The organism is Cryobacterium sp. N22 (assembly GCF_002929555.1).
Taxonomy (GTDB): Bacteria; Actinomycetota; Actinomycetes; order Actinomycetales; family Microbacteriaceae; genus Cryobacterium.
The window spans coordinates 514575-570697 of record NZ_PJJP01000039.1 but is presented as its reverse complement, the minus strand read 5'-3'; the positions used below and the strand labels follow the sequence as shown (position 1 = coordinate 570697).

61 protein-coding genes and 2 pseudogenes (1 of these 63 only partly in view) are annotated in these 56123 nt (G+C 63.2%); 41 read left to right on the top strand and 22 right to left on the bottom strand.

Features of this window, described 5'->3' with window-relative positions:
* Positions 1-237: 237 nt before the first annotated feature.
* From CXY76_RS18105 to CXY76_RS18080, 6 genes are all read left to right on the top strand, one after another.
* Positions 238-951: a GAF and ANTAR domain-containing protein gene (locus CXY76_RS18105; RefSeq protein ID WP_104166955.1), complete on the top strand. Its 714-nt coding sequence runs from the start codon at positions 238-240 to the stop codon at positions 949-951.
* Between the two features lie 361 nt (positions 952-1312).
* Positions 1313-2227, top strand: coding sequence for a hypothetical protein (locus tag CXY76_RS19320; RefSeq protein WP_146073498.1), 915 nt, complete (start codon positions 1313-1315; stop codon positions 2225-2227).
* A 281-nt stretch (positions 2228-2508) separates the two neighbouring features.
* Positions 2509-3438, top strand: a complete 930-nt coding sequence (locus CXY76_RS18095; protein ID WP_104166951.1) for an ABC transporter ATP-binding protein — start codon at positions 2509-2511, stop codon at positions 3436-3438.
* Positions 3435-4280, top strand: coding sequence for an ABC transporter permease (locus CXY76_RS18090; protein WP_104166949.1), 846 nt, complete (start codon positions 3435-3437; stop codon positions 4278-4280). Before CXY76_RS18095 ends, CXY76_RS18090 begins: the two co-directional genes overlap by 4 nt.
* A 92-nt stretch (positions 4281-4372) precedes the next feature.
* Entirely contained in the window at positions 4373-5560 is a 1188-nt protein-coding gene (locus tag CXY76_RS18085) for a sensor histidine kinase (RefSeq protein ID WP_199190356.1), read from the top strand.
* 59 nt (positions 5561-5619) lie between these two features.
* The gene (locus CXY76_RS18080; RefSeq protein ID WP_233200074.1) at positions 5620-6219 is read left to right on the top strand and encodes a response regulator transcription factor; all 600 of its coding nucleotides are present in this window, start codon (positions 5620-5622) and stop codon (positions 6217-6219) included.
* A 371-nt stretch (positions 6220-6590) separates the two neighbouring features.
* On the opposite strand, the gene CXY76_RS18075 is transcribed toward CXY76_RS18080, so the two are convergent.
* Positions 6591-6953: a DUF488 domain-containing protein gene (locus tag CXY76_RS18075; protein ID WP_104166944.1), complete on the bottom strand. Its 363-nt coding sequence runs from the start codon at positions 6951-6953 to the stop codon at positions 6591-6593.
* A 3-nt stretch (positions 6954-6956) separates the two neighbouring features.
* Positions 6957-7571, bottom strand: coding sequence for a TetR/AcrR family transcriptional regulator (locus CXY76_RS18070; protein ID WP_104166942.1), 615 nt, complete (start codon positions 7569-7571; stop codon positions 6957-6959).
* A 157-nt stretch (positions 7572-7728) separates the two neighbouring features.
* Between CXY76_RS18070 and pdhA the strand changes: the two genes are divergently transcribed.
* The 4 genes from pdhA to CXY76_RS18050 all read left to right on the top strand — a co-directional run bounded on the left by pdhA (position 7729) and on the right by CXY76_RS18050 (position 11975).
* The gene (gene pdhA / locus CXY76_RS18065; protein ID WP_233200004.1) at positions 7729-8841 is read left to right on the top strand and encodes a pyruvate dehydrogenase (acetyl-transferring) E1 component subunit alpha; all 1113 of its coding nucleotides are present in this window, start codon (positions 7729-7731) and stop codon (positions 8839-8841) included.
* On the top strand, positions 8838-9854 hold the full coding sequence (locus tag CXY76_RS18060) for an alpha-ketoacid dehydrogenase subunit beta (protein WP_104166938.1): 1017 nt from the start codon (positions 8838-8840) through the stop codon (positions 9852-9854). The genes pdhA and CXY76_RS18060 overlap by 4 nt, the downstream gene beginning before the upstream one ends.
* The gene (locus CXY76_RS18055; RefSeq protein ID WP_199190355.1) at positions 9851-11125 is read left to right on the top strand and encodes a dihydrolipoamide acetyltransferase family protein; all 1275 of its coding nucleotides are present in this window, start codon (positions 9851-9853) and stop codon (positions 11123-11125) included. Before CXY76_RS18060 ends, CXY76_RS18055 begins: the two co-directional genes overlap by 4 nt.
* Positions 11126-11189: 64 nt before the next feature.
* Positions 11190-11975: a (S)-acetoin forming diacetyl reductase gene (locus CXY76_RS18050; RefSeq protein ID WP_104166936.1), complete on the top strand. Its 786-nt coding sequence runs from the start codon at positions 11190-11192 to the stop codon at positions 11973-11975.
* Positions 11976-12041: 66 nt separating this feature from the next.
* Here CXY76_RS18050 and CXY76_RS18045 read toward each other — a convergent pair whose 3' ends face one another.
* From CXY76_RS18045 to CXY76_RS18025, 5 genes are all read right to left on the bottom strand, one after another.
* Complete coding sequence (locus CXY76_RS18045) at positions 12042-12377, bottom strand: hypothetical protein (RefSeq protein WP_104166934.1); 336 nt, start codon at positions 12375-12377, stop codon at positions 12042-12044.
* Positions 12370-13284, bottom strand: a complete 915-nt coding sequence (locus tag CXY76_RS18040) for an SPFH domain-containing protein (RefSeq protein ID WP_104166932.1) — start codon at positions 13282-13284, stop codon at positions 12370-12372. The genes CXY76_RS18045 and CXY76_RS18040 overlap by 8 nt, the downstream gene beginning before the upstream one ends.
* Complete coding sequence (locus CXY76_RS18035; protein ID WP_199190354.1) at positions 13281-13982, bottom strand: hypothetical protein; 702 nt, start codon at positions 13980-13982, stop codon at positions 13281-13283. Before CXY76_RS18035 ends, CXY76_RS18040 begins: the two co-directional genes overlap by 4 nt.
* Positions 13982-16201, bottom strand: a complete 2220-nt coding sequence (locus CXY76_RS18030) for a nitric-oxide reductase large subunit (protein WP_233200002.1) — start codon at positions 16199-16201, stop codon at positions 13982-13984. The genes CXY76_RS18035 and CXY76_RS18030 overlap by 1 nt, the downstream gene beginning before the upstream one ends.
* A gap of 604 nt (positions 16202-16805) precedes the next feature.
* Positions 16806-17030 (bottom strand): hypothetical protein, encoded by a 225-nt coding sequence (locus CXY76_RS18025; RefSeq protein WP_104166928.1) that lies wholly within the window; start codon positions 17028-17030, stop codon positions 16806-16808.
* Between the two features lie 78 nt (positions 17031-17108).
* Between CXY76_RS18025 and CXY76_RS19850 the strand changes: the two are divergent.
* The 6 genes and pseudogenes from CXY76_RS19850 to CXY76_RS17995 form a co-directional block, all read left to right on the top strand.
* Positions 17109-17408: pseudogene (locus CXY76_RS19850) on the top strand (substrate-binding domain-containing protein); the annotation flags it as partial.
* A gap of 89 nt (positions 17409-17497) precedes the next feature.
* Positions 17498-18097, top strand: a complete 600-nt coding sequence (locus CXY76_RS18010; protein WP_104166922.1) for a DUF1349 domain-containing protein — start codon at positions 17498-17500, stop codon at positions 18095-18097.
* 557 nt (positions 18098-18654) lie between these two features.
* Entirely contained in the window at positions 18655-19182 is a 528-nt protein-coding gene (locus CXY76_RS18005; protein WP_104166920.1) for a tetratricopeptide repeat protein, read from the top strand.
* Positions 19183-19435: 253 nt separating this feature from the next.
* Positions 19436-19855 (top strand): hypothetical protein, encoded by a 420-nt coding sequence (locus tag CXY76_RS18000; RefSeq protein WP_199190353.1) that lies wholly within the window; start codon positions 19436-19438, stop codon positions 19853-19855.
* Between the two features lie 332 nt (positions 19856-20187).
* On the top strand, positions 20188-20529 hold the full coding sequence (locus tag CXY76_RS19315; protein ID WP_146073497.1) for a hypothetical protein: 342 nt from the start codon (positions 20188-20190) through the stop codon (positions 20527-20529).
* A 237-nt stretch (positions 20530-20766) separates the two neighbouring features.
* A complete protein-coding gene (locus CXY76_RS17995; RefSeq protein WP_369826178.1) occupies positions 20767-21294 on the top strand; it encodes a recombinase family protein in 528 nt (175 codons plus the stop codon).
* Here CXY76_RS17995 and CXY76_RS19725 read toward each other — a convergent pair.
* The 5 genes and pseudogenes from CXY76_RS19725 to CXY76_RS17970 form a co-directional block, all read right to left on the bottom strand.
* Positions 21255-21547: pseudogene (locus CXY76_RS19725) on the bottom strand (Rho termination factor). The gene CXY76_RS17995 and the pseudogene CXY76_RS19725 sit on opposite strands and share 40 nt — an antisense overlap.
* A gap of 19 nt (positions 21548-21566) precedes the next feature.
* Positions 21567-21791 carry a hypothetical protein gene (locus tag CXY76_RS19310; RefSeq protein ID WP_146073496.1) on the bottom strand — a complete coding sequence of 75 codons (225 nt, stop codon included), beginning with the start codon at positions 21789-21791 and terminating at the stop codon, positions 21567-21569.
* 109 nt (positions 21792-21900) lie between these two features.
* A complete protein-coding gene (locus CXY76_RS17980) occupies positions 21901-22470 on the bottom strand; it encodes an RNA polymerase sigma factor (protein ID WP_146073495.1) in 570 nt (189 codons plus the stop codon).
* A 439-nt stretch (positions 22471-22909) separates the two neighbouring features.
* On the bottom strand, positions 22910-23668 hold the full coding sequence (locus CXY76_RS17975; RefSeq protein ID WP_104166911.1) for a GAF and ANTAR domain-containing protein: 759 nt from the start codon (positions 23666-23668) through the stop codon (positions 22910-22912).
* 8 nt (positions 23669-23676) lie between these two features.
* Positions 23677-24333: a GAF and ANTAR domain-containing protein gene (locus CXY76_RS17970; RefSeq protein WP_146073494.1), complete on the bottom strand. Its 657-nt coding sequence runs from the start codon at positions 24331-24333 to the stop codon at positions 23677-23679.
* Positions 24334-24556: 223 nt separating this feature from the next.
* Here CXY76_RS17970 and CXY76_RS17965 point away from each other — a divergent pair, with 223 nt between their 5' ends.
* The 5 genes from CXY76_RS17965 to CXY76_RS17945 all read left to right on the top strand — a co-directional run bounded on the left by CXY76_RS17965 (position 24557) and on the right by CXY76_RS17945 (position 32652).
* Positions 24557-28285: a nitrate reductase subunit alpha gene (locus CXY76_RS17965; RefSeq protein WP_199190352.1), complete on the top strand. Its 3729-nt coding sequence runs from the start codon at positions 24557-24559 to the stop codon at positions 28283-28285.
* Positions 28285-30006 (top strand): nitrate reductase subunit beta, encoded by a 1722-nt coding sequence (gene narH, locus CXY76_RS17960; RefSeq protein ID WP_104166905.1) that lies wholly within the window; start codon positions 28285-28287, stop codon positions 30004-30006. The genes CXY76_RS17965 and narH overlap by 1 nt, the downstream gene beginning before the upstream one ends.
* Positions 30003-30650 carry a nitrate reductase molybdenum cofactor assembly chaperone gene (gene narJ / locus CXY76_RS17955; protein WP_104166903.1) on the top strand — a complete coding sequence of 216 codons (648 nt, stop codon included), beginning with the start codon at positions 30003-30005 and terminating at the stop codon, positions 30648-30650. Before narH ends, narJ begins: the two co-directional genes overlap by 4 nt.
* A complete protein-coding gene (gene narI, locus CXY76_RS17950) occupies positions 30650-31405 on the top strand; it encodes a respiratory nitrate reductase subunit gamma (protein ID WP_104167406.1) in 756 nt (251 codons plus the stop codon). The genes narJ and narI overlap by 1 nt, the downstream gene beginning before the upstream one ends.
* Before the next feature lie 74 nt (positions 31406-31479).
* Positions 31480-32652: an MFS transporter gene (locus CXY76_RS17945; RefSeq protein WP_233200000.1), complete on the top strand. Its 1173-nt coding sequence runs from the start codon at positions 31480-31482 to the stop codon at positions 32650-32652.
* A 562-nt stretch (positions 32653-33214) separates the two neighbouring features.
* Here CXY76_RS17945 and CXY76_RS19845 read toward each other — a convergent pair.
* A complete protein-coding gene (locus CXY76_RS19845; RefSeq protein WP_369826177.1) occupies positions 33215-33421 on the bottom strand; it encodes a sigma factor-like helix-turn-helix DNA-binding protein in 207 nt (68 codons plus the stop codon).
* 164 nt (positions 33422-33585) lie between these two features.
* Here CXY76_RS19845 and CXY76_RS19470 point away from each other — a divergent pair, with 164 nt between their 5' ends.
* The 4 genes from CXY76_RS19470 (at position 33586) to CXY76_RS17925 (ending at position 36458) form a co-directional block, all read left to right on the top strand.
* A complete protein-coding gene (locus CXY76_RS19470) occupies positions 33586-33744 on the top strand; it encodes a hypothetical protein (RefSeq protein WP_158253939.1) in 159 nt (52 codons plus the stop codon).
* A gap of 374 nt (positions 33745-34118) precedes the next feature.
* A complete protein-coding gene (locus CXY76_RS17935) occupies positions 34119-34772 on the top strand; it encodes a hypothetical protein (protein WP_104166897.1) in 654 nt (217 codons plus the stop codon).
* Positions 34773-35298: 526 nt separating this feature from the next.
* Positions 35299-35874, top strand: a complete 576-nt coding sequence (locus CXY76_RS17930) for a helix-turn-helix domain-containing protein (protein ID WP_146073493.1) — start codon at positions 35299-35301, stop codon at positions 35872-35874.
* Entirely contained in the window at positions 35874-36458 is a 585-nt protein-coding gene (locus CXY76_RS17925; protein ID WP_104166893.1) for a hypothetical protein, read from the top strand. The genes CXY76_RS17930 and CXY76_RS17925 overlap by 1 nt, the downstream gene beginning before the upstream one ends.
* A gap of 1002 nt (positions 36459-37460) precedes the next feature.
* Here CXY76_RS17925 and CXY76_RS17920 read toward each other — a convergent pair.
* From CXY76_RS17920 to CXY76_RS17900, 5 genes are all read right to left on the bottom strand, one after another.
* Positions 37461-38330, bottom strand: a complete 870-nt coding sequence (locus CXY76_RS17920) for a metal-dependent hydrolase (protein WP_104166891.1) — start codon at positions 38328-38330, stop codon at positions 37461-37463.
* 145 nt (positions 38331-38475) lie between these two features.
* Complete coding sequence (locus CXY76_RS17915; RefSeq protein ID WP_104166889.1) at positions 38476-39369, bottom strand: dihydrodipicolinate synthase family protein; 894 nt, start codon at positions 39367-39369, stop codon at positions 38476-38478.
* Between the two features lie 11 nt (positions 39370-39380).
* On the bottom strand, positions 39381-40133 hold the full coding sequence (locus CXY76_RS17910) for a B3/4 domain-containing protein (RefSeq protein WP_104166887.1): 753 nt from the start codon (positions 40131-40133) through the stop codon (positions 39381-39383).
* Positions 40126-40692, bottom strand: coding sequence for a helix-turn-helix domain-containing protein (locus tag CXY76_RS17905; RefSeq protein ID WP_233199998.1), 567 nt, complete (start codon positions 40690-40692; stop codon positions 40126-40128). Before CXY76_RS17905 ends, CXY76_RS17910 begins: the two co-directional genes overlap by 8 nt.
* Before the next feature lie 59 nt (positions 40693-40751).
* Positions 40752-41594, bottom strand: coding sequence for a PhzF family phenazine biosynthesis protein (locus CXY76_RS17900; protein WP_104166883.1), 843 nt, complete (start codon positions 41592-41594; stop codon positions 40752-40754).
* A 163-nt stretch (positions 41595-41757) separates the two neighbouring features.
* Between CXY76_RS17900 and CXY76_RS17895 the strand changes: the two genes are divergently transcribed.
* From CXY76_RS17895 to CXY76_RS17890, 3 genes are all read left to right on the top strand, one after another.
* Entirely contained in the window at positions 41758-42423 is a 666-nt protein-coding gene (locus CXY76_RS17895; RefSeq protein WP_158253938.1) for a GrpB family protein, read from the top strand.
* Between the two features lie 100 nt (positions 42424-42523).
* Entirely contained in the window at positions 42524-42847 is a 324-nt protein-coding gene (locus CXY76_RS19305; protein WP_146073492.1) for a hypothetical protein, read from the top strand.
* Positions 42848-42959: 112 nt separating this feature from the next.
* On the top strand, positions 42960-43499 hold the full coding sequence (locus tag CXY76_RS17890) for a GNAT family N-acetyltransferase (protein WP_104166879.1): 540 nt from the start codon (positions 42960-42962) through the stop codon (positions 43497-43499).
* Positions 43500-43722: 223 nt separating this feature from the next.
* Here CXY76_RS17890 and CXY76_RS17885 read toward each other — a convergent pair whose 3' ends face one another.
* Entirely contained in the window at positions 43723-44064 is a 342-nt protein-coding gene (locus tag CXY76_RS17885; protein WP_146073491.1) for a hypothetical protein, read from the bottom strand.
* A 339-nt stretch (positions 44065-44403) separates the two neighbouring features.
* Here CXY76_RS17885 and CXY76_RS19300 point away from each other — a divergent pair, with 339 nt between their 5' ends.
* The 3 genes from CXY76_RS19300 to CXY76_RS17875 all read left to right on the top strand — a co-directional run bounded on the left by CXY76_RS19300 (position 44404) and on the right by CXY76_RS17875 (position 45359).
* Positions 44404-44589, top strand: coding sequence for a hypothetical protein (locus tag CXY76_RS19300; protein ID WP_146073490.1), 186 nt, complete (start codon positions 44404-44406; stop codon positions 44587-44589).
* Between the two features lie 187 nt (positions 44590-44776).
* Complete coding sequence (locus tag CXY76_RS17880; RefSeq protein WP_104167404.1) at positions 44777-44974, top strand: helix-turn-helix transcriptional regulator; 198 nt, start codon at positions 44777-44779, stop codon at positions 44972-44974.
* Positions 44961-45359, top strand: a complete 399-nt coding sequence (locus tag CXY76_RS17875; protein WP_146073489.1) for a hypothetical protein — start codon at positions 44961-44963, stop codon at positions 45357-45359. The genes CXY76_RS17880 and CXY76_RS17875 overlap by 14 nt, the downstream gene beginning before the upstream one ends.
* A gap of 56 nt (positions 45360-45415) precedes the next feature.
* Here CXY76_RS17875 and CXY76_RS17870 read toward each other — a convergent pair whose 3' ends face one another.
* The gene (locus tag CXY76_RS17870; protein ID WP_104166873.1) at positions 45416-46036 is read right to left on the bottom strand and encodes a YdeI family protein; all 621 of its coding nucleotides are present in this window, start codon (positions 46034-46036) and stop codon (positions 45416-45418) included.
* Positions 46037-46307: 271 nt separating this feature from the next.
* Here CXY76_RS17870 and CXY76_RS17865 point away from each other — a divergent pair, with 271 nt between their 5' ends.
* From CXY76_RS17865 to CXY76_RS17855, 3 genes are all read left to right on the top strand, one after another.
* A complete protein-coding gene (locus CXY76_RS17865) occupies positions 46308-47462 on the top strand; it encodes a TIGR04053 family radical SAM/SPASM domain-containing protein (RefSeq protein ID WP_104166871.1) in 1155 nt (384 codons plus the stop codon).
* 48 nt (positions 47463-47510) lie between these two features.
* Complete coding sequence (gene hemG / locus CXY76_RS17860; protein WP_104166869.1) at positions 47511-49004, top strand: protoporphyrinogen oxidase; 1494 nt, start codon at positions 47511-47513, stop codon at positions 49002-49004.
* A gap of 141 nt (positions 49005-49145) precedes the next feature.
* Positions 49146-49529: an SHOCT domain-containing protein gene (locus CXY76_RS17855; RefSeq protein WP_104166867.1), complete on the top strand. Its 384-nt coding sequence runs from the start codon at positions 49146-49148 to the stop codon at positions 49527-49529.
* 36 nt (positions 49530-49565) lie between these two features.
* Here CXY76_RS17855 and CXY76_RS17850 read toward each other — a convergent pair whose 3' ends face one another.
* Together CXY76_RS17850 and CXY76_RS17845 are read right to left on the bottom strand one after the other, a co-directional pair.
* The gene (locus CXY76_RS17850) at positions 49566-50321 is read right to left on the bottom strand and encodes a GAF and ANTAR domain-containing protein (RefSeq protein WP_104166865.1); all 756 of its coding nucleotides are present in this window, start codon (positions 50319-50321) and stop codon (positions 49566-49568) included.
* Between the two features lie 6 nt (positions 50322-50327).
* Entirely contained in the window at positions 50328-50984 is a 657-nt protein-coding gene (locus CXY76_RS17845; RefSeq protein WP_104166863.1) for a GAF and ANTAR domain-containing protein, read from the bottom strand.
* Positions 50985-51281: 297 nt separating this feature from the next.
* Between CXY76_RS17845 and ppk2 the strand changes: the two genes are divergently transcribed.
* The 7 genes from ppk2 to CXY76_RS17810 all read left to right on the top strand — a co-directional run.
* Entirely contained in the window at positions 51282-52106 is an 825-nt protein-coding gene (gene ppk2 / locus CXY76_RS17840) for a polyphosphate kinase 2 (protein ID WP_104166861.1), read from the top strand.
* A gap of 138 nt (positions 52107-52244) precedes the next feature.
* A complete protein-coding gene (locus tag CXY76_RS17835) occupies positions 52245-52460 on the top strand; it encodes a transcriptional regulator (protein ID WP_104166859.1) in 216 nt (71 codons plus the stop codon).
* 201 nt (positions 52461-52661) lie between these two features.
* Positions 52662-53600 (top strand): serine hydrolase, encoded by a 939-nt coding sequence (locus tag CXY76_RS17830; protein WP_233199996.1) that lies wholly within the window; start codon positions 52662-52664, stop codon positions 53598-53600.
* Positions 53597-54007, top strand: a complete 411-nt coding sequence (gene arr, locus CXY76_RS17825) for an NAD(+)--rifampin ADP-ribosyltransferase (RefSeq protein ID WP_104166857.1) — start codon at positions 53597-53599, stop codon at positions 54005-54007. The genes CXY76_RS17830 and arr overlap by 4 nt, the downstream gene beginning before the upstream one ends.
* A 72-nt stretch (positions 54008-54079) precedes the next feature.
* Positions 54080-54517, top strand: coding sequence for a VOC family protein (locus tag CXY76_RS17820; protein WP_104166855.1), 438 nt, complete (start codon positions 54080-54082; stop codon positions 54515-54517).
* 58 nt (positions 54518-54575) lie between these two features.
* On the top strand, positions 54576-55400 hold the full coding sequence (locus tag CXY76_RS17815; protein WP_104166853.1) for a hypothetical protein: 825 nt from the start codon (positions 54576-54578) through the stop codon (positions 55398-55400).
* A gap of 55 nt (positions 55401-55455) precedes the next feature.
* Positions 55456-56123, top strand: the 5' portion of a protein-coding gene (locus CXY76_RS17810; protein ID WP_104166852.1) for a response regulator transcription factor. It continues 19 nt past the right edge of the window; only the first 668 of its 687 coding nucleotides appear in the window; it begins with the start codon at positions 55456-55458; the stop codon falls past the right edge of the window.

The window sequence follows — 56123 nt, the reverse complement described above, 5'->3', positions numbered from 1 at the left end:
GAGCGCCGGAGCTCGAGCAGCTCGGCCTCAGCTTGATGTGCACGCGACGTGCCTCGGATTGTAGGGCCCGCCGCATCCGGAAGACCCTTTGGTGCATGGAGTGCCCCTTGCTCAAGGTCTGGTTTCATGTCGTGTGTGACTCGTTCTTGGCGAGGTCGTTAGGTTTCAGAAGTCGCTACTTGTGGGAAATACCTTCACCTTCAGCTCAGCGTGACGGCATGCGAGTACCGTGGAGAGATGCACGCCCCAGTTGACGAGAAAGGCTTCGTGCAGTTCTTCGTGGCACTTGCGGACACGTTGAATTCTGGTCACGACGTTCTCGACTCGTTGGATCTCCTTGTTCAGGGGAGTACTACGTTCACGTCCGCGAGTGAGGCCGGAATCCTGCTGGCTGATCGGACGGGTAAGTTTCACGTGGCCGCTTCCACTAGCGAGCGGTCCAGTGCGATTGAAGAGGCGCAGCTGGGCTTCGAGGAGGGTCCGAGTGTTGAGGCGGTTCGAACGGGTCGCACAGTTGAGGCGCCAGATATTGAAAGAACGAGCGGAAAGTGGCCGGCATTCTCAACCATCGCTGCGGCACGCGGATTCCGCGCCGCTCACGCCGTCCCACTGCGAGCCGGAGGGGACATCATCGGCGGGCTCAATCTGTTTTCGACGCTGCCTGGTGCGTTGAGTCACCGAGACGAGGCCTTGGCGGAGGCCTTGGCCAGCTTCGCGACCAACAGCATCGAGCAGTACCGAAGGCTCCAAGATCATGGAACATTGCGAGAACAATTGCAGGGAATCCTGGAGGGGCGGGTTCTGATCGAGCAGGCCAAGGGTGTCCTTGCTCAACGTCATGGTGTGGCAATGGAAGAAGCTTTCAGCCTTCTGCGGGCCCGGGCGCGAATGACCGACAAACAGCTACGCGATGTTGCCGAAGGGATCGTGAACCAGGCGAGACAACCCTGATTGCGCCTATGCGCTCGCAAGCGGCCGTTGATTCTGCACAACAGCGAAGGCACCCATCCAGGATGGCGGCCGCGCGGTGTTCTCTCGTTGCCCAGGACAGCAGCCGGGCCGCCGTCTGGTGGACCCCAGATCACCGAGGAGGCCAAGCAGAGTCGGTTCGCGCGTATCGATACTCCCACTCTCTTCGACGATTTCTCGCCAGCAGCCAGGCCGCAGACCAACCGCCCCGCGGAAAGCTGTAGATTTTTGTACCCACCGGCCAGTCCGATTATGCGTAGGGCTGCGGCGCGCCGCTTGACCTTGCCCCAAGGGCGACGCCCAAGGTGGTTATTGGCCGCAAGGGATGACTGACAGGACCACTATGGACAATTCGCTAACCGCAAGTGAGTTTCAAGCGATGACGGGCTTATCCGCGAAAGCGCTCCGACTCTACTCAGAACGCAAAATCGTGACTCCAGCCTTCATCGATAAACGGTCCGGGTACCGGTACTACGCCCCGATGCAGCTTCAACACGGATCACTCGTCGACCTGCTGAGGCGCGCGCGCGTTCCAGTCTCGGAACTTCCTACTACGTCTGCGTTCTCGTTCGATCGGTGGCGTGAGAACGTGGCGTTCAATCGGCAGCTAGAAGACTTCTATCTTCAAGTCGCCGAAAAGGTCGCGAAATTCGATGCCACGGAATATACCGCTCATAGAACTCGAGCCGAAGAACTGCACTGGATAGGCGTCGTCATCGACGTCAAGGTTCCAGAAAACTCAGAAGGTAAGGTTCAAGCCTTCACTGAGCTGGCGAGCGATACTCCAGCTATCGCGCATGCGTTCAGCCATGCATTGGGCGGTATGAACATTGATACGCTTCCGATGTCATGGAGCGCGGTCCCCGAGACCGGTGGCAGGAGTAGAAGTGAACAAATTGTTCTTGCTCGTGCCGTTCTCTCACTCCCCAGAAAGTTCAGCCTCGTCCGCATTGCCGCCCAAGTACTTGCAACCACCGGTCGCAAGGTCGTAGTCGTCTCGGGTACGCTGCCGCGCCGCCTGGAGGTAACGTTTTCTGCGGTCAGTCGCGGTGCCAGCACGCCGGTCGATGAGGCGGCCGCCGGCTATCTGCACGTTCTGGCCTTCCAAGACCACATCGCGCGGCTGAGACTTACACCGATCAGACACAGTGGCCGCCAGGTTAGTCACGGCGTTTCCTTGTTCGGCGACGGCTCAGTGTCTAGCGATCTAGTGAGTGTTTTTGATGTCCACTTTCCCGGCCGTTCTGTTTCGGCGTAGTCCCACCGACGTTTCCTCTGAATAAGTGCCTACTTCGGGAGTTCTATGCAGACCTCCGTGCCCGTGCGAATGAGACTGCTTCAACGTTGCGGCGATGTTTCCAGCTCCGAGCATTACTCGGTTGAGGTGGGCCGCCGAGTATCACCGCAATGCCAAGGCGAACCCATCCCGCGGCATTCATCCAGTACCTAGGTACCGGGTACTGCGCGATGGCTGGCCCAAAGTCCTCAGTGCAGGTAGCCGACCGCGCCTAGCGTCGTCCCTATGCGAAAGAAACGAACATGATCAGAGCAGAGGCGCTCGTCAAGCGCTACGGGAACAAGGTCGCAGTCGACGCAATCGACTTCACCGTACAACCGGGCCAGGTGACGGGATTCCTAGGGCCGAACGGGGCAGGCAAGTCCACGACCATGAGGATGATCGTCGGCCTCGATCGGCCGACCGCCGGCAGGGTCGAAGTAAACGGGCGCCTCTACCGAGAGCACCAGGCCCCGCTGCGAGAGGTCGGCGTGCTGCTGGATGCGAAGGCCGCCAACGGCGGGCGATCTGCCTACAAGCATCTCCTGTCAATCGCAGCGACACACGGAATCGGCGTATCCCGAGTGCGCGAGGTCATCGGGCTCGCGGGACTGGACTCTGTGGCCGGCAGACGAGTCGGGGGGTTCTCGCTCGGGATGGGCCAACGGCTAGGAATCGCCACCGCCCTCCTCGGCGATCCAGCTACGATCATCCTCGACGAACCGGTGAACGGCCTGGACCCGGAGGGCGTCCGATGGGTGAGGACCCTGATGCGCAAACTCGCCGCTGAGGGCCGCACAGTGCTGCTCTCGTCGCACCTGATGAGCGAAATGGCCCAGACCGCCGACCGGCTCATCGTGATTGGGCGAGGCAGGATCCTGGCAGACGACACCATCGGCAACGTCATCTCCAGTGCCACCCGTTCCGTAACCCGCGTGCGCACTCCGGAGTCGGAACGACTGGTGGCGGCCATTACTGGACCCGACATTATCGCGACGATGCTGGCCGACGGGGCAATTGAGATCATCGGACTGACCGCCGAACAGGTCGCCATCGCCGCAGCTGCCTCCGGGCTCGTCCTCTACGAGGTGGCATCGGTGTCGGGTTCGCTGGAGGATGCGTACATAGCTCTCACCGCTGGGGAAGTCGAATACCGATCATCCGACACCGCCAACACAGGAGCACACGAATGAACGTACTTGAAAACCGGCGTACGACCGGGATCCCGGCCCACGACCGACTTCGTTTCGCCGGAGTCCTCCGATCAGAATTCATCAAGCTCACCAGTCTGCGCTCGACCGTCGGCCTCCTGCTAGCGATCATCGCGTGCGGGCTCGCAATCAGCGTCGTGCTGGGAGTCACCGCAGAAGGCGCCGGATTGCCGGACGAACCCTCAGTGGCATTCATGCTGGACCAGGTCACCGTCGGGACCGTGCTGTTCGGGCAACTAATCGCCGGGGTGCTCGGGGTGCTAGTCATCAGCGGGGAGTACTCGAGCGGGACAATCCAATCGACGCTCATCGCTGTTCCCGCCAGAGTCACTATCCTTGCCGCAAAAGCGATCGTGCTGTTTGTCACGGCGACCGCCGCGGCCCTCGTGGCAATGTTCGGCTCGTGGGCAGTGACGTATCCGATGTTCGCAGCTTTCGGGATCGAGATCGGCGTGACCGCTCCCGGTGTGTTGTCGGCACTTGTGGGCGGATCCGTCTACGTCGGACTCGCCGGTGTCCTCGGATTGGGGATCGGCACCGTACTGCGCTCAGTCGCTGCCTCAGTCGCAACCGTGATCTCGATAATCCTGTTGCTGCCGATCGTCTTGTCGGTCCTGCCTGCATCACCGCTGGTCAGGAACCTCCATCTCCTTTCTATGTCGAAGGCAGGCGATGCCATGTCTGGACCGCCCGATGCCGGAGGAGTATTCCTGGACCTCGCGGACGGATATGTCAGCTCGGGCGCGGGGTGGATGGTTGCGGCCACATGGGCCGGTATCTTCGTTGTCATGGGAGCCATCCAGTTGCGTCGTAAGGACGCCTGATCCGCGCTCAGTCCGGATCGCGCGGCTCGCTAACCCAGGCGCCGCGCGATCGCAGCACGCAGAAGCCGGTTCGCCCCCGTTGGCCCCGGATCGTGGACGCCCTGATCATGGCGATGTTTGCGGGTGTTGCTGTCGGTCTCGCGGCTCTCTCCCTCGAGCCCCCGCACTCCACACCTCTGTGGCCGATGGTCGCGCTGGCGATCGGCGGCCTCGGGGCACTAGAGGCGCGCCATCGGTATCCGCCACTGTTCTTCGCCGCTGCAACAGTGCTGTCCTTGCTTTCTTTGGCAGTCGGGTCGGGGGCCGAATCGATGCTTGCTGTGATCGCGGTGTACACCGCGGGTGTTGACAGCAGAGGAAGGGTCGCCTGGACTCGTTTCGGCATCTCGATGGCTAGTGGCGCCCTCGGCGCCCTGGCCCTTTCGGTCCGCGGAACCATCGGGCCCCCGATCCTCGGACTGGCACCGCGCACCCTCGCCAGCGACGCGCTACTGAACTGGGCGAACGCCTACGTCGTCCTCGCCGCAGTCCTGCTGATCGCGGCGCTGCTGGGAACAAACGTGGGATACCGGCGACGCCATATTGGCGAGCTCATCGACCGAGCGGACAGGCTGGCGCGTGAACGGGACCAGCGGGTGAAGATCGCAGGAGCCCTCGAACGCGAACGGATCGCGCGAGAAATGCACGACGTGATCGCGCACAGCCTCTCCGTCATGATCGCCGTATCCGCCGGCGCCCATGCAGCAGCTGACGAGCGTCCCGCCGAGGCAAAGGTCGCCATGGCGCGTGTCGCCGAGACCGGCCGCCGCACCCTCGGGGAAGTACGCCGACTACTGGGCGGCGTCCGAGGCGACAGCCGCGGCACCGCACGGGAACATGCGCCACAACCGGACGCATCCAACCTCCCCTCACTGGCGGCCGAGTTTCTGGCAACCGGCCTCCCCGTGCGTCTTACAGTCACAGGAGCCCATTCCCACGACCCCGGCCTCGGCCTCGCCGTGTACCGGATCGTGCAGGAGTCGCTGACCAACGTGCTCCGCCACGCCCAGCAGACTAGATCCGCAACAGTGACGGTCGCCTGGACGGTGACGGAGGTGACCATCCTCGTCCGCGACACAGGACCACTCCTCCATCCGCCCGCACACGCGCACGACGGACGTGGCATCCTCGGAATGCGGGAGAGGGCCACCCTTTACGCTGGAACCATCGAGGCCGGACCTCACGAAGACGGCGGCTGGCGAGTTTTCGCGCGACTACGACGAGGGGACCCTCAACCGTGAATTCCATACGCGTCTTACTTGTCGACGACCAGGAACTCGTGCGATACGGCTTCAGACTGATGCTCGAAGCCCGCCAAGGGATAACCGTCGTCGGCGAAGCATCCGACGGCCTGCAGGCAGTCGGCGCAGCCGACCGGCTGCGTCCCGACGTCGTGCTGATGGACATCCGAATGCCAGGAGTCGGCGGCATCGAGGCGACCAGACGCATCACAGGGCTCCATCCCCATACTCGTGTACTTGCCATCACCACCTACGATCTCGACGAGTACGCTTTCGGCGCCCTCGACGCTGGCGCAGCCGGCTTCCTTTTGAAAGACACCCGCCCAGACGAGCTCGTCACCGCGGTCCGCGCCGTCCACACCGGCGATGCCGTCGTATCACCCCGCATCACCGCGAAGCTCATCCAGGTCGCCGCCCCCCACTTCCTCACCCGGCACGCCATCAACGCCGACGAGGTACTATCCGAACTGACCGCTCGCGAACGCGAGATCTTCATGCTCATCGCAGGCGGCGAGACCAACAGCGAGATCGCTGCGAAGCTGTACTTGAGTGAGTCGACGGTCAAGGCGAACGTCGGCCGAGTACTCGCCAAACTCGACCTCCGAAACCGAGTCGACGCGGTCATCCGCGCCTACGAGCTCGGTGTCGTCGGCAACTGACCTAGCTTTCCCAAAGGACTGGACTAGGAGGCAGGCCCTATCGAGACTGCTCAAAACCCACATAGCCAAGTTGCGGCTGAATGCAACATGTCGGAGGGTTTCGACTGAACTGAGCCGGGTGCTCGGCCGGATCCATTGGCAACCCCTCGCGCGGCTGGGCGAATGACGAGCTCGGCGCCGAGATATCGGCCAGCCTGCCGGCGCCAGCCGAGACACTCTGCACCCGGGGGTTCTGCAGGGCGAGAGACCGACGTCCCGGTGGTGCGGTGAGGAGCTTACGGCGTTGCGGAAGGCTGTGCGTTATGGCGCCACCCTATGACCGGCATCCGCTCCCACGCCTGGGGTTCACACATTAGGTGGAAAGAGAATGGCTATTTATCCCCGAGGTAGTCGGCCAAAACTCGAGCGTGATTAACCACGGGGTCCTTGGCGCCATAGAGCAGGGTCGTGGGTCCGGTGGCATGCGCGGCTAGCTCGCGCAGCGCGGTCACGGCCCGCATCGTCTCCGGGTCATCGTCGAGTTCGGCACGATAGCGAACGGCGAATTCGCCGATTCGCTCCGGATCGTGGTTCCACCAGGTGCGCAGTTCTGGGGAGGGGGCGACCTCCTTGAGCCAGGCATCCAGCCGGGCACGCTCCTTCGTTACGCCGCGCGGCCAGAGCCTATCGACTAGTACGCGGAAACCGTCGTCGTCGGCCGCGTCGTCGTAGATGCGCTTGATTCGAATACTCATGGTCTACCTAACTTGTACGTCGGTGAGGCCGAGGTGCTTCAGGGCAGAGTAGGCGTGGCCCGCGGCGGCATCCGCCGTGATCGGCTCGATCAGCCCAAGAAGCCGCCGGCGGTAATCCTCGCCCAGCAGCAGCGCGTAGAGCGTCTCGGCGCGGTCGGTGGCGCCCCATCCGCGTTCGGCGTCGATGTGCTCGGCGAGCCGGGCGACGTGCCGCATATCGCCGTTGTCGTGCAGCGTGCGGGCCAGATCGGGAAATCGCAGCGACTCGGCGATCACGAGCCTGTGCAGCCCGATCATCTGGGCGGAGTGCAGGCCGAAAACGATTCGGGCGGCCAGGGATTCCAAAGTGTCCGGGTTTTGAGTGTCGCCACTGACGGTGTCGGCGAGGCGGCGCTGCATCTCGGTGAAGACACCGTCCTTGTTGCCGAAGTAACTGTAGATGGTTCGCTTGGTCACCCGGGCATCGGCAGCGATCCGGTCCACAGTGGCATTGCCGAAGCCGTACTCGAGAAAATTCGACAGCGCGGCGTCGAGGATCTGCTCTTGCCGTTCGATGCGCCCGGCCTCGGTGGGGCGACCACGCTTTCGTTCGAGCGGTTCTGAGTGCGCGGATTCCACTGTTCGCCTTTCGGTTGTCGATGACGCTATACATCCAAGGTACTCGTCGTTATAGAATGATACGGCGTCGTATCATTAATTTAATCCGACTCCTCAACCGCGACCTCACGAAGGCCGAGAAGGGAGTTCCGCTATGTCTACTCGACAGCGAACTACCGTGGCACCCCCGAAGCCCGGTGCCAACCAAGGCGCCACCCCCACCGCGGTGGCGGACCACCCCGGTCCGACCAACTGCGCCGCCGGGGAGCGTGCCGTCGACTTCTACCGGCAGATGGTGTTCATCCGTCGCTTCGAAGAGCGAGCGGCCCGGGCATACACCCAGGCATTGATCGGCGGCTACTGCCACCTCAACCTCGGCGAAGAGGCCGCCGTCGTCGGCCTGATGGCGGCCCTGCGCCCCACCGATTACCTCTTTACCAACTACCGCGAACACGGCTACGCGTTGACACGAGGCATCGACCCCAACCGCGTGATGGCCGAGCTCTTCGGCCGCTCCGACGGCGTCTCCAAGGGCTGGGGCGGCTCGATGCACATGTTCGACCTCGAAAAGCGAATGCTCGGTGGGTACGGAATCGTCGGCGGCCAGATTCCACTGGCCACCGGAGCAGCCCTCGCCATCGACTACCGAGGCCTGGACGAAATCGTCATGTGCACCATGGGCGATGGCACCACGAACATCGGCGCCTTCCACGAATGGCTCAACATCGCAGCGCTCTGGAACCTCCCCATCGTCTACGTCGTGATCAACAATCGGCTGGGGATGGCGACGACGGTTGACAAGTCCTCGGCAGAGCCCGAACTCTACAAGCGAGCATCGTCGTACCGGATGGCGTCCGAGCGTGTAGACGGGCTCGACCCGGTGCTCGTATTTGAGGCGGCGCAGAGAGCCGCGGCGACGGCGCGGGGCGGTGAGCCGTTCCTGCTCGAGGTCATGACCGAACGGCTGCGCGGGCACTCTGTGGTCGACCCCGGCAAGTACCGGGGCGCCGAGGAGATCGCGCTCACCAAGGAGCGCGACCCGCTCGTCACCTTTGCCGCCCAAATGGTCGATGACGGCCTGCTGACCGAGCAGGAGATCACCGCCATCAACGACGACGCCATCGAGCAAGCCACCGCGGCCGCGGTCTTCGCCGAGGCGAGCCCGTTCCCCGACGTGTCGACCCTGTTCGACTACACGTACGCCACACCCGTCGCCAACGACTCCCACAGGTTGCCCGGGCAGCCCCTCTTCGAGCCGGCACCATTCCCGGAACAGGAGGTCACCCGATGAGCATCATGACCTATCGGCAGGCACTGCACGACACGTTGCGATCCGAGATGCACCGCGACGCCGACGTGTTCCTGATGGGCGAGGAGATCGGCCTCTTCGACGGCGCCTACAAAATCACCGCCGGGCTGCTTGATGAGTTCGGCGAGAAGCGGGTGCGCGACACCGCGATCGCCGAGGAGGGCTTCACCGGTGCCGCGATCGGTGCTGCGATGCTGGGCCTCCGCCCGGTCGTGGAGATCATGACGATCAACTTCAGCCTGCTCGCGCTCGACCAGATCGTGAACCATGCCGCCAAGATCTATGGGATGTTCGGCGGGCAGGCGCGCGTGCCCCTCGTCATCCGCACCCCCGGCGGCGGTGGCCAACAACTCGGTGCCACGCACTCGCAGAACATCGAACTCTTTTACGCCTTCGTGCCCGGAATGAAGGTCGTCGCCCCCAGCACCCCCGCCGACGCCAAGGCGATGATGCTCGCGGCCATCCGCGACGACGACCCGGTGCTCTTCCTGGAGAACCTGTCGCTCTACAACACCAAGGGCGAGGTGCCCGACGAAGACATCCCGGCCGAGATGGGCAAGGCCGCCGTCACCCGGCGCGGCAGCGACATCACCCTGATCGGCTACTCGCGGATGGCGTACGTGGCCGCCCAGGTCGCCGAACAACTCGCCGAGTCCGACGGGCTCGACATCGAGGTCATCGACCTGCGGAGCCTGCGCCCGCTGGACCGCGACACCGTGGTGGAGTCCGTGAAGAAGACCCACGCCGCCGTCATCCTTGAGGACGACTGGCTCACCTACGGGATCGGCGCCGAAATCGCCGCGACCATCTCCGACGGCGCCTTCGACTATCTGGACGCCCCGGTTCGCCGGGTCGCCATGGCCGAGGTGCCGATGCCGTACTCAAAACCACTGGAGACTGCCGCGTTGCCGTCTGCGGACGACGTCATCGGCGCCATCCGGCAGACCCTCGACGCCGTCGGCCGCCGCCGCTACCCGATAGGGAACAAGTCATGATCGAAATCACAATGCCGCGTCTCTCCGACACCATGACCGAAGGCGCGATCGCGGTGTGGCACAAGAAGCCCGGCGACCGGGTCGAGGTGGGCGACGTACTCGTGGAGATCGAGACCGACAAGGCCACCATGGAGTACGAGGCCTACGACGCCGGCACGTTGTCCAAGCAGCTTGTGCCCGAGGGGGAGCAGGTCGCGATCGGCGCCCCTATCGCGCTTCTCGACGATGGTAAGCCGACCGTCGCGCCTGAGCCCGCGGTTGCTCCCGCAGCCGCGCTGCCTGCTGACGCGCTGCCTGCTGACTCGGCTTCGACTGTCGCGGCCGTGCCGGCGACGGATGCCGCGGCTCCGGCCACCGAGGACGGCGCTCGACTTTTCGCCTCCCCGCTCGTGCGCAAGCTCGCCCGCGAGCACCACCTCGACCTGAGCCAAGTGCGCGGCACCGGCCCGGGCGGTCGGATCATCCGTGCAGACACTGACGGCCTGCTCGCCCTCGAGCCCGACACCGTCCCCACCGTCGCCGCAGCGGTGCGAGAGGCCGCCGCCCCCGCCGCCACCGGCGACGACAAACGTGGCTCGGAGACGGTGCCGCTGAGCAGCATGCGTCGGATCATCGCCCGCCGGCTCGGGGAGAGTGCCCGCACCATCCCGCACTTCTATGTCACCGCGACCGCGGACGCCGAGAACCTTGTACTGCTGCGCACCGATCTCAACGCCCAACTGGTCGCGGCCGGGCGGCCGAAGGTCAGCATCAACGACCTGCTGATCCGGGCGAGCGCGCTGGCGCTGCGGGAGCATCCACTGGTGAACGCCTCATACATCGACGACGCGAGCGGCGAGATGCTCGTGCACCACCGCGTCAACGTGGGTGTGGCCGTCGCCGGGTCCGCAGGCCTGGTGGTTCCGGTGATCGAGGATGCGGACCAGAAGACGGTCAGCCAGCTCGGCACCGAGGCCAAGGCGCTGGTCGCGCTGGCCAACGCCAAGAAGCTCACGCCGGCGCAGATGTCGGGTGGCACCTTCACGATCAGCAACCTCGGCATGTTCGGCGTCGACCAGTTCACCGCCATCATCAACCCGCCCGAAGGGGCGATCCTGGCCGTGGGCGGCATGGCCCGCGAGGCTGTTGTCGTGGGGGACGAGATCCTGCCCCGGCACCGGATGCGGTACACCCTCTCCGCGGACCACCGGATCATCGACGGGGCGCTGGCCGCACAGTTCCTGCAGACGCTTACCCGCCTGATCGAGAATCCGTGGACCATCCTGGCCTGATTTCAGGGACTCACCCTGCTCGGCGCCAACCACACCAACGAACAAGAAGATCGGAAACACAGCCATGGCACGCACAGAAAATAGGAAAGTCGCCCTCATCACCGGTGGCGGACAGGGAATCGGGCGGACGGTCGCGGAGCGGCTGCACGCTGACGGCTTCAAGGTGGCCATTGCCGACCTGAACCTCGAGACCGCCGCCATGGTCGCTGAATCGCTGGGCGGCAAGGCCGGCGGAGCGATCGCGGTGCACGTCAACGTCGCCGACCGGGATAGCGTGTTCGCCGCGGTCGACCAGGCCGTAACCGAACTCGGCGGCTTCGACGTGATCGTCAACAACGCCGGCATCGCCCCGACCTCTCCCATCGAGGAGATCACCGAAGAGAGCATCGCCACGATCTTCTCCATCAACTTCAACGGCACGGTGTGGGGCATCCAGGCGGCCACCAAGGCGTTCAAGGAGCTCGGCCACGGCGGAAAGATCATCAGTGCCGCATCCCAGGCCGGCCACATCGGCAACCCCGGCCTCGCGTTGTACTCGTCGACCAAGTTCGCCATTCGCGGTCTGTCCCAGACGGCCGCTCGGGACCTCGCCCCGTTCGGCATCACCGTGAACACCTTCGCCCCCGGCATCGTGAAGACGCCGCTCATGGAGAACCTGGCCAAGAAGCTGGCGACCGACAACGACAAGCCCGAAGCGTGGGGCTGGGAACAGTTCACCAAGGGCATCGCCCTCGACCGCCTGTCTGAAACGGCCGAGGTCGCCGGAGTCGTGTCGTTCCTGGCCGGCCCCGACTCCAACTACATCACCGGCCAGTCGATAGTGGTCGACGGCGGGATGGTGTTCAACTAAGCCCGCGCAGCGCACACTTCTGATCCGGCGCTGCCTCTGGCAGCGCCGGATTCTTTGGGCACGTCCCTAGTGCTTCGAGATCGGACCGACCCGTTGTGGTGCGTGGTTCGCCCTGACCCACCTCAGGGCGCCCGTGATGGCTAGAATCGCGCCGGCGCCACCGACAATGAGCCCTAGAAACAACCAGACGAACAACGGGTCGAGTTCGGTTGTCGATCCGGTCGAGCCGACAATCGTGCCACCGAGGAAACCAGCCAACGGCGCGAAGGCAGCAACGAGGGTTCCGGCGACGACAGAACGGATGCCGCGCGTGCTGAGTGGCTGAGTGGTCTGGACGGTCTCTCCATCTGCGTCGGACTGGGAAGTCGCGGAGGGTTCAACATTGAGATGCGGGTCACTCACGGTCGTACCTCTCGATTTTGTCGGACGGTGGGCGGGAGTGTTCAGCGAAGCGCGCGCTCTCATCCAGAGGGCTGCCCTCCGGCGATGCACCGGTATGACTCTCGGCGGCGGGGGATTGGTCCCGGGTAGCACTGCTGAACCGGTCGATGAGGTCGGGGACCTTCTGCAGGAAGGGCCCGATGATGTCGATGGGCAAGGGGAACACGACTGTGGAGTTCTGGTCCGCACCAAGCTCGAGGAGGGTCTGCAAGTACCTCAGTTGCAGCGAGGCCGGATTGCGGCTGAGGGTTTCTCCGGCCAAGCGCAGTTCTTCGGATGCCTGGAGTTCGCCGTGGGCGTTGATCACTTTCGCCCGACGCTCGCGTTCGGCTTCCGCTTCGCGGGCCATGGCGCGCTGCATGGCCTCGGGGATCTCGACGTCCTTGATCTCGACCACCGTTACATGCACTCCCCAAGGCTCGGTTTGGGCGTCGATGCTGTGGGCGAGATCCTCATTCAGGTCAGCCCGGTGCGCCAGGAGAGTGTCGAGGTCCGCGCGGCCGACCACGGACCGGAGGGTTGTCTGGGCCATCTGCGACGTGGCGACCGCATGATTTGCCACGGCCATGACCGAGCGCACCGGATCGGTGACCTGAAACAACACCACAGCATTCACCCGGGCCGGCACGTTGTCTTTAGTAATTACATCCTGAGGCGGGATCGTGAGTGTGACGATGCGCAGTTCGACTCTCACGAGTGTGTCGATTCCGAAAAGAACGAGTCGGGGCCCGGGCTGGCGCAGATCACCGATGCGACCGAGCCGGAACACTATGCCACGTTCGTATTCGCGGAGGACCTTGACCGACGCGAACGCATAGATCAGTGCCAGCACCACGATGACGGCGACGGCTATCAGCGCGGCTGTCATGGTGCTCCGTGCTCGACAGGGCCAGTCTTGCGAACCTCCGGCGGGGGCTTGCCAATGGTGACGCGTACAGGGTCGGCGCGCCGGGTACTGCCGTAAACGGCCTTCCGGCGGCTTTCCCGCAGTCCGCCGGCTTGCGCGCCGGCGAGGGATTCGTCGAGGCCCTCAACGGGGACGTGCAGTGGGAAGCCGGTGGGGGTCCGCCGGAAGTGTGACCACAGGGGCCAGCTGGCCAGGGCGACCAGAAGCACAGTCGCACCGAGGATGACCAACTCCAGCGGTGTGCGGGGGCCGATCATAGTGACGAGGGGCCAGAGCACGGCCAGGACGACCACGGAGCAGGCGATACCGCGATGAAATCTTTCGGCTTCCGAGCTCGGCCAGGGGTCGATGTTGCGGCTGATCTGGCGGCCGCTGTCGGATGTCGTGCAGACCGACTTGAGCGGACAGGCGTTGCAGATACTCGGCGTGCCGCGGTACCGCATCACCCGGTTGTCGGGGTCAAACGAAGTCGGCCACAACCACTGGTCCTCCGGGCACACCCACGCGTCGTGGCTCGGGTGGTAGGTGAATCCTCCGGTGTGCCACCGGCTCGACTGCACGGCGATGCGCCGGGCGGTCAGGTCGAGTAGGTGCGCCGCCACCAGCAGGAACACCGCGTATCCGGCCCCGAGCCAGACGGCCGGGTCCACCGAGCCCATCAGCCGCTCCCGCCTGTGCCTGCGCCACCACTGGTGCCGCGACGGTCCGAGCCGTACCGCGATGACGGCAGCGTGGCGGCACCGGCGGGTGAGCCGTCGTCGGCCGGGGTCTCCTCGACGAAGAGGGTCTCGATGGGAACCTCGTGGGTGGTGGCCTTGATCCGGTACCGGACGCCGAGCCACGTGATCCACAGGAAGGGGACAACGCCGCCGACTATGAAGATGATGTCTCCCGGCATCCGGATCCACTCGAGGATCGCGTTTCCGGGTTGCGTAATGTAGCCCAGCTCGCGGGCTTCGAAATAGCCGTCATTGATGGAGTGCCATAGCTGGATGACACCGAGGGGGAGCAGCGTCGCAAACGTCATCCAGGCCAGCCCGATGTTCAGTGACCAGAACGATAGTTTGGCGAGCCGGTCGGGCCATCGCTCCGCGGGGATGAGGTAGCGGAGCACGAACAGGCCAAGCCCCACCCCCAACATCCCGTACACGCCCATCATCGATGCGTGAGCGTGGTTAGCGGTTAGGGCCGTGCCGATCTCGTAGTACGAGACGATCGGCAGATTGATGAGGAACCCGAACACGCCGGCACCGAGGAAGTTCCAGAACCCGACCGCGACGAGGAACATCACCGCCCAGCGGTGAGGGAAGGGGGCAGAACTCCGCGACTCCTGACGGGATCCCAATTGGAGGAAGCTCCAAGCCTCGATGGTCAGGAACGTCAGCGGGATGATCTCCAGTGCGGAGAAGAAAGCGCCCAGGGCCATGTGCTCCACCGGGGTGCCGGAGAAGTACAGGTGGTGCATCGTGCCGATGACGCCGCCGACCGAGTAGAGGATCACGTCGAGGAAGATCAGCTGCATCGCGATCTTCCGTCGCACAACACCCAGCATCACGAAGATGTAGGCGACCATCACGGTGGTGAACAACTCGAGGAAGTCCTCGACCCACAGGTGAACGACCCAGAATCGCCAATAGTCAGCGACAGTGAGGACGGTTTCCGTGCCCGCGAGCAGACCCACGGCGTAGAAGCCGGGGATCGCAAGTCCGGCGTAGAAGAACAGCCACGGCATATTGAACCGTGATTCAGTCTTCAGGCGGGCCCGGATGCCGCGAAAGATGATCGCGATCCAGAGGAACAGGCCGACGACCAAGAGCCCTTGCCAGACCTTCGGAAGGTCGAGGTACTCCCATTGCTGGTCCCAGAGCAGCGAACCCTTGGCCCATTTCACCCCGAACACACTCAATGCCTCGCCTGTGAATGAGCCCGCGATCACCAGCGCGACGGCCCCCAGCAACCCGTAGGCAAGCCAATGCTGGCGCTTGGGCTCCCGGCCGGAAATATACGGGGCAAGGAAGATGCCGGCGGCGAGGAACGATGCGGCGGTCCACAGCAGTGCCAATTGCACGTGCCAGGTGCGTGCGAGGTTGAAGGGGAGCAATTGCGCCAGGTCGATCCCGAAGAAGCTGGAGAGATCGGCACGATAGTGCTCCAGCGCAGCCCCCAGTAGGGCCTGGCCGAGGAACAGGAGGGCGACAACGAAGAAGAACCACGCCGTGGCTCGCTGCCCGGGGGTGACGGCGACCTCACCGGGCTGACGGAACGCGAGGGCGGGGGCCTCAGAGGCATGCCAGCCCATCCTCTGACTCCAGCGACTGTACAGCCCGAACAGGACCCCGATTCCTACCAGGAGAGCCACCAGCGAGAGACCGCTCCAGACGATGATGTCGGCGGTCGGCCCGTTGGCGACGAGGGGTTCGGCCGGCCAATTGTTTGTGTACGAGTAGTTGTGTCCAGGCCGTTCGGCGGCGGCGGCCCAGGCTGTCCAGGCGAAAAATGCCGTGAGCTGGTGGATCTCCTGCGGATCGGTGATCATGTTGGGAATGAGCCCATACTTCGTCGTGGGTTCCCCGAAGTACTCGGCGTAGTGCGCCTTCAGATCGGTGAATGCGCCCGCCTGCAGGTCGGTGTAGGTGAGGGTCTTACTGCTCGGGTCGTACCTGTTGGTGCGCATCATTTCGACCAGCTCGCCGCGTGGATCCTGTACATCGGTGGCCTGAAGGTCGTCGAGGACGATGGTTGAGGAGCGTCGAAGATAGTCCGCGGTGTAGTCCGGACCGAGGTAGCCGCCGTGGCCCACAATGGATCCGTACTGCTGCAATCCGCGGCGCAGGAATATTTGCTGACCGGCCGTGATATCAGCCGCTGTGAAAATCACTTCGCCGTTTTCGGTAACCGTCTGTGACGGTTGCGGCATTGAGTCCGTGTATGTGCGGAGCGCCAGGATGCCCATCACGCAGAATCCGAAGATCAGCACCAGCGCAACGCCCTGAACCCAGACTTTAGAGACGAGAAGTTCGGAACGGGGGCTCTTGCCCGTGCTGTTCTTAGGTGATATCTGGACCACGAGGCCCCCTCCGGTGACGCTGGAGTCCATGACACTGGAGTGATCGGCACGTTCTTCGATCCAGCATTACTGGGCTGATTCACAGCTAAAACGAAACTTCCTCAGATTTTAGTAACGTTCGACTGCTGAGCGCAACACATTCCCGCGGTTCAAAACCGACCGGACTCAGTTTCACTGGCGTCGCCGGTGGACGAACCGTGGAGTGTGCCCAAGGCAGATGATGGCCAGGCGGCAATACGGTTGCTGCTCTAGCCGAGTTGCAGCTGCCGGCTATCGTTTCGACCTCGCCACCGTGCAAGGCGGCGACGTGGCGGCATGCGTGTCCCAGGCGCTTCGTGACTTCGAAGGATCGACCACCGGAATTCTGGCGCTTGCGCAGTCGGCAGAGATGCGGGAGTCGCTTCTCGGCTACCGTTCACCGGTGCCCATGTATATCGATCGGTTTCTCGACCGGGGTACGCCGAGTCAGCCGGGCGCGGAGGAACTGATAGGGAGAGTCGCGGCCGAGCACCTGTGCGAGCTTGGCCATCAACGAGTGCTGCATCTGCCAGGACCACCCGGAGCTCTCTCCGCGATACATCGACAAGACGCGTTTGTCGCGCGAGCCAGTGAACTGGGCATGGCTGTCGAGATCGGCCAAGCGGGAGACTGGACGTCAGGGTCCGGGTACAGCCTTGCCCGCACCATTCGCCCGGACGCGTAAAGCGCGGTCTTCGTCGCTAATGACGCGATGGCTATCGGTTTGATGCACGGCCTACGCGGCCGATCGATCAGTGTGCCTAACCAGCTTGCTGTGCTGGGAGTGGATGATGCGCCCGAAGCCTGACATTTAGATCCGCAGCTGAGCTCCATCCGTCACGGTATGGCCGCGGTAGGGCAACTCGCTGCGCGAATCCTGATCTCGGCGATCGAGGGCACTCCTGAGCCCGATCCATCCCACTACCTGCACGTCCAGGTCGTTAGCCGCGCCTCGACCGCTTCCCCCGGTGCCGCACCTCGAGAAACCCGTTACCGATAACACGTCGTCAGACCCACGATGAGCACCGGCCTTCCTTTACGCTATCGACGGCGCTGTGTACGGCGCCCATGATGGGGAGAAGGAATTCGATGAACGTTGCTGTGCCGGGGGTTCCTCCTCTCGAATGGGTCAACGGCCAGGCACTTGCCGAAACGCCTGCAACCGGCGTCCTCGTCGTCACCGCTGCCGCAGGTGCTGACTGGACCAACGATGCCTTCGGCGGTCGCCAACAACATGCAGCGTCCTTGCTCGGATTCGTCCCATCAGGAGACTTTTCCTTCTCAGTTCGCGCTCGGGTCCTGAGCGAACGAACAACTTTCGACGCTGCCGTCCTGGCGATTTGGGGCGACACCGACCATTGGGCCAAGCTGTGCTTCGAATACTCACCCCAGGGCCAAGCCATGGTCGTGTCTGTGGTGACAAACGAATACTCGGATGACTGCAATTCAACGGTTGTCTCCGAGGATTCGGTCTACCTCCGGGTTGTTCGCTTCGGGTCGGGTTGGGCCTTTCACTCGTCCGCCGACGGCCACAATTGGGATTTCGTGCGCGTCTTCCGCCTCGCCTACGACGGCCCTGTGCGTGTGGGCTTTCTCGCGCAGGCCCCCATGGGAGACCAGTGCGTCGCCGAGTTCAAGAACATCACTTACAGCATCACTGTGCCGGCAGATTTTCGAGACGGTAGCTAATTCCGCAGGTCACAAGACCGCTCGAATGACACCGCAGTGCAGGCCTTTCCAAGCGTTGCCAAGCGCCCCACAACGATATGTCGCCACGTGCGCTAGTCGAGCGCCGACGTCGTCCCTGAGGTCTCGAAAAACTTATGGGCGGTGAGACACTTGGGTTATGGGACACTTATCCGCCGATCGGGGCCTGATGGTGACTAACCAAACCGCGACTGGCGATTCCAGGCAGCACTTCCTTGGCTTGCGGTGGTATTCACGTGTGCATTTGCACTAATGGTTATCAGGGCGAAGAGACACCGCGCGACGCCCAATTGATGTAGCCGGCGAGCACGTGCTGATCGCAACAAGGGAATTGTCGCGCGCATGTCTTGTATCCCATGGGTTCTGAGACAGTCGAAGTTGCGAGACATTCGCCATGACCACCGCACCGGAAGCGCGCGACGCTCGACGATAGGTGTGGGCTGTGGCTCTGCTCCAGACGGACCGCCGAACGAGTGCCGGACGCTAACCTGATCTGCGCGCGTCTGCGCAGCCCCGATCGTTTCTAGGAGTCACACACTATGGGTATCGAACTGCACGCCGAGCTCGATCGCATTTTCGCAACTCGCGACCGGAACAACATGGCCCCGACCATTGCAGCCCTTCTCCCTCTCTACGAGCAGCACCCTCGCGACCCTCGGGTCCTCTACGAGGTAGGGGGAGCCTATGACACCGCCGGCGAGGAAGCCACTGCGCTGGGGTTCTATGAGCGGGCTATGGCCGAAGGGCTGGAAGGGGACATGCGTCGCCGGTGCTACCTGCAATTCGGCAGCACCCTCCGCAACCTCGGCCGTCTCGATGAGTCAACGACAATCTTCGCCCAGGCGCGGAGGGAGTTCCCGGACTCTGTCGCTCTCGGCGCATTCGAATCCCTGACCTTGCACGCAGCCGGGAACGTCAATGCAGCTCTCGGCAGCCTCCTCGCGCTGCTTGCCGACCATGTGCACACCGAAGAGATCGAGCGGTACAAGCCCGCTATGCACGGCAACGCCGAGTACTTGGCCTCGCTCGACTCCTCGCGACTTCCCGCGGCTCTCGATAGCAAATGACACGCGGGAGCGGTTACTGAGTGATTTCGATGTTTCAAATCCCATGGGTTTCGACACACGTGGGTTACGAGACCCGCTGGACGGTCATGGCGGTTCGCTTGGGCATCGGTCTATCCCAGTTATATATGGCGGGTTGGGAACACCGCGAATGCCGTGAAGGGAACGCGGAGCGGGCACATATAAGGGATCACGCGGGCTCTGGGAAACTCCGCTCCAAGTGAGGCGACTACGTGCCATCTTGTAGCCTCAAGGCATGAAGCCTCGCCGCGCCCTCGCTCTTGCCGGATTCGCAGCTATGTGCGCAGTGGTCTTGAGCGGGTGCTCCGTAGACACGCTAATTTGGGGGAACGACGGTGCTCAGGTTATCCAAGCTACCGAGAACCTCATCAAAGACCTCGCTTCTGGCGGAACATCCGATCTCGTCTGCGAAGACGCCGAAGCCGACCTCGGCACGGCAAAATATTGGGAAGGCCGCTCCGCAGGCGAGCCGGAACGGTTCTTTGCCGACTACTGGGATGAACAAGTACCACTCGATCCGCAGTGGAACATCAACCTGGAGGGTCTTCCCGAGGGGGCGACTCCGGGTGACAAGCATCCCGGCGACGTCTTTTACCGCGAAACCGACGATGGTCTCTGCGTGATCGATGTCGCATGGTCGACACTCATCGGCTGACGCAGCCGAATTTTCCCGCCCGGCGTCCTCATCCCTAGCGCTGTCTCGTAACCCTACGGATGCGAGACAGGTCCGGATACGAGACAGGTCGCCTGCTGCTTGGAGTGCACAGGAGCGATCTGGAGTGTCTCGTATCCCATGTGTTTCGATACACGGAGGTTAGGCGACGTCGGGCTCTCAAGAGCCCTCCGATGACGCAGGAAGACTCTGACCAGACCTGGGCGCATTCGACCCTGCAGCCTAGGCAAAATCCGAGCGATCCTGGCGCAATGGAGCAGGTAAGTTGAGGACATGAGCGCGCGTGGAGGCATCGTCGTGAGGAGCAGGCGCGGGTGAACGACACTGAATCTTCCCGATGTACTAGTTCGGCCCGCATCTTTCAGGCGCTCTGGATTGTTGGCTACCTGATTGGCACCAGCACGCACACCGTCGATCTCTTGCTGGGTGGCACAAACGCCTATTCGTCCTTCCCCGATCCTCTTCGCCTGTTCTGGGTCTTGCTGACGGTTTTAGATCCGCTTGTCGTCGTTCTCATATTGCTCCAGAAACAGGTTGGCGTCGTCCTCGGTGTTGTCGTCATCGTCGTCGACGTTGGCGTGAATGCCACGGTTTACGCCACGATCGGAGGCCTTCACTCTTTGGCGTACTCTGTCAGACGCTGTTCGGCATCCTGATACTCATCACGGCTCGACCACTATCCGCCTGGTTTGCCGCCGTCAATCGATCAAAATGACTCACGGGCATAGCGGGTGTCTCGTAACCCTACGGATACAAGACGCCCTACGGGCGTGATCTGCAGTTTCCCTTGTCTTCCCACAATCGCAGGCCTGATGGATCTTGTAACTACGTCGCGTAACCTTTTGGCGAAAATTGAGTACGCATCGCTAGTTATGAGACAGCGAAGGAGTGCGGTGATAAAGCTCATTGGATACGCGCGGGTATCGACTCGGCAGCAGTCTACGGATGCTCAGCAGGTCGAGATCCTGGCGGCAGGCGTTCGGCGGGATGTCTTGTATGTCGATCAGGGGAGTGCCGGAGTTCGAGAAGCTCGGCCTCAGCTTGATGTCGCACTCAAAGCGCTCGAGCCTGGCGACACATTCGTGATCACAACCTTGGACCGGCTGGGCCAATCGACGCAGAACGTGCTCGTGTTCGCCGAAAACCTCAGGGGCCGGGGTGTGGCTCTCCGGGTCCTCGATCTGGGCGGGGACGACGTCCACACGCTGACGCCGACGGGCTCCATGCTGTTCATTGTCACGGCGGCGCTCGGGCAGATGGAACACGACATCAAGCGAGAGTGGGTTCTTGACTCGATCGACAAACGGCGAAAGACCGGCAAGAACTTTGGCGGCCGACCACGGAGGATTCACCAACAGTTAGATCCGCAGCGCGAACCGACTCATCGAAGGTGGAGAACCGACAGCGCAGGTGGCGCGTGACTTCGGAATGGGGAGATGAGTTGGGGTTTGGTTCTTGCCGAATAGCCCGTGAGTCCTAACTCCTTGGCGCGCTTCTTGAGCTCGGAAACGGTCCAGTCATCGTACGAGCCGGACTCGCCGCCCTTCTTTGCGACTTCTGTGGCTCCCTGTTGGGCGGCAGCATTGGAGATCGTGCTGCCTTCTGCTTCGAGTTGCCGTCTTTGCGGAGTTCTTCGTATAGATTCTTCAGACTGTTATTTCTGGTGCCAGGCATGTCGCGCCCTTCAGAGTCGTCACGGATAAGGCAGTTCGTCAGGCGCCTGACCGACGAGGTCAGGATTGGCCGAGGCCGCCGTAGGATCGAAGTCATCGTCCAGTCCGTCGGCGGGGCCTGCCGGTGGATCCTCAAGGTCTGGCCGTTCGATTGGTGGGTTGTCGGGTTTGTCATCGTCTGACTGAGCCGAATTGCCGTTCCGCGGTTGGTCGAGGGTCCGGTCGTGCGCCGTGGAGCTTGTCATGCTCTCTCCCTCCCTGTTGGGCTCTCAGCGGCACTATATTTCGGTCCGAATCGTGTTCACAATGCTCGTTGTGGAAGTGGCTGTCCATCGGCCGGGCGTGGGCCATTGGCTAGCGCCAGGCGGCCAGATCGTGGGCGAGGGTGTGACGCGATCGGGCGAGTAATCCGCGCACGGTCGACTCTGGAACGACGAGTTGGGTCGCGATAACTGCGTAGCTGCAGCCGGAGAACTCACGCATGAGCCAGGCCCGCTTTTGATCCAGGGGGAGGTTAGCCAACGCCAGAGACAGTGCGTCGTTTTGAAGTAGAAGCTGCACTACGTCTAAGGGACTACTTTCGACTGTTGCCGGGGTGTCGAAGGGCAGCGTTCCCGGATCCCGTTGGGTCGTCCGCAGGCGGTCGATGCTTCTGTTCCGTACGGCCCGCATCAGCCAGGCCTTCACGTGCTCTCCGTCGTATACCGTTGAGAGCTTCGCCCAGGCGTTGATGAAGACGTCTTGCACCACATCGTCGGCTTCAGCGCCAGAGCCCAGCGTGCTTTGCGCGTACGCGCCCATGACTGCTCGGTAGCGGTTGACCAACACAGCAAATGCGGCCTGGTCTCCGGCAGCAGCCAAGCCAACGAGCACACTGTCCGTCTCGTTTTCTAGCAGCAAATGGCCGACTTCTCGCTGAACCACGCAGCCTCCCGCGTCGGGCAGACGCAACGGATGGCTTCACTAAGCCACAAACCGCAGCGCCCTTTGACGTGAACTTTGGTGAATCGTCAACATTATGTAGCGACTGTGGCCGGTTCGAAAGGCGCAAACTCCTAGCCTCCTCGCCTCCGATTGGAACGGGTCGCGGCTGGTCCTGGTCGGCGCGAAGCCGCTCATCGGTATCCTCGAGGGAGCCTTTTCGATCTCCAGTTCGGTGATTCCGGTCTGGCAACGGCTGAACCTCAAGCATGCGGGCGGCGACCTTGAGGTACGTGGCGGTTTAGCTGGACGAGTGCGAGGATGCGGCAGCTGTCGCAGCCGACGCGAGTGGGGTTTACCGTTGCGTCGTCGGCCAATTGAACGTGACACTGTCGTCGTTTGCTCGACGTCATCCAATTCCTGACCTGAGCGTCCTTCGGGTTTACCGGGCAGTCTGCGGCGATACTGATTCGATGTTGGACGTGCGATTGATCACGTCCTGGGCCGCGGCTCGCAAGGTAATTCCTTCGTCGCGCGCGTACCCGCGAAGTGCGGTGAACGCTTCGGTCATCGTGAAGTTGCGCACCTGGGCGAGCACGCCCTTTGCCTGTTCCACCAGGATTCGCGTATCCAGTGCGAGGTGAAGTTGCGCCGCCACAATCTCAGGCTGGCGGAAGGCGTGCTCGTGAATAATCCCGACGGTGGCTACGTCCGTCAGAGCTTGAGCTAGTCGGGCGTCCCGTTCGCTCAGCGCTCCCGGCGTTGTGCGGAGGAGGTTCATGGCGCCGATGGTGCTTCCGTGAAGTCGGAGCGGCGTAGCATGGGCGGCCCGGAAGCCCTGCTCCAGTGCAGTTTCGCGAAATCGCGGCCACGCTCGGGCGTTCACCTCGATGTCGGGAACGCTTGTGACCGTCCCGGTTTCATAGGACTCGATGCAGGGACCGGCCCCCGCGGCGATGGTCATAATTTCAACGACTTCTACTTCTTCGCTAGTCGAGGCGACCAATTCGAGCGAACCTGTGATGTCGGCCAAGACGATGCCGCCCGACTGCACGTCTAACAGCTGGGTGCAGGTATTCACGAGCGTGGAGAGCAGTTCGACGACGTCATAGCTCTCAACAAGCGTGCCGGCCACCCGCACAAAGGCGTCGTTGATTGCTGCTTCGCGGGTGATGTCATCCGCCTGTGCGTTATTCTCCATGTCGGAACCTACTCACGGATTTCTGCGAAATTGAGGCGCCGGTTGACGACGGCGTTTGCGACCTCTTGGACGGTATTTTCGCTAGAAAAAGCGTATCCCCGTATCCTGGAGAACGCATCGGTTGCGCTGACATCCAGCTGGGCGAGCACCATCCCCGTAGCCTGGTGGACCTGTCTGCGCCCCTCGATCGGAGCCCGCCGATCGAGGGGCTCCTCGAGGGCAATCTGAATGGCTTCGCGGAAGGCCGGTCCTGCAATGGCGCGGCTGAGCGATGTGCCAGTTTCAGCGGCCCCGTCCGAAAGGGGCCCTGGTGTCTTTCGGTAGCAGATCACAGCCCCTATGGACACTGCACCCAGCATCAGCGGGAACACGAAGATGGCGCGCGCGGCGAGGTCGGAGGCGCTGCGAAGAAATGCGGGCCACCGTTCGGTCCTGGCCAGGTCCGGCACCGATACCAAAGACCCGCTGGTGAACGCATCGAATAGGGGCCCTTCGCCCAAATCGAAGTGCAGCTCCTCCAGTCGCGCCGCGGTGATATCCGTGGAATAGAGCATCGCCGAGCGACGATTTTGATCGAAAACCGAAATCGCCACACCCTCTATCGGTAGCAGCTCCAGAAACGGCGACGTAAGCCTTCTTCCGACGGTTCGCGAGACATCGTTCATTTCAGCGCCACCAGATATTTTCTGTATCGCCTAGGCAGCACCCAATTCGACCAATTGAACACCACGAGTGACATAAGACTAAACCTTGCTACGGACGGATTCAACAGTTCCCGCGGTGCCAAGAAGAGACTCACCAGCTCGACGATAAAACGTCCAAAATTGACAGGATGAAAAGAACTCAGTTTCACTGGCGTCGCGGGGGAGCCAACTGTAGTGTGTGCCCATGGCAGCTGCTTCAGTGCCTGCCGGTTTGGACGGAAAAGCGTCGGACACCATGTTGGCGCTAGGCCGTTTTTTTACGCGGTGGGACCAAACAGATGATGGACGCGCAGTGTTCCGTGAGGGCGGGCGCAAGGGCGATGTGTTCTACCGCGACCGGTGGAGCCATGACAAGGTGGTCCGTTCCACCCATGGGGTGAACTGCACGGGGTCGTGTTCGTGGAAGGTCTACGTTCGGGATGGCATCATCACCTGGGAGTCGCAACAGACCGATTACCCGTCGGTCGGCCCCGACAGTCCGGAATACGAGCCGCGCGGGTGCCCCCGCGGAGCCGCGTTCAGTTGGTACACCTACTCGCCGACACGAGTGCGCTACCCGTACGCCCGCGGCGTCCTCGTCGAGATGTACCGGGAGGCCAAAGCCCGGCTGAAGGATCCCGTGCTCGCCTGGGCCGACGTTGTCGACGACCCTGAACGCCGGCGCCGTTACCAGCAGGCGCGAGGCAAAGGCGGGCTCATCCGGATCCCGTGGCAGGAGGCCGTTGAGATCGCCGCCGCCGCCCACGTGCACACGATCAAGAAGTACGGCCCGGACCGGTGTGCCGGTTTCTCCCCGATTCCGGCCATGTCGATGGTGTCGCATGCCGCGGGGAACCGGTTCATCCAGCTCATCGGTGGGGTGATGACCTCTTTCTACGACTGGTACGCCGACCTCCCCGTGGCCTCACCGCAGGTATTTGGCGACCAGACCGACGTGCCCGAATCCGGGGACTGGTGGGATTCCACCTACCTGATGATGTGGGGCTCGAACGTTCCGGTGACGCGCACCCCCGACGCACACTTCATGACCGAGGTGCGATACCGCGGCACGAAGGTGGTCGCGATCAGCCCTGACTATGCCGACAATACGAAGTTCGCCGATGAGTGGTTGCCCGCACAGGCTGGCACCGACGCTGCCCTCGCGATGGCGATGGGGCACGTGATGCTCAAAGAATTCTTCGTCGACCGACAGGTGCCGTATTTCAGCGGCTATGTACGCCGCTACACCGATCTGCCCTTCCTTGTTCGCATTGAGGAGCACGCGGACGGCGGCCTCGTGCCGACGAAATTCCTGATGGCGGCCGACTTGCCCGACCAGGCGAACACTCCGGATGCAGCCTTCAAGACGGTTCTGCTCGACTCGGCCACCGGCGCTCCCGTGGTGCCCAACGGGTCCATCGGTTACCGGTACGGGGAGGCGGGCAAGGGCAAGTGGAACCTTGACCTGGAGGGTGTCGACCCGGTCCTGAGCCTTCTCGACGAGGCCGGCGCCGGCGCATCCGCCGAAACCGCCGAGATTCGGATGCCCTGCTTCGAGGCGCCCTCCGGCGAGGGGTCGGTGGTGACCCGGGGTGTGCCGGTCAGGCGCGTGGCCGGGCACCTGGTCACCACAGTCTTCGACCTGATGCTCGCCCAGTACGGGGTGGGCCGTCCGGGTCTGCCCGGCGATTGGGCCACCGACTACGACGATGCGTCGACCCCGTATACGCCCGCCTGGCAGGAGGAGATCACGAGCGTGCCGGCGGCCGCCTGCATCCGGGTCGCTCGCGAGTTCGCCCGCAATGCCGAGGAATCTAAGGGGCGGTCCATGATCATCATGGGTGCCGGAATCTGCCAGTGGTTTCACGGTGACGCCACCTACCGTGCGGTGCTCTCGCTGGTGATGCTCACCGGCTGCATGGGGCGAAACGGTGGCGGTTGGGCCCACTACGTGGGCCAGGAGAAAACCCGCCCGATCACCGGATGGATCTCCCTCGCAAACGCTCTGGACTGGAGCCGGCCCCCGCGCACCATGATCGGTACCGGGTATTGGTACATGCACACCGATCAATGGCGCTCGGACGGGTACTCGGCCGACTCCCTGAAGTCCCCCCTCGCCGAGGGACATTTTGATGGAATGCACACCGTGGACACCCTCGCTCAGTCGAACCGGCTCGGCTGGATGCCGTTCTACCCGCAGTTCGACCGCAACCCGCTTGATCTCGCCGATGAGGCGCAAGCCGCAGTGGATGCGGGGGAGGCGCCTGATGCCCCGTCCTGGATCGCAGACGCTCTCAAGAACCGGCGGCTGAACCCGGCCATCGACGATGTCGACGCTCCCGAGAATTGGCCGCGCACACTGGTGCTCTGGCGTTCGAACCTGTTCGGCTCGTCGGCCAAGGGCAACGAGTACTTTCTGCGCAACCTCCTCGGCACCCACAACAACGTGATGGGCGCCGACCACGTGAACGCCGCCCGACCCCGGGATGTGAAGTGGCGTGACGAGGCGCCGGAGGGAAAACTCGACCTCCTCGTCTCCGCTGATTTCCGGATGACGTCGACCACGCTGTTGTCAGACATCGTGTTCCCTGCCGCCACATGGTATGAAAAACACGACCTCTCCTCCACCGACATGCACCCCTTTGTGCACGCCTTCAGTCCCGCCATCGACCCGCCGTGGGAGGCCAAGACCGACTTCGACACCTTCCGTCTACTCGCAGAGGAATTCTCCCGCCAGGCCAAAACGCATCTCGGCACCCGGCGGGACCTGGTCAGTGTGCCGCTGCAACACGATACGCCGGGGGAAATCGCCCAGCCTGGTGGAGTTGTGCGGGACTGGCGGGACACCGATATCCCGGCGGTGCCCGGACAGAACATGCCGGTTTTCTCGATCGTTGAACGCGACTACACCGCGATCGCGGAGAAGCTTGCCACAGTCGGACCGCTCGCGGAGGAACGCGGCTTCACCGTCAAGAACATCACCTACCGGATGGGGCACGAAATCGAGCGGCTCGCCCGCAGCAATGGGTTGATGCTCGGCGGGGCGGGTAACGGCCGCCCGGCTATCGATACCGACGCGAAATTTGCCCAGGCCATCCTGAGCTTCTCAGGCACCACCAACGGAGAACTGGCCGTGCAGGGGTTTCGAGAACTGGAAGAGCAGACCGGCATGAAGCTCGCCGACCTCGCTGAAGGTTCCGAAGAAAAACGGGTGACCTTTGCGCAGACGCAGGCGGCGCCGGTCCCGGTGATCACCTCGCCCGAGTGGTCAGGGTCGGAGACCGGCGGGCGTCGGTACTCGCCATTCACCATCAACGTGGAGCGGCTAAAACCCTGGCACACCCTCACCGGACGGATGCACTTCTTCCTCGACCACGACTGGATGCGCGACCTCGGCGAGGCCCTACCGATCTACCGACCACCGCTGGATATGCAGCGCCTGTTCGGTGAACCGCGATTCGGGCCGAACGGAACAACCGAGATCACCGTGCGCTACCTCACCCCGCACTCGAAGTGGTCCATCCACTCGGAGTATCAGGACAACCTCTTCATGCTGTCGCTGTCCAGGGGAGGGCCGACAGCGTGGATCAGCCCCACGGATGCGGCGGCGATCTCGGTTTCCGACAACGACTGGATCGAGTGCGTCAACACCAACGGGGTGTACGTGTGCCGAGCCATTGTCAGCCATCGGATGCCAGCGGGTGTGGTTTACGTCTACCACGCGCAGGAGCGCACGATCGATGTGCCGAAGTCCGAGGCGACGGGCCGCCGGGGTGGTATCCACAACTCGGCCACCCGGCTGCTCGTCAAACCCACCCACCTCATCGGCGGGTATGCGCAGCTGTCGTACGCGTTCAACTACCTAGGACCCACCGGCAACCAGCGTGACATGGTCACCACAATCCGAAAGCGTTCCCAGGAGGTGCGGTACTGATGCGCGTGATGGCTCAAATGGGCATGGTGATGAATCTCGATAAGTGCATTGGCTGCCACACCTGCTCGGTGACCTGCAAACAGGCGTGGACCAACCGCGCCGGCACCGAATACGTCTGGTTCAACAACGTCGAAACCCGGCCGGGACAAGGGTATCCGCGCCGCTACGAAGACCAGGAACAGTGGAAGGGCGGCTGGCAGCTCAACAAGAAGGGCCGACTCGTACTCAAGGGCGGTGGACGGCTGAAGAAGCTTTTCGGACTGTTCGCGAGCCCCGTGCAGCCCGAGCTAAAGGACTACTACGAGCCCTGGACCTACGACTACAAGACCCTGATCGACGCGCCGCTCGGAGACGACTTCCCGGTGGCCCGCCCGAAGTCGTTGATCACGGGCAAGGACACCAAAATCAGTTGGTCGGCCAACTGGGACGACGACCTCGGCGGGGCCCCGGAGATGGGACACCTCGACCCCATCGTCGAAAAAGTGCGGCGGGAGTCGGAAGACAAAATCAAGTTCGCCTTCGAACAGACCTTCATGTTCTACCTTCCGCGAATCTGTGAGCACTGCCTCAACCCCTCCTGCATGGCGTCGTGCCCGTCCGGTGCCATCTACAAGCGCGTCGAAGACGGCATCGTGCTCGTGGACCAGGACAAGTGCCGAGGCTGGCGCCAGTGCATCACCGGCTGCCCGTACAAGAAGATCTACTTCAACCACAAGACCGGTAAGGCCGAGAAGTGCACCTTCTGCTATCCGCGGGTGGAAGTCGGTCTTCCCACCGTGTGCTCCGAAACCTGTGTCGGCCGCCTCCGCTACCTCGGTCTGTTCCTCTACGACGCCGACCGGGTGACCGACGCCGCCGCGGTGACGGACGTGACTGACCTGTACGAATCGCAGATGGACGTGCTCCTGGATCCCAACGACCCCGAGGTGGCCGCAGCCGCCCTCGACCAGGGAATCCCGGCCGACTGGCTGGACGCGGCACGGAAGTCGCCGGTGTATGCGCTCGCGAAGGTGTACAAAGTCGCGCTGCCGTTGCACCCGGAGTATCGCACCATGCCGATGGTCTGGTACGTGCCGCCGCTGTCTCCCATCGTCGACCTGCTGAGCGAGCAGGGCCACGATGCCGAAGACAGCGGCAATCTCTTCGGAGCCATCGACGCGCTCCGCATCCCCGTCGAGTACCTCGCCGAGCTGTTCACCGCCGGCGACACCGACAAAATCACCGAGGTGTTGCGCAAGCTTGCGGCGATGCGTGCCTACATGCGGGCGATCACAATGGAACAGGAACCCGACCCGTCGATTCCGGCAGCCGTGGGGATGTCGCCGGGCTCTATGTACGAGATGTACAGGCTGATGGCGATCGCGAAGTACGACGAGCGCTACGTTATTCCCAAGGCACACGTCGAGCAGGCGCACGACCTGGAGGAGATGGGCTGCTCGGTCGATTTCGAGGGCGGTCCGGGCATGTATGAAGACTCGCCGTTCGGGGAGGCGAGCGGCCGGCCCACACCCGTCGCCGTGGAGAACTTCTATGCGCTGAAAGACCGGCAGACGTCCGACACTCCTGCCGGCGAGCAGGCCCTTCGAGGCCGCGTCAACCTGCTCAACTGGGACGGCAACGGCAGCCCCACCGGCCTCTTTCCCGAGAAACGTGACCGACCAAGCGCTGCGGCCCCGTCGCCGGCCGACCTGCGCCCGCCCACGGAGGGCGGCTCGTCATGAGGCGCAATCGAGCGGCCGCTCACAGCCTGGCCCAGCGCGTGTTCTATCAGGCCGCGTCCTGGTGTTTGTCCTACCCGGATGCCCAACTCCTGGAACGGTGCACGTTGATGCGGTCCGCACTGGCCGAACACGGCCCGGCTGCGCCGGATCTCACCGCGTTCCTCGGGTACCTCGAGAACACCGCGTTGGGAACCCTGGAGCGCTCCTATGTGGAGACGTTCGACCTCAGCAAGCATCATCCGCTCTATCTCTCGTATTGGACCGACGGCGACACCCGTCGCCGGGGTGACGTGCTGGCTGAGTTCAAGAAGGTGTATCGGGGGAGTGACTACCTGACCAACACCCACGGTGAGTTGCCCGACTTCTTGCCGCTGGTTCTCGAGTTCGCAGCCGTGGCCGGCCCGGTCGCGGGACGCGACCTGCTCATCCAGTACCGGCCCAGCATCGAAATGCTCCGGCTCGCGCTCACCGAGCACGGGTCACCGTATTCCACGGTGATTGAAGGCATCTGCGCCACACTTCCCGGCCCATCACCCGCAGACAGACAGGCCGTGCAATCCATGGCCGGCGTCGGCCCGCCCGCCGAGAGCGTCGGCCTTGAACCCTTCGACCCGCGCCTGCTTCCCCTGAACGCCGGCTCATGATGTGGGACGTACTACTCTGGGGCATTCTTCCCTACGTGATGCTTGCGGTCCTGATCGGTGGGACCATCTGGCGCTACCGGTACGACCAATTCGGATGGACCACCCGTTCATCCCAACTCTACGAATCCCGCCTCCTGCGCATCGGATCACCAATATTTCACTTCGGGCTTCTCGCGGTCATCGCCGGCCACTTCTTCGGCCTGGTGATACCCATGTCCTGGACACTCTTTTTCGGGATGAGCCAGGATTTCTATCATCTCAATGCCCTACTGGTCGGCGGCGTCGCAGGGGTCTGCACCCTCGGGGGCATCGTGATCCTCATCTATCGACGACGCAAAACCGGGCCGGTTTTCATGGCCACGACCAGCAACGACAAAATCATGTACGTCGTGTTGACCGCCGCGATTGTCCTGGGTCTCTGGACCACTCTCGCCAGCGTTTTCAGCGGCGAACACGGCCACAACTACCGTGAAACAGTGTCGCCCTGGTTCCGATCACTGTTCATCCTGCAACCCGATGTCGCGGCAATGGCCGCCGCTCCGTTCTCCTTCCATATCCACACCCTCGTTGGCATGTTGTTGTTCACCATCTGGCCCTTCACCCGACTGGTGCACGCGTTCACCGCGCCTCTGCACTACTTGTTCCGGCCCTATATCGTCTACCGGTCCAGGGATCAAGAACCCGGGCAGGTGCGGCCGGCGCGGCGCGGGTGGGCGCCCATCGGTACCAAGGATCGCACCCCTGACAAGCGCTGATCGGAGCAGCGGCGATGGACACAGCGATGGGCTCGAGTAACACTGCACGGCAGCGAGCGCACCACAGCAAAGGGATGAACCTCACCCTCGCGACACTCGCATCCGTCGTGTGCTTCTGGGCATGGACCAGTGTTTCGCCGCTGGGCATTCGCTACACCGAGTCGATGGGACTCTCGCCAGCCCAGACATCAGTGCTCGTGGCGATGCCAGTACTCGTCGGATCGATCGGTCGAATCCCCGTGGGCGTGCTCACCGACCGCTTCGGCGGCCGCATCCTGTTCACCCTGGTGCTACTTGCATCCGTCCCTGCTCTCGCGCTCGTGGCGATTGCAGGAACCCTTAACGCATACGTCTTCCTGGTGGCCGCAGCGCTGCTGCTCGGCGTAGCCGGAACGGTTTTTGCCGTGGGGATCCCGTTCGTGAGTCACTGGTATCCGCCGAGCCGTCGGGGCTTCGCTACCGGGGTGTTCGGGGCTGGGATGGGTGGTACCGCGTTGTCGGCATTCTTCACGCCTCGCCTGGTGGAATGGTTCGGTTACGTTCCAACGCACCTCATCCTCGCGGGGCTCCTCATCGTCGTTGCGGTCGTGGTGTGGCTCTTCATGGCCGAGGCCCCTGGGTTCACGGCCAGCACCGATCCCTTCCTTCCCAAGCTCGCCGCTGCGGCGCGGCTCAGCGTGACCTGGCAGATGAGCTTTCTCTACGCGCTGGTCTTCGGCGGATTCGTCGCCTTTTCCACCTACCTGCCCACCTACCTTCGGCAAATCTACGACTTCGACCTCACCGCCGCCGGAACCCGAACGGCAGGGTTTGCGGTTGCCGCCGTGATTCTCCGCCCCGTTGGAGGGATACTCGCCGACCGCATCGGCCCGAAACCGGTGGTGATCGGCTCGCTCGCGGCTGTCACAGTTCTCGCCTGGGTGGTGAACCTCCGTCCCGACGGTGAGATCCCAGCCGGCCTCACCTTCGTCGCGATGGCATCGGCACTGGGACTCGGTGCCGGGGGAGTGTTCGCCTGGATCGGACGAAACGCCCCACCCGCCAACGTGGGCGCCGTGAGTGGCATCGTCAGCGCGGCCGGCGGGCTGGGCGGCTACTTCCCACCATTGGTGATGGGGGCCACCTACAACGCCGCGGAAAACAGCTACGCGATCGGACTGCTCCTCCTAGCCGGCACCGCTCTGATCGCCCTGGTTTTCACGATCCTTTTTGTGAAAGACAAGACACCTGTCACCACGAATCAGTGACGCCTGCGTCGTCATGAACGAGACGACGCCCGACTCAGCCATAATCGGACGGTCGCGGCGCATAGATAGAGATGGGGGAGGCGCGCGTACAGTGGGATCTAGCGACCAACCACGATCGTTCGGATGACGGGAAGTGATCTGTGCCGAATTCAAGTTTTTCAAACTTGGGCGAACTCGGAGACGATCTTCTAAAGGCCTCAACTGAGCAGGCCGAAGAGGCTTTGGCGCAGCAGTTGGCGCACGCGTTCTCCGGCAAACTCGAATCGGCAGACCAGATCGAATTGACGGTCGTAGGTCATCCAGCTGGTGGGCTCGGCTTTGATAGCGCCCGGGTGCATGCGCGAGCAAACGAACTCCTTTGGCGCGGTCCCGTTATAGGCGTCGATGATTCTAACGACGAGTGCTTTAGCAGGACTAGCACCTATTCGGCTCGGGCCACGGACACAGACGGCTAACGCGCTTCCTGCCGGAGGGCGTCGAGGACGGAGCTGCGCGCACTGACCGCCGCATTTTCTCCGCGGTCAATAAAGCGGGAGTCCATCGGCCGGGCGTGGGCGATTGGCTAGTGCCAGGCGGCCAGATCGTGGGCGAGGGTGTGACGCGATCGGGCGAGTAATCCGCGCACGGTCGACTCTGGAACGACGAGTTGGGTCGCGATAACTGCGTAGCTGCAGCCGGAGAACTCACGCATGAGCCAGGCCCGCTTTTGATCCAGGGGGAGGTTAGCCAACGCCAGAGACAGTGCGTCGTTTTGAAGTAGAAGCTGCACTTCGTCTAAGGGACTACTTTCGACTGTTGCCGGGGTGTCGAAGGGCAGCGTTCCCGGATCCCGTTGGGTCGTCCGCAGGCGGACAGGGGACACGGCACATCAGGTACGCCTGTCCTTGGCCAGTCCAGCGACATAGACTGATCGTCCGTTCGAGAGGGAGAACCATGAAAATCAACGATGACACTGATGGTGAATACACCGATTCCGAGGGAGCGGCCGGCGCGCCGGAAATTGACGCCAACGAGACGCAGGCAGAGGGCGAGTACACCGACAGCGATACTCCCAACGAGAATCCGCCGGCAACGGACACCACCTCACTCTGACCCCAGGTCGCGCTTTGCCGAGGGCAGCGCGTGCGCTTAGCGATCACCGGCTCGAACTTTAGTGGACCGGCAGTCCCAGAACCAATCGGCGGTGTGACCAGAAACGAACCAGATACCTCGCTGCGTGACCAGAATGAGCCCGTATTCGTCCGTGCCAGCGCGTACACTGGACCCCATGAAAACCGCGGAAATCCGAGGATCTCCGCAATGTCACCGGAATCGGCGACAAGACCTTCGCCGCGCTCCAGGACCGATCACGGTCTGAACGCCCTGTCGGCCTGTGTCGGGCGGCCTGCGTCGCCGTTCCACGGCTGCGATAAGAGAATGAGGGAAACCAGACGCAGCCACGCACCCACAAGGATTGGCGCACCGACATGTCTCGCACCCGCACGATCCTCTCGGCCCTCGGACTCGCGGCCGTTGGGGCCGTGGCCGTCGCGGGGGACGCCCTGTTTGGGCCCTGGGGCGGGTGGTCGATCCTGCTGGTCGGCGGCTACATCGTCGGCGGTCGCACGGCGCGCACCAGCCGATTCGAGATCATGTCGTCGCGGCGCACCGTGCGCGCGATCGAGGGCGATCCGCGCACCGAGAAGTATCGCGTCGCCGTGCACAAAGAGCTGGCGAAGGACCGACGTCAGGTCGCCTCCCTACGGCGGCACCTCGGTCGCCGCGTTTCGACCGAGATGGCCGAGGTCGTCGCCAAGATCGATGACATCCTCTCCAAATGGGCACAGCTGATGACGACGATCGACGACAGGTTCACCGTCGAGGCGATGATCACCGACTACATTCCCGGCCTTCTGGAGGCCTATCGAAACCTCCCGGGCCACAAATTCCGTAAGACCTGGTTGCCAGAGCAGGTACGGGCCTGGGACGCACTCGGCGAACAGGTGCGCATCCTCGACGCGGAGGCCCTGCGCATCCAGAAGACCCTGTATTCGACCGACCTGCGGTCGGTCGAAGCCCACGGCACCTTCCTGCGGGACAAGTACACCCGCCGGCCAGGGCTGGAGATCAACCGCGACTGAAACGCGTCGACGGCCCGACCCGGCGCTGGCGTCAGCGGTGCAGCGACCGGTATTCCGCGGGCGATGCCCCGCACATGCGCGAGAAATGCGCGTAGAAGCTGCTCCGAGACGTATCCCTAGGAATAGGAGATGGCTCATCGGCGCGATCTGGGTTTTTAGAAGCACCCTCTCCAATCGCAGATCCTCGGGCGTCGTGCAACTACGTCGCGCCGAGACCGGTAGCCTCACATCCGCGAACTACGAACCATATGAGACGACCGCACGCCTGGTGAAAATGGCCGCAGTGTGGGGGAGTGCGGCTTGCCCGGCTCACCGTCGGACGCTGTGCTCGCATCCTTCAAGAGCTCTGGGTGATTGAGCCGATCTCGAAAGCATGCCGTGCCTGCGCAGCCCTGGGTCTAGCCGATGACGCTGGTGCTTCACAGCGCACGAAGCGGGTTTCCGAGGCCGACCAACCTTCTTAAATACGCGAAGGGCATCTACAATATGGTTTAGGAGTCATATTTATGAAGGTGAGGTGATTCTCATGGCAGCGTCATCGACCCTGGTTCGGGCCGCCCGCCGGAGCCAAAATATCACCCAGGCGAAACTTTCAGAGTTGACCGGTATCGATCAGGCCAGCGTCTCTCATCATGAACGGGGCAGAGACGCCGCCTACAGCACAGTTGATCGGCTGCTCGCTGGCACCGGACATCGACTGTACGCCGCTCCCACACGACGGGACGACGCTGCCAGCTCCGCAGAGGCGATTCGTGAACATCTACGCGCTCATGACACAGACCGAGCCCTCAGGGCGCTCCTCCAGTTGAATGACAACCTCACAGCCGAACACGGACTCGTCCGAGGAATCCTGGGGCTGACGGAGCCGGAACGCACCGGGGATCGTTTGTGGGATGCGGCGATTGCGGCTCTTGTGGCATGGAGACTCAATCAGGAAGACATCCCGCTCCCTGGATGGGTCAACAACCTCGATCGCGCACTGACGGTACCTGTCGTCTTCCGGGTCGACCCGGCCGACCCGGCGCCCGAGCGTGAAGACGTGCCGGACGAGTTCGCCGAACGCGGCGTCCTCGCTTGGGCAGATACCTTCGCGAGCGTTTGATGTCAGCGACTGCGCTCGATCGTGGCGCGATCACCATCGGCCTGCGAGATCTAGTCGCCGAGCTTCGCGATGCGGGCGAGGTTGCTGGCATCCGGCTCGTGGGCGGCGCGGCACTCGCCCTGCGCTACTTCGACCGGGGGACGACGCAAGACCTAGATGTCCTTCACGTCAATCCCGGCTCAGACGAGTCCGTCGCTGCCGCTGCCGAGAGGGTCGCCTATAGGCGTGGGTGGGACGCGAAGTGGCTGAACTTCGAGGTCACGAAGGCCGACGCCATCCCCACTCTCGGCCGCGCCGTTGAGTGGGAGACCATCCACGACGAGGCTGGCATTGTCATCGAAGTGGCGTCCAAAGAGGCGATGCTGGTGATGAAACTCCGAGCAAACCGACCGGGGCGTGACACCCGCGATATCAGACTCCTCCTTGCTCTGTGTGACGTCCACACGCTAGAGGACGCGGGCCAACTCTACGAGCAGTTCTACCCCGGCGATATCCTCACGCCACGTGCGGAGAAAATCGTGAACGCCATTCTCGACGGTGAACCCACGGCACCGCCGGATTCGCCCGGTCCGATCAATATCTGATCCGTGTCAATGTTCGGTGCCCGTCACTGCGTCACTGCGTCACTGCGTCACTCGTCGACGCTAGCGAGGAGGCGGACAACCCAGGCGTAGAACCGTGCCAGCCTGCGGCGGGTGCAGCCCGCCTCATGATGAAATGCGAAGGCGACAGCCACGATGGAGGGGCGGAGTTGGTGCACCGGATGAGCTCAATGCCGTGACCAGAAACGAACCAGGTACCTCGCTGTGTGACCAGAATGAGCCCGTACTCGTCCGTGTCAGCGCGTACACTAGACCCATGAAAACCGCAGAAGTCCGCGGGATTCCGCCCCAGCTGCAGGGGAGTGGCGTAGCCCAGATGGCTATCATTTGTTCTTGGTTCGAGTCCAGGTACCCCAGCAGTAACAGGCGCAGGATTCGCGAGGCGAAATCACCCATCGCCCCTCCTCCCTTCCAGGCCTATTACAGCCTCTGTGACCAGAAACGGCCCAAAAACCCCCTGTGGGGTTGCTTTGGTGTTGTGCTGCCCGGCTGATACGGATCCGTCCCGAGCCAGACGGGCTGCTACTGGCTTCGTGCGCGCACCTACTGGCTATGGACGCCATGGTTCAGATTCGACGTTTCTCACTCAGCAAGAACTGGCCGACCTATTGCGCCTGCCTGAGCGCACCATGGAGCACTGGAATGCCTCGCCCTGCGCCGCTGTGACGTGGACATGACGACCCTGCCACCGGCCCTCGTCGTCAACGGCACGATTGTGAGCACCAAGGCATAAGGGATCCACCGGAAGGACTCGCCCACGCACTCCCGACAGCGCCGCAGCATCGCGTTGCCATCGATGGCAGCGGCGGCGGTGCGCCGACGGCTGGCGCTTGCCGAGCCCAACCCGAGTGCGCCGAGGCTACCCCGATGCGTCTGGTCGGTGCTCTTGGCCCCACCTCTGCTCGCCGCCGCTGACCTTCCAGAAGCTGAGGCGTCTCCACTCTTCCATCGCCAACGGCGACATAAGTAGCGCCCCCTCGCCTCCTAGGTCGCGGTCGAACTCGTTTCCATGGTCAATTCGAGTCCGCCCTCAATTTCGCGAATAGTGAGCGACGCGGTGACAGCTGAGAGCTCGGTGAGGTTGTGGATGTGGGTGCCGCCACAGGGAATGTCGGTGCGTCCGGCTGGGAGTTCGCAGACCCAGGTGCGACGGGCAGAGAGCGTGTCATCGTTGCGTTCGATTCGCGCTGCGCCTCCCGCTGCGATCCATTGCGCGAGTTGAGTGTTGATGCGGCCTGCGACCGCTGAGGGATCAGCGAGGGCAGTGGGCGCGAAACCTTTGCGGCGCAGGGACTTGCCAATGCGGTAGATGTCCGTTGAACGATGTGGGTGAATGCGTGAGTGCTGGATGGCTAGCGCGTCAAAAGCTGGGTTACCCAGCGCATCCGTTGGCACGGGCTTGCTCCACGCCGCTGACAGTGTCGCATCGAGTGCGAGAGCGGCGAGGTGGCAGGCAGTGTGTGCTGCGGAGAGAGCGGCACGGTATTCCTTGTCGACGTCGATCTGTACGGACTCACCGATCGCTGGTGGGGCGCCCTCAACGATGTGAGCGACAACAAAGATCCACCCGTCAGTTCCGGTGCGGACGGGCAGGTCCTCACCGAGGCGAAGCTCTCCGTCGTGAATGCCGCCGGTGACGGCGCCCAGGATCGGCTGTGAGCCGTGATTGGTGGTGATGACGCCGCGGTCGGCGGGTTGGTCGGGCCATGCGGCGTCGACTGGGTGGAATGCCGTTGTGTCAAGGATGATCGCTGATCGTCCGTCTTGGAGCGGTTCTATGTGGAGAACTGATCCGGTGGAGGTCGTTGCGCCGTCCGGGTAGGTGACAATCGTGTCGGATGTGGGAAGGGTCATTTGTTAGTCCGTTCGTTCGAGCTGCGGTCGATGAGTAGTTTCGAGCTTGTCGTCATCGGTGAGCTTGTGCGGGTTGGGTTCGCTCACCCGGGCACCAGCGACGACGCGCCCAATGCAAACAGCCGTGATCGCGGTACTGACAGTTCTAGTTGGCGAGGTGCAGTTCTTCGACGACCTGTGCAACGCGCTCTCGGGCGGCCGTCCCGAGGCCCTGGATCGGCCGCGGCAGGCAGTCGACTGCGACGAGTCCCAGATGCTCTGCTATTGCCGCCGTGACCCGGTAGCTGCCGTGTGCTTCGAAGAGCGCCCACAGCGGTTGCAGCCTGGCGGATTCAGCCGAGGCCGTGGCGTGGTCGCCGGCCAGCGCGGCACGGGTGATCGTCAGCGCGGGGAGGGGGAGCGTGCCGCCGATCACGGAGTACCAGGCATCACAACCGGCGTTGAGGCCGGTCGCTGCGGAGGTGTCGCCAGACACGCCCACGGTTACGCCGCGGGGAATGTGGTCACGGATCGTCTGCACGCGCGCGGCCGCCTCGGCGGGATTGGCGGGGACGCCGGGAATCTTGATTGATGCCACGTTCGGAAGAGTCGCGATCCGCGCGTAGAGGTCATCGGTGAAGTTGAAGTGAGTGGTGCCCGGGTTGTCGTAAACCACGAGCGGCACGGAAAGGCCGCGGGCGACATCTTCGAACAGGTTGAACACTTCGTCGTGGCCGAGCGCCTGATAGGTGACCGGGGCGAGTAGGACCGCACTCGCGCCGGCCCCTTGCGCGTCGTCCGCAAACATCTGCACCTGAGAGGTGCGTAGCGCGCTGATGCCTACGATGACCGGCACTGGGCCGGCGTGCTGCACTGCGGCGTCGGCGACGCGGCGCCGCTCGTCACGGTCCAGGTACATGCAGGAGCCTGTTGACCCGAGAGCGGTGATGGAGTCGACTCCGGCTGTGACCAGCCGTTCGAGCAGGCGCGCATAGGCTGCCTCGTCGAAGGCGTCGTCCCTGAGCGGCGTGTGTGGGAAAGCACTGAGGCCGGTGAACATCGACTCTCCAATCATCGGTTCGAGAGTGGTTTAGAAGTAGGAGCCGCGGCTGCTGCGATGTGTCGGCGCGCGATCGTGACATTCGGCCCGAGCCGACGGAGGTGCTCTTCCAGCTCCTCGGTGGCAGTTCCAAGTGCGGCGTCATCGAGCGGGGAGAGGGCATCGAGGATGAAGAACGCCGCGGTGGTCGAGTTCGTGAGCTGCGTACGCCGTGCTTGACGCCAGTTCCAGCGGCGACAGGTCACGCCCTCGTCATCGCGCCACACCACCTCGCCGGGCTCGGGGTGTTCTATCACGGCGGCCCCGCCGGTTGCGGTGTCGAACCGTTCTTCTCCGGTCGCACGGACAAGCCTGGGAACGCCCACGTAGCGTGTCAAGTCCTCGCCGCCGAGCGGCACCTGGTGCAGCACTGAGATTGCGTTGTAGGTGTCAGTCAGTCGGTTCACTCGGGGCAGACCGCCCTCAGCGCGGCGCATCAAGGCTTCCAAGCTGTTGCGGGTGCGCTGCGGCTTCGCGCCGAATGCACGATAGGCGTCCCGCCAGGCGGCGACGTGGGGCAGTTCCTCTACGGGGTGGTCGTGGAGAGCGGCGCGAGCCGACGTTTCAGCTGTCACCAAGAGTGCCTCGCTGGCCTCGTCCGAGGGGCCGCCGGCCAACCCGTCGACGACGAGTAGTACCGCGCGATAATCGGGCCGCAGCGCGAACACGGCCTCCTCAGCGACGGCGCTGTCGACGAAGGCTTGCAAGCCCTGCTGATCAGGCATTGGTGCCCTTCCGTTCGCCGGTCGAGCCTTTCTGCGGCTCGTAGACGGTCAATGTGAAATGCGCCGGCTCGGCGCCGTGGTTGCTGTAGGCGTGGCTCACGTCACCGTAGAACATGATCGCGTCGCCGGCAGCGAGCTCGTGACGGTCGTCTCCGACATCGAGTGTCACAACGCCTGCGTGAACACGCAGCAGCTCTCTGGTGCCCTGAAGGTGCGGGTTGCTTTCGTGACGGTCGCTGGGGTTCATCTGCCAGTCCCACAGCTCCACGACGTCGGGCGGCTGCGTGCTGACGAGAAGCACGCCGCGCCCCCCGAATTCGCCCGACCATAATTCTGCGCCCTCGCCTGCACGAGTGACTTTTACCAGGCGGGATGATGATGGCTCCACGAGTGCCGACAGGGTGATCCCGAGAGCGTCGCTCAGGCTCAACAACGTCCCGATGCTCGGGTTGGCGGCGCCTTGCTCGAGATTGACCAATTGGCGACGACTGACGCTGGCTGCCTCGGAGAGGCGATCTAGTGTCCACTCTCGCGCCAGCCTTTCTCGACGGATGCGCACGCCTATCGTTGCCGCGAGCGTCCCGGTACCCCCGTCCCCGGGTGCGTCCGACCGCCCGCTCATAGTGCAGCAGTCCCGGACAGGACCACTTCGGCCCGTCCGCCCACCCACAGCTTGCCTTCATCGCTGGTGATGTGGATACGGCCATGCCGCCCCATCGCCGTGCCTTGGGAAGCCCGAAACGGGGCCTGGGCGCGACCGGTGGCAATGAGCCATTCGGCGGCGGCGGCATTCAGGCTTCCCGTGACGGGATCTTCACGCAACGGCTCGTGCCCGTCGGTGAAGAATGCACGCAGTTCGAACGCCGTCTCAGAACCAGGGTCGTGGGCACCGATCACACCGATGTCCCATCGGCCTGCATATGCTGAGGCATCAGGACGAAGTGACAGTACGGTGCGGGCGCTGTCGAGGAACAATCCCATCCACCCGGGGCCATTGTCCAGCCACGCAGCATCGAGGACGTGTTCGGGGTCGATGCCGAGAATGTCGACTACTTCAGCGACCATCTCAGGGTCGACGTGACCCGAGCGCCGGAGCGGCGGCGCCGCGAAAGCGAGTTGATTCTCTTCAATGCGGATGGGCACCAGCCCAGCACCGCATTCCTGCACCACTATGCCCGGAGTCGACGGTACGCCACCGGCTTCCAGCCACGCACGTGCCGTACCCAGCGTCGGATGCCCAGCGAACGGTATCTCGGTACTGAGACTGAAAATACGAACTCGATAGTCCGCTCCGGGCACGGTGGCAGGTAGAACGAACGTGCATTCGGAGAGGTTTGACCACCTCGAAAATGCTCGCAAGACCTCATCGTCGAGGCCCTCTGCATCAAGGATCACCGCAACCGGGTTTCCCGTACAGACACCGTCGCCGAACACATCAACCTGGCTAAAGACTCGACTCATGCCGAAAGGCTATCAGATGCACTTTTCGTGCATTGCGTTGCACTCTGACCGGCGTGACCGTGAGGCTCACGGATCTGTTCTGGGATTGGGTCCGCGAGGGAATGTCAGCGGGACAGGCGTCCCATCCGCCTACGACGCGCACTTCCTCTGCAATGGTTGGCGTATGACCACTCACCCCCTCTGGCGGCCCTTCAACCCTCTCGCGAACGCTGCCCGCCAGGGAGAGCGGGTCGCATTTCGACAGACGGAACCCGGGGCAGTGCAGGAGCACGACTCCAGCTGGGAAAGCCAGTTCGCGGAGGTGGAGCGTGTCGTCACTGAAGGGATCGGCGAGCTTGCCCTATCGGTTCGCCATGTCGGCTCAACATCCATACCAGGCGTCGCGGCCAAGCCAATCATCGACGTAGATCTGACCGTGCCGGATGTTGAGGATGAACTCAGCTACCTGCCTCGATTGGAGGCCGTCGGGTTCCGCCTCATCTTCCGCGACGTTATGGGCGGCGATCCACATCGCCAGCTGACGCTGGCGGGCCCCAACACCAACCTTCACGTCTGGAGTCCGGGCGCTGTAGAACCGCAGCGGCACGCAGTGTTCACAGACTGGCTCATCACGAGTCGACGTGACCGGCGACGATACAACGCCGCCAAGGCCGCGGCTTCCGAAGCTGTCGGTGCCGCGCGGTACAACGACTTGAAAGCGGCCGCGGTATACGACATCTACGAAGAAGCTTTCATCGCAGATCCGCATCACCATCACGACCCACAGCCGCGCCCCAAATCGACCGAGCGGGCCATGTCCGATTGTCCCTCGCCCCACTCTGGGGGCTGACGGTACGTACAGCAGGACCGTAGCGTGTGGCCAGCTGCCGTAGTCACACTAGGGCTGGTGGCATCGCTATGAATGCGCTGATGAAAGGGAACGGATCCAGGTGTCCGAAACTGTAACTAAAGAGCGCACCTGGCTCCACCTGCTCTGGGCTCTTCCGATTCCAGTGGTCGTGAGTTGGGTCCTGCTGATCAGCGCGCTTTGGGATTTCTGCGGTATCAACGGATGTACAGGTGGCGGATTCGGAATCAGTCGGGATATCGGCGGCACGATCGGCAACCTTGCACCAATTCCGTTTCTCATCGGACTCCCCATTTTCCTCGTGCCCTGGTCGCCCAAGCGTGGAGTACGGGCGGTTGTCGCACTCGTGACCGGAGTGGCTTTCGCGGGTCTCGGATTCGTAATTCTCGTGTCGATGGCCTCGTAACCGAGGGGAAAGATAACCTCGTTCGTCGGAGCACTCGGCGATTGTCATAACAGCCATGCACGCGAGACGTCGCGTATCCGTGGGATTGCTAGACACTCGGTATGGTCGTGGCATGTCTATCGAGCTGCGCGCCGTATCCGCCGACGACTGGCGGGCCTGGCGGTCGGTGTGGCTCGCGGCGCTGACCGACTCGCCTGGTGCCTTCGGCTCACGTTTGCGCGACTGGGCGGACGCACCGGATGGCCGCTGGCGTGACCGCCTGTCGATCGCCGGAGCGATCGATCTGCTGGCCGTCGACGCCGACGGGAACGCCCCTGTCGGCATGGCCACTGGCACCCCACCCCAGGAACGGGAAGGCCGCGCCGAGCTCATCTCTATGTGGGTCGACCCCGCCGTTCGCGGTCGTGGTGTCGCAACCGCGCTCATCACTGCAATCGCGAGCTGGGCGGAGAGTACCGGAGCGGCTTCCCTCGCCCTGTCCGTGATGCCGGACAATGTCGCAGCCCGACGCACCTACGAAACAAACGGTTTCACTGTGTCCGAGGAACTCCGCGATGCGGCGCCAGGCGGCCAGCGCGAGCTCGTCATGGTTCGCAAGCTCAGCCCCGATAGTTCCGCAAGCGCACTGCTCCGTGCCAGCGCGTACACTTGACCCATGAAAACCGCGGAAATCCGCGGAATTATGCCTCGCTTGCGGGTGGACGAAAAGGCCGAATCAACTATCAGGCTCAGTCACTGAATTTCACTATCGTGACGCCAGATACCAATTCGGACTTGTGGTGAGCAGCACGTTCGACCGGTGATGCGACAAGCCGTTTCATCGCCTTATTCGCTGCTGACCGGATCCTGACGCGCGGCCAGAATATGGCAGCAAATTAGCCGATGCTGGCGACCGTCACGTGGATGCCATCGATTGGCGTGATCGAACGGGCATCGAGGACCGTGGCTATCGAGTCAAATACGAGCCGGCACACTTCGGCGGCGGGCTCTGGGTTGAGGACGCGAAAAGCCACGGACACGTTTATCCCGGCTTCCCCCATGGTGACGGTCACTAGGTTGGACGTCCTGTCTCTCTGCGAAAGCGCATCGACAATGGCACCGACAATCGTCGCGACGACGGGCTTGGTCGGATACAGGGTGTCCACCCCAGGAACGGCTAGCACCACCGATTCCAATTCTGAGGAGAGCTTGGAAGCGAAGTTAGCGGCATCAGTCACAGAACTAGTCGCGTCTTCGGTTGTACCTACAGAAGTCGTGTTCCTGGATGCGCCACCGGCGCCTGGCCAAAGCCGACTGTCAAGCATTTAGGCTCCCCCGATCGTTGCGGATAAATCCGCTGCCGGGGTCTGGGGCAACACTCAGACCCTACGGCGGAGCTGGCTGTGGGTCAATTCTGCCGTCATCAGTGACGTATCCATTTCGGCCTTACGGCTTCGCCTTGTGCCCCGCCGCGGCTTTTACAAATCGATGTTGCGGTTGATAACTGCGGTGGCCATGGTGGTGAGCGTGAGGTTCTGGTCGCGTGCATATTCCGCCAAGCCGCGCATGCTTCGCCCATGGTCCTCTCAGCGCTTTCCGATATGACGCCCCTTGGCTGGCTCAGCCGCTTTTGGCCGACCCCGACATCCCCAACAAGATCCGCGCCGGCAAGTACAACACCGTCCCTCGGCGAGGAGATCCAGTTCTCGGTGCCCGAACTGCACCTCATCGGCGACGCCGAACAGGTGTCGAGCATCATGTAAGCCGTTTGGAACGCGTACGAGGTCACAAAGAACATGTAGAGAGCAAGATAAAAGGCCCCGCAGCGCGGCGCCAGTACCGCGTGACAGTGCCTTTCAGCGCCCCAAAAGGATCCACCCTCCCGAGCCGGCACCAAGCCGAGTGACAAGCCAGCTTGACACGACCGTCATAGACAAGCATGCTTGTCATATGGAATCCCAGGTAAGAGTGAGGCGTCAAGCCGCGGGCCTCTCCCAGGCCGCTCTTGGCGAGGCCTTAGGCGTTTCTCGCCAGACCATCAACGCCATCGAGACAGGGCGTTACGATCCGTCGCTAATTCTTGCCGTTCGCCTAGCTCGATTCTTCGAGTCCACCGTTGAGGAAGTGTTTCACTTTGAAGACAACTAAGCGCTCGCCCATCTCGACCGTCAATATCGCCTTGGCCGGCACGCTCTTCGCGGGAGCGATCGTGACCGCGCTCACACAAAACTGGTTCGGCGCGTTCCTCTTCGTCGCCGGCGGTGCTGCCGGCCTCGGTGCTGCGCTGTATGCGCGTCGCCCAGACTCTCGCGACATCACCCGCCTCAACGCCATCGAGTACCGAGACGAACGAGACCGCGTCCTGGCCAAGGAAGGCTTCGCAGCTGTCGGCGCCGCAGCCCTGATCCTCTCCATCATCGAGGTTGTGCTGGCCATAGTCTTCAACCAGCTGGTTGCGCTGGCCTGTGCACAAGTGTTTGTGCTGTGCATCGTGTGGGGCATTGCGAACTCGATCGCCGTGCGGCGCAGCTAGAACTTCTCCGAGTGCGGTTGCAGCAGGGCGACGTCCCGTGGCGCTCGGAATGACACTCAGCCTTGGGCGCGTCGTCCGTTGACCGCTTCTGAGACTATCTGGGCGATTCGACCTGCCCGGGTTGAGTCCCGAGCTGCGCTCACGATCCACCACAGCATCTGTTTCCGGGCACTGGGCGGAAATCCGTTCCAGTTGCTTCGAGCCTGCGGGTCGCGGTCCAGCGCCGCTTTCAAATCCGGCGGTTCCGCGAGGTCTTCCACTTGGTCGGCAATGGTCCACCAGCCGTTGGCTTGCGCGGCAGCAATGGCGCGGCGCCCAGCGTCGGTCATGAGGCCTCGCGCCTCCATATCCGCTGCACGTTCGCGGTTGAGCCGGGTCCAGGAGCTTTTGGGTCTGCGCGGCGTGAAGAGCTGCAAGCTGCGCTCGTCGTCGAGGATTGTGTTGGTGGAGTCGATCCAACCAAAGCAGATGGCTTCCTCGACCGCCTCGGGATACGGGCAGCGTGGTCGCCCGGTGGTGTTGCGCCAGGAGCACAACCACACACCTCGGGCCGACGTGAGGTTGTGCGTCAGCCAGGCCCGCCACTGTTCCCGGGTCTCGGCGTGAATGATCGGGTAGTCGAACTTCCACGTTGGGGGGTGGGCGGAGACCGGCTGCGCTGCTTCTGAAGCGGTCATTGATCCTCCAAGCTCATGATGGCGCGACATGAGGTGAATGGCGAGCTTCCTCTGATGCTCTCGTGAACCTTCACCATGACGTGCGGATTCGGGAGGGCGCATTAAAACCGGAACTTCGCCCGGGATAAAAATGATGATCGTGCTAACAATTAGGCAGGCCGGAAAAGGCCTCGAGCAGAGGTTCCGCGGAAACCCCGGAGCAGCTCGAAACTGAGGGCGCTGCCGTGCCGGTCGACTACCCGGGCGCATCCGCCTGGGTGAGGACCACCGCATGACCGAAACTCCGCCCAAACGCCCGGTGCGCCTGCTGCACCATGACGCCGCCGAGCGGCCCTTCATCGTTATCTGGGAGGTGACCCGGGCCTGCCAACTGGTCTGCACCCATTGTCGGGCCGACGCCATCCGCACCCGCAACCCGTTGGAACTCAACACCGCGCAGGGCAAAACCCTGCTCGATGACCTGGCCGCATTCGGCACGCCCCGACCGCTCGTCGTGCTCACCGGCGGCGACCCCTTCGAACGGCCGGACCTGCCCGAACTGGTCGCCCACGGCACCGCGCTCGGCCTGAGCATGGCCCTCTCGCCCTCGGTGACCCCGAAACTCACCCGCGAGGTACTCGTGGAATTGCACGACGCGGGAGCGAAAGCCATCTCGTTATCTCTGGACGGGGCATCCGCCGCCACCCACGACGCCTTCCGCGGCGTGGACGACGTCTTTGACAACACCATGACCGCGGCCCGCCTGGTGCGCGAGGTCGGCTACCGCCTGCAGATCAACACGACGGTCACCGCCGACAACGTGCACGAGCTGCCGGCCATCCTGAAAACCGTGCTCGAGCTGGGCACCACGCTCTGGAGTGTGTTCTTCCTCATCCCAACCGGGCGCGGCAAACTGCTCCAGGCCCTCTCCGCCGAGCAGGAGGAAGAGGTGCTGCACTGGATGCACGACGTTTCGGAGCTGGTGGCCATCAAGGCGACCGAGGCGCCGCACTACCGTCGCATCGCCATCCAGCGCGCCGGCGTGACAGACCTTGATACGGCGTTTCCGGTCGGCCCCCTGCGGGCCGAGCTGCGCCGGAACACCGCCGAGCTGCTTACCGGTGACGAACCGAAACGGCGCGCGGCCCGACCGCCGATCGATGTCAACTCAGGCCGTGGTTTCGCCTTCGTCGACCACGTCGGCATGGTCTACCCGAGCGGGTTCCTCCCGGTCGCGGTCGGCTGCGTGCGCGACCAGCCGTTCCCGGAGATCTACCGGGACGCCGACCTGCTGCAGGATCTGCGTTCCCCCGACAACTTCGGTGGCCGCTGTGGCCGCTGCGAGTTCCGCGCGGTCTGCGGCGGATCGCGTTCGCACGCCTACGCGGTCACCGGTGATCCGCTCGCCGCCGACCCCAGCTGCGTCTACGAACCGGCGCTCCAGTAACCGCTCACCCGCTGGCTCAAACCAAAGTCCGATCACGGAAGAAGAACAGTGTCAGAACACCCCCGGCCCGCACCGACCCGCGTCACCATCGTCGGCGCCGGCATCAGCGGCCTCACGACCGCCTACTTTCTGCACCGACGGCTCGGTGAAGAGCTGCAGATCACGATGGTCGAGGGAACTGATCGGCTGGGCGGCAAGATTGCCACGCGAACCGTGGCGGGGCATCCGCTTGATACCGGTCCCGACGCCCTCATGGTGCGCGCGCCCGTAGCGGCGCACCTGATCGAAGACCTCGGCCTGGCCGACCTTGTGGTCACCCCGAACGGCGGCGGCGCGCGCATCTGGAGCCGCAATCGCCTGCGTTCGCTGCCGGCAGGCACCATGTTCGGCGTGCCAGGGGGACTGCTGCCGCTCCTACGATCTCGGCTGCTCTCGCCGCTTGGACTGGCCCGTGCCGCCGGTGACCTGGTGCTGCCGCGCCGCCGGCCGGCCTCGGCCGATCCGTCGGTCGGGGAACTCGTTCGCGCCCGGATGGGCGCCCAGGTTTTCAACCGCATGGTGGACCCGCTGCTTGGCGGCATCCACGCCGGCCGCGCCGACACGCTCAGCGCCCAGAGCACCGCTCCCGGCATCGCCGCCCTCGCCGGTACCCACCGCAGCCTCTACCTCGGTATGCGGCGGCGGCCCGCGCCTGCCCCCGGCGGTGGTGGCACCGGACCCTCACTCGTGACCCTGAGCACCGGGCTCGAGGGACTCATCAACGCCCTCAGCGCCACGTTGACGGATACCACGATCCGGCGAGGGAGCTCGGTCGCCACGGTCACCCCCCAGCTTCCGCCCGAACTCATGCCCACGGGGGAGCCGCCGGTCAACGCCTACAGGGTCGACCTCGACGACGGGAGCGTCATCGGCGCGGACGTGGTGGTGCTGGCCACGCCGGCCTTCGAGTCGGCCGGGATCGTCGCTGCGGCCGCACCACAGCTCGCCGCTCTGCTCGGCGCAATCGAATACGCCAACGTGGCCACGATCTGCCTGGCCTACCCGCGGGCGGCATTCCCGGTAGGCCTCACCGGGACCGGGTTTCTGGTGCCACCTGAGGAAGGCCGGCTGATCGTCGGCTGCACCTGGTCCAGCCTGAAGTGGCCACACCTGGCCGATGGCGACGTGGTGCTGGTGCGCTGCATGGTCGGCCGGCACGATGATGATCGCTGGCTCAGCGTGGACGAGGCAACCCTCGTGTTGCGGGTGCGCGCCGAACTGGGCGAGGCGATGGGGTTGGCCAGCGAGCCGCTCGAGCAGTTCGTGCAGCGTTGGCCGCAGGGGATGCCCCAGTACCTGGTGGGTCACCAGGCCAGGCTCGACGACATGGCCGCGGCGCTGACCGAGCTGCCCGACCTGTATCTGACCGGATCCTCCTATCGGGGAGTGGGGCTGGCCAGCTGCATCGCCGACGCCGAGCGAACGGCGGATGCCATCGTCAGCTCCCGAGTGGCCGCCCAGGATTCGGCGCGGGCGCGCGTCCTGAATTCGAGCTCGGACTGACCCGTCACGGCGCGTGGGATAGTCATTGCGGCCGGCGGGCTGGGCGGCCGGTTGACCATAGTGTTGCGCCCGCACCGCGGCCCTCCTATCATCTGAGCATTCGAGCGTGATTGGCACGTTCGCGAGGGAAACGGAACAGTCATGAGCATCTGGGATTTCTTCGTCTGGTTCTTTTGGTTCTACATCGCAATCTCGTGCCTGTGGATATTCATCACGGTCATCATCGATGTGTTCCGAGACCCGACGCTGAACGGCTGGGCCAAGGCACTATGGACCCTTTTCCTCGTTTTCCTCCCGTTCCTTGCGGTCTTCATCTACCTGATCGCACGAGGCCGCAGCATGGCTGAGCGAAGCGCTGCCGCATCGCGCGCCGCTACATCCCAAACCGACGACTACATTCGCTCGGTCGCAGCTACAGACTCGCCGGCGGCTCAGATCGAATCAGCCAAGCGGCTCCTCGATTCCGGAGCAGTCACCCAATCCGAATACGACGCACTCAAGGCGAAAGCGCTGCACAGCGCATAGTTCGATCGAGGGGGACCAGCGCCGGCACGTGTTGCGTTACGTGGTTGGCGTCGCCATCGATTCGATGGAGGTGGTGCGGCCTATGACCCCTTCGGCTGCGGCTCGCAAGGTGACCCCTTGCTTGTGGGCGTGTTCACGGAGAGCGGTGAAGGCCTCGGTCATGGTGAGGGTATGCGATTGGGCAAGAACGCCTTTTGCCTGTTCCACCAGGATCCTCGTGTCCAACGCAAGGTGGAGCTGCGCGGCGACAACTTCTGGTTGACGGAACGTGCGTTCGTGCAGAATGCCGATGGTGGCGACATCCGTCAAGGCCTGGGCGAGTTGGGCGTCTCGTTCGCTCAGCGCTCCCGGCTTTGTTCCTAAAAGGTTCATTACCCCGATGACATGGCCGTGCAATCGCAGCGGCGTGGCGTGGGCAGACCGGAAACCCTGTTCCAGCGCTGTCTTGCGAAAACGCGGCCACGTCGGGGCGTTCGCATCGATGTCGGGCACGCTGACCACAGTGCCGGTGTCGTAGGACTCGATGCACGGCCCTGCTCCCGCGGCGACGGTCATGATCTCGACGATTTCGGCTTCTTCGCTGGTCGAGGCGACTAGTTCGAGCGCGCCAGTGATGTCGGCCAGCAAGATACCGCCCGCCTGCACATCCAGCAGGTCGGTGCAGGTGTCCAACAGCGTAGACAGGAGCTCCACTACGTCGTAGCTCTCGATCAGAGTGCCGGCCACCCGCACAAACGCGTCGTTGATTCTCGCCTCCCTGGTGATGTCGTGCGCCGGTTCGTTGATGTCCATTTCGGCCTACTCGGGGAATTCTGCGAGATTGAGGCGCCGGGTGACTACCTCGGTAGCAACCTCCTGAACTGTGTGTCCGCTAGAAAAAGCGTATGCCCGTATCCGGGAGAATGCATCCGTCGCGGTGATATTCAGTTGAGCAATCACCATCCCGGTGGCCTGGTGAACCTGTCTTCGCCACTCAATCGGGGCTAGCTCATCGGGTGGTTCGTCGACCGCGAGTTGGATGGCTTCACGGAAGGCCGGTCCGGCAATCGCGCGGCTGAGTGATGTACCGATTGCGGCGGCGCTGTCGGCGAGCGGTCCGGTTGCCTTTCGGTAACAGAGCACAGCCCCTGAACACACTGCACCCAACATGAGGGGGAAAACGAAGATGGCGCCGACCTCGAGCTCGGCTGCATTGTGAAGAAACACCGGCCACCGTTCGGTCGTGGCAAGATCAGGAATGGAAACCAGGGAGCCGCTGGCGAAGGCGTCGAATAGAGGACCTTCGCCCAGGTCGAAATGCAGCTCTTCCAGGTGCGCGGCGGTGAGGTCAGTGGAATGAAGCATCGCGGGCCGTCGATTTTGGTCGAATACCGAAATGGCCACACCGGTGATCGGCAGAAGCTCCAAGAACGGGGAAGTCAATTTGCTTCCGATAATTTGCGAGACTTCACTCATATCAGCGTGCCAAGGTCATTAATCGCTCGAACGGCATCCAGATCACGGGCGACACCGTATGCGTCAATTTTAGGACTTCGAACGGGCGCATTCAACGCTAGATCACCCCGGAATAGTCACAACGAGCGTGTGTGGTCTGCCTAGATCCATGCAGACGGTGTAAATCACGTCGGAGGCTGTTTCCCAGTCCATCGAACGGAAAAATTACGCGCTGCCCCTCTACTTTCCGCCACGCGGCATCTATGATCATCCCGGCCAGATCTTGGGCCACCGCCGCCGATCGCTGAAGGGTTCACCGTGTCGAAGTCGAAAAAGTCTGGCGCCGCCAAACGTGTTCCCAAGCAGAAGTACGAGCAAGAGTTGGAACGGTTGCAAGCCGAGCTCGTTGGTATGCAGCAATGGGTCATCGAAACCGGGGCAAAGGTGCTGGTCATCTTTGAAGGCCGGGACGCTGCCGGTAAGGGCGGGGCAATCAAGCGGATCGTCCAGTACCTCAATCCGCGTTCCGCTCGAGTCGTCGCACTTCCCGCTCCGAGCGAGCGGGAGCAAGGGCAGTGGTATTTTCAGCGATATATCGAACGGTTACCCACCGCTGGGGAGATCGTCCTGATGGACCGGTCCTGGTACAACCGTGGTGGCGTCGAACGAGTGATGGGGTATTGCACTGATGAGCAGTACCACCTGTTTCTCGAGCAAGTGCCCCTGGTAGAACGGATGCTGGTTGATGACGGGATTATCCTGGTCAAGTTCTGGTTCTCCGTTTCCGACGAAGTCCAGGAAGAACGGTTTCGCTCCCGGCTGGAAGATCCGATGCGCCGGTGGAAGCTCTCCGACACGGACCTCTTCTCGATCACTCGTTGGGAGGACTATTCCCGTGCCAAGGACGCCATGTTCGCGGCGACGGACCTTTCCTACGCCCCGTGGTGGACCATCGAGAGCGATGACAAGCGCGCGTCCCGGATCAACTCGATCAATCATCTTCTGACACAAATTCCGTATGAGCACCGGGAACCCGAAAAAGTGGCAATACCCGCACGTCCAGACGCGAACGATTACGACCGGCCCCCTCGAGAACGAACGAACTACGTCATCGATCATGCCAAAACCCTGAAAAAGAAGTAGATCGGGTTCTTCGCCGCTCCGTGACAGGTATTGCGACTCAGCTGAGCGCACCGATTGGGAGTGACATCGGTGCGGATCCCCATTCGGGTGTCATGGATTGTGCGGGTTGTCTGTTCCTTCGTCAACTAGAATTGACGAATGGAGTCGAACAAGCTGAAGACCCTCGTCGAATCGATGGGCAGCAAGGGGCCAGCGGAAGCGTTGCAGATCGTTGCTGAGCTTCATCGGGAGATAGCGCGTAGTGAGGCAGGCCTCGTTCGCAATGCCCGTCAGGCCGGGCTGTCGTGGGAAGCCATTGCCCAGTGCCTCGGTGTGAGCAAGCAGGCAGTCCACCGGAAGTACGGCAAGCGCTAGCGTCAACCATTGTTGACTTTCGACGACTGGGTCGACTATGGTTTGATCAATCGATTCGTCAATGATGGTTGACGCGTCGGCGTTGCTGATCGTCGCGAGAACTCCAGGAGAGGAAGTTTTCTTGTGAAGACTGAATGGACCGGGGACACTGAGCTCGTTCGCGCGGTGGACCACGCGTTCCGGTCAACTGGGGCGGCAGCGGTGGCGGTGATCACCCCTCAGGGCGAATTGACCGCGACGATGGGCACTGATCGCGACTCCACCTTCGAGATCGGGTCGATTTCGAAGGTGCTCACGGGCATGTTGTATCGGGACGCGATGGAGCGCGGTCTCGTCTCGCAGGCAACCGTCCTTCGCGAATTACTCCCGCTCGAGGGCCACGGAGAGGTTGGTTCTGTGAGCCTGGGTTCCCTGGCCATTCACCGCTCTGGTCTTCCAGGCCTGCCGCCAGGGATGCATCCACTGCGCCGTAACTTTGATTTCTGGATCCGAGGTGAGAACCCTTACGGTGATTCGCTCGCCGACCTCCTCAACCAGACCCGTAATGTGCGGATTGGCGCCCCTCGACCCAGGTACTCGAATCTGGGTTTTCAACTCCTCGGGCACGCCGTGGCGAGGGCGGCCGGGAGTGGCTACGGACGACTCCTGCACGACGTCCTGGGAGCCGGGTTCTCAACTCCCGCGCGGGCGGAGGAACTTGGCCCGGATGATCTGACCGGATTCAGCCGATTCGGACGCCCTCTGGCCGCTTGGGTGGGTGAAGGGCTTGCCCCCGCAGGAGGCGTGCGAGCGACCATAGGCACAATGCGCGGCTTCCTCCGCTCGGTCCTCGACGGCACAGCTCAGGGTCTGTCCGCACTCGAGCCGGTCTCACAATTCACTCCCCGGGTTGGTATCGGCGCGGGGTGGATCACACTCAAGTTCCGGGGCCGCACGATCACCTGGCACAACGGCCGTACCGGGGGGTTCAGCAGCTGGATCGGCCTCGACCGGGAGGCTGGAGTCGGAGCTGTGGTGCTCGCGGCTGGTCATGGGCCTGTCGACAGACAGGGATTTCGTGTCCTCACGGAATTCGCCGCACCCGGGATGGTGGCACCATCGGTGGGTCCGCAGCGCGATCAACGTGGGCTGTTGCAGTGAGCCAACCACGAGACGAGGGTCCGTTCTTTCACGGCACGAAAGCCGATCTCCGGGATGGTGATCTTCTCAGGGCGGGCTTCCGGTCGAACTACCGTCCCGAGGTCGTGATGAATCACATCTACTTCACCGCTCTTCCGAACGGAGCTGGACTCGCTGCGGAACTCGCGGCGGGTGACGGCGCCCCGCGGGTATACGCCGTCGAGCCGACCGGGGCATTCGAGGACGACCCGAATGTGACCGACAAGAAGTTTCCCGGCAACCCCACCCGGTCGTATCGCAGCAGTGCTCCGCTGCGGGTCATCGGCGAAGTGACCGATTGGGAACGGCAGACGCCCGAGGCGCTACAGGCGTGGAAAGTGCGCCTGGCAGCACTCCGCGCGGAAAAGCGGGGCGAAATCATCAACTGACGAGGATCAGCGCTCCATTGAGTCCCGGCTTTCAGGTGGAGCCACTCGGCCCTTCTCGGTATCGTGCATTACATGGCCATCAAACTGGAGAACGTCGGCATTGCCGTTCGGGACCTCGAAGCGACGATTGCTTTTTTCACTGACCTCGGTCTCACAGTCGTCGGGCGTGACACTGTCAGTGGCGAGTGGACCGACACTGCCGTCGGCCTCGACGGCAACCACGCCAAAATTGCAATGCTCCAAACACCAGACGGTCACGGTCGCCTTGAGCTCTTCGAGTACATCCATCCGGATGCAATCGAGTCGAACCCCACTCGGCCCAACGAAATCGGCATGCATCGTGTGGCCTTCTCCGTCGACGATATCGACAAGGCCCTTGAGATCGCCGCGAGGCACGGCTGCCGGCCGCTACGCGGCGTGGCGACCTACGAGGACATCTACAAACTCACGTACCTTCGCGGCCCCAGCGGCATCATCGTCATGCTCGCCGAGGAACTGAAGAAGACCTGACGGACGGCTCGGCGCGTGCCCCCTTTCCTCGTGTCGTGCCCGCGCGGATAATGAGGACATGGACGTGCCGCCGGGTTCGGGCGAGTTCGACGAATCCAACGAGTTGGACCGCCTGCGACGACGTGCGTACGGACCGGGCGCCGACATCGCGGGGGATGCGGCGGCTCAGGCTCGGCTCGCCGAACTGGAGGCCGCCCAACGCAGGCAGCCGGCTCCCATTGGCGAAGCGGCTGCATCGGCTCCCGATCCGATCCCAGAACGCGTCCCGGTCCTTGGGTCCGGCCATGGGTCGCGCTCTGATTCGGCATCGAGCCCTCAACCTGAGGACGGGGCGTCCGCCGAGCATGAGTCTGCCGGTTCGAAAACCATCGACGGAGCCCCCGCGGCTCCGTGGTGGCGCGGCCGCCGCTGGTTCGCGATCCTCGGCGGCGCCATCGCGGCCCTTGCCGTGATCGCGGCCCTTGTCGCGTGGATGTCGCCACGCGCACCGGAATACGTGCTCACACCGGACTACGCGTTTCCACCGGACTTCGTGCTCGCACTGAAGTCGGACAGTGTCGACGCCGACGAACCGAAAGACCCGCACGGCACTCTCGACCGGCTGGGTCTCGATGCCGATGAGATGCGGCGTTACGAAGACTACGGCTACCTCAGCGTCTGGAGCGGGGAGTCTCGCTACGGCACAACCTGCCTGCTCGTGGCCCACCCCGTTCAAGGGCTCAACGAGGGAATCGGCGCCGAAGCGTGTTCCGCCGATGACCTCGATACCATCGCTGACCTCATGCAAACGACCGGCAGCCTCACCCGCTTCGTGCTCAAGAGTGACCACGTCGTTGTCTACGAGTATCTGCGGGCAGCAGAGCCGAGCGCGCCGGAAGGCTAGCTGGGCGCCGGGTCCTCATACGCTGGCGATATGCACCCCTGCATACGATGGTGGAATGCGCGTACTTATCGTCGAAGACGAGCTCTACCTTGCCGAAGCGATCCGCGACGGTCTCCGGCTCGCCGCCATCGCTTCGGACATCGTCGGCGATGGCGACACCGCGCTCGAGATCCTCGCGGTGAACGAGTATGACGCGGTCATCCTCGATCGTGACATTCCGGGTACTCACGGTGACGACGTCGCCCGGTGGATTGTCGCGGCCGGCTTGCCGTGCCGGATTCTGATGCTGACCGCTGCCGACCTGCTTGACGAGAAGGTGCGCGGCTTCGAGATCGGCGCTGACGACTATGTCACCAAACCCTTCGAACTGCGCGAGCTCGTGATGCGGCTGCGTGCCCTTGGTCGCCGCCCGGCCGAGGGCGCTCCGCCGGTGCAGGAGCACGCCGGCCTGAAGCTCGACACCTTTCGGCGGGAGGTATACCGCGACGGGCGCTATGTCGCGCTCACCCGCAAGCAATTCGCCGTGCTCGAGGTGCTGCTCGCGGCCCGCGGCGGCGTGGTCAGCGCCGAAACCTTGCTGGAGCGGGCCTGGGACGAGAACGCGGACCCGTTCACCAACGCCGTGCGCATCACCATCTCGTCGCTACGCAAACGGCTCGGCGACCCCTGGCTCATCCACACCGTCGCCGGCGTCGGCTACCGGTTGGATGTCGCGGAGACCAG

Excerpts from the sequence above, each read along its gene's own strand:
- CXY76_RS17975 (WP_104166911.1), bottom strand. The coding sequence starts at position 23,668 with ATGGAGAATAACGCACAGGCGGATGACATCACCCGCGAAGCAGCAATC.
- CXY76_RS18080 (WP_233200074.1), top strand. The coding sequence starts at position 5,620 with ATGCTCGAAGCCCGCCAAGGGATAACCGTCGTCGGCGAAGCATCCGAC.
- CXY76_RS18035 (WP_199190354.1), bottom strand. The coding sequence starts at position 13,982 with ATGGGCTCGGTGGACCCGGCCGTCTGGCTCGGGGCCGGATACGCGGTG.
- CXY76_RS17895 (WP_158253938.1), top strand. The coding sequence starts at position 41,758 with ATGACCACTCACCCCCTCTGGCGGCCCTTCAACCCTCTCGCGAACGCT.
- CXY76_RS19310 (WP_146073496.1), bottom strand. The coding sequence starts at position 21,791 with ATGACAAGCTCCACGGCGCACGACCGGACCCTCGACCAACCGCGGAAC.
- CXY76_RS18055 (WP_199190355.1), top strand. The coding sequence starts at position 9,851 with ATGATCGAAATCACAATGCCGCGTCTCTCCGACACCATGACCGAAGGC.
- CXY76_RS17890 (WP_104166879.1), top strand. The coding sequence starts at position 42,960 with ATGTCTATCGAGCTGCGCGCCGTATCCGCCGACGACTGGCGGGCCTGG.
- narI (WP_104167406.1), top strand. The coding sequence starts at position 30,650 with ATGTGGGACGTACTACTCTGGGGCATTCTTCCCTACGTGATGCTTGCG.
- narJ (WP_104166903.1), top strand. The coding sequence starts at position 30,003 with ATGAGGCGCAATCGAGCGGCCGCTCACAGCCTGGCCCAGCGCGTGTTC.
- CXY76_RS17945 (WP_233200000.1), top strand. The coding sequence starts at position 31,480 with ATGAACCTCACCCTCGCGACACTCGCATCCGTCGTGTGCTTCTGGGCA.
- CXY76_RS19320 (WP_146073498.1), top strand. The coding sequence starts at position 1,313 with ATGGACAATTCGCTAACCGCAAGTGAGTTTCAAGCGATGACGGGCTTA.
- CXY76_RS17835 (WP_104166859.1), top strand. The coding sequence starts at position 52,245 with ATGGAGTCGAACAAGCTGAAGACCCTCGTCGAATCGATGGGCAGCAAG.
- CXY76_RS17845 (WP_104166863.1), bottom strand. The coding sequence starts at position 50,984 with ATGAGTGAAGTCTCGCAAATTATCGGAAGCAAATTGACTTCCCCGTTC.
- CXY76_RS18060 (WP_104166938.1), top strand. The coding sequence starts at position 8,838 with ATGAGCATCATGACCTATCGGCAGGCACTGCACGACACGTTGCGATCC.
- CXY76_RS19470 (WP_158253939.1), top strand. The coding sequence starts at position 33,586 with ATGAAAATCAACGATGACACTGATGGTGAATACACCGATTCCGAGGGA.
- CXY76_RS17850 (WP_104166865.1), bottom strand. The coding sequence starts at position 50,321 with ATGGACATCAACGAACCGGCGCACGACATCACCAGGGAGGCGAGAATC.
- CXY76_RS17965 (WP_199190352.1), top strand. The coding sequence starts at position 24,557 with ATGGCAGCTGCTTCAGTGCCTGCCGGTTTGGACGGAAAAGCGTCGGAC.
- CXY76_RS18090 (WP_104166949.1), top strand. The coding sequence starts at position 3,435 with ATGAACGTACTTGAAAACCGGCGTACGACCGGGATCCCGGCCCACGAC.
- CXY76_RS18040 (WP_104166932.1), bottom strand. The coding sequence starts at position 13,284 with ATGACAGCCGCGCTGATAGCCGTCGCCGTCATCGTGGTGCTGGCACTG.
- CXY76_RS18005 (WP_104166920.1), top strand. The coding sequence starts at position 18,655 with ATGGGTATCGAACTGCACGCCGAGCTCGATCGCATTTTCGCAACTCGC.
- CXY76_RS17935 (WP_104166897.1), top strand. The coding sequence starts at position 34,119 with ATGTCTCGCACCCGCACGATCCTCTCGGCCCTCGGACTCGCGGCCGTT.
- CXY76_RS17820 (WP_104166855.1), top strand. The coding sequence starts at position 54,080 with ATGGCCATCAAACTGGAGAACGTCGGCATTGCCGTTCGGGACCTCGAA.
- CXY76_RS17920 (WP_104166891.1), bottom strand. The coding sequence starts at position 38,330 with ATGACCCTTCCCACATCCGACACGATTGTCACCTACCCGGACGGCGCA.
- CXY76_RS17925 (WP_104166893.1), top strand. The coding sequence starts at position 35,874 with ATGTCAGCGACTGCGCTCGATCGTGGCGCGATCACCATCGGCCTGCGA.
- CXY76_RS18105 (WP_104166955.1), top strand. The coding sequence starts at position 238 with ATGCACGCCCCAGTTGACGAGAAAGGCTTCGTGCAGTTCTTCGTGGCA.
- CXY76_RS18095 (WP_104166951.1), top strand. The coding sequence starts at position 2,509 with ATGATCAGAGCAGAGGCGCTCGTCAAGCGCTACGGGAACAAGGTCGCA.
- CXY76_RS17970 (WP_146073494.1), bottom strand. The coding sequence starts at position 24,333 with ATGAACGATGTCTCGCGAACCGTCGGAAGAAGGCTTACGTCGCCGTTT.
- CXY76_RS18010 (WP_104166922.1), top strand. The coding sequence starts at position 17,498 with ATGAACGTTGCTGTGCCGGGGGTTCCTCCTCTCGAATGGGTCAACGGC.
- CXY76_RS17815 (WP_104166853.1), top strand. The coding sequence starts at position 54,576 with ATGGACGTGCCGCCGGGTTCGGGCGAGTTCGACGAATCCAACGAGTTG.
- CXY76_RS17855 (WP_104166867.1), top strand. The coding sequence starts at position 49,146 with ATGAGCATCTGGGATTTCTTCGTCTGGTTCTTTTGGTTCTACATCGCA.
- CXY76_RS17865 (WP_104166871.1), top strand. The coding sequence starts at position 46,308 with ATGACCGAAACTCCGCCCAAACGCCCGGTGCGCCTGCTGCACCATGAC.
- CXY76_RS17900 (WP_104166883.1), bottom strand. The coding sequence starts at position 41,594 with ATGAGTCGAGTCTTTAGCCAGGTTGATGTGTTCGGCGACGGTGTCTGT.
- CXY76_RS17880 (WP_104167404.1), top strand. The coding sequence starts at position 44,777 with ATGGAATCCCAGGTAAGAGTGAGGCGTCAAGCCGCGGGCCTCTCCCAG.
- CXY76_RS18050 (WP_104166936.1), top strand. The coding sequence starts at position 11,190 with ATGGCACGCACAGAAAATAGGAAAGTCGCCCTCATCACCGGTGGCGGA.
- CXY76_RS17910 (WP_104166887.1), bottom strand. The coding sequence starts at position 40,133 with ATGCCTGATCAGCAGGGCTTGCAAGCCTTCGTCGACAGCGCCGTCGCT.
- narH (WP_104166905.1), top strand. The coding sequence starts at position 28,285 with ATGCGCGTGATGGCTCAAATGGGCATGGTGATGAATCTCGATAAGTGC.
- CXY76_RS18000 (WP_199190353.1), top strand. The coding sequence starts at position 19,436 with ATGAAGCCTCGCCGCGCCCTCGCTCTTGCCGGATTCGCAGCTATGTGC.
- CXY76_RS17930 (WP_146073493.1), top strand. The coding sequence starts at position 35,299 with ATGGCAGCGTCATCGACCCTGGTTCGGGCCGCCCGCCGGAGCCAAAAT.
- CXY76_RS17870 (WP_104166873.1), bottom strand. The coding sequence starts at position 46,036 with ATGACCGCTTCAGAAGCAGCGCAGCCGGTCTCCGCCCACCCCCCAACG.
- CXY76_RS18075 (WP_104166944.1), bottom strand. The coding sequence starts at position 6,953 with ATGAGTATTCGAATCAAGCGCATCTACGACGACGCGGCCGACGACGAC.
- CXY76_RS17915 (WP_104166889.1), bottom strand. The coding sequence starts at position 39,369 with ATGTTCACCGGCCTCAGTGCTTTCCCACACACGCCGCTCAGGGACGAC.
- CXY76_RS19300 (WP_146073490.1), top strand. The coding sequence starts at position 44,404 with ATGGTCCTCTCAGCGCTTTCCGATATGACGCCCCTTGGCTGGCTCAGC.